Source organism: Pseudomonas sp. 3B-A001-10F, assembly GCF_056313565.1.
In genome coordinates this window covers 1-57671 of sequence record NZ_JBQYFW010000016.1, presented here as the reverse complement: position 1 = coordinate 57671, position 57671 = coordinate 1, and the positions used below count along the sequence as shown (strand labels likewise).

Below are 57671 nucleotides of genomic sequence, written 5' to 3'. Positions count from 1 at the left end.
GGCCCAGCGTACGCAGAAATCCACCGAAGAAATCGAAGGCCTGGTCGCCGGTCTGCAGAACGGCACCCAGCAAGTCTCGGCCGTGATGAGCAACAGCCGCGCCCTGACCGACAGCAGCGTAGCGCTGACGCGCAAGGCTGGCGCATCGCTGGAAAACATCACCCGCACGGTGTCGAACATCCAGTCGATGAACCAGCAGATCGCTGCTGCTGCCGAACAGCAGAGCGCCGTGGCTGAAGAGATCAGCCGCAGCATCATCAACGTGCGCGACGTGTCCGAACAGACCGCAGCGGCGAGTGATGAGACGGCGGCGTCGAGTGTTGAACTGGCGCGCCTGGGTGGTCAGTTGCAGCAGATGGTCAGCCACTTCCGCGTTTGATCTGGATTCCGCGCTGAAGCTACAACCGAATCGCGAGCAGGCTCACTCCTACAGGGGGATTGGCGTCGCCCACATAATCTGTGATCGACGCGTTACCCGTAGGAGTGAGCCTGCTCGCGATTGCGTCCGCCCCATCACCCCGATGTCCCGAAAAAAACTCCGCCTAATGTAGGAGCTGCCGTAGGCTGCGATCTTTTGATCTTCGCTTTTGAACAAATCAGAAGCCAGATCAAAAGATCGCAGCCTTCGGCAGCTCCTTGAAGGTATTCTTCAGCGCGTGCGCATTTCGAGCATCAGCAATCTGGAAAATCCATAACCCTGGCTTTTTCCTGCCGTGAAGGCAAAGCAAGGTCGATCCCTCCGACCGAGGAAAAGCGCTGGCGAATCCGGCTACCCAAGCCTCCAGCGCTATCCCTTCTAATCAATGCTCGCCCCAGAATCATGCGAGCTTCCTCCTCGATGGAATTTCCGTTCTGGGCCGCGTTAATCCGTAACTGATCCATGAGCGGACCATCAATATTTCGAATTGTGATGCTGGCCATGATGACTCCTGCTATCAACTAAAAATCATTGATCGAGACTAACATCCATCCGCCCAAGAACAGCCAGCGCAATCACTTACCGCGTGCCACGCTGCCGCAACGCCGACGGCATAAAATACGCATCCTCCGGCACCGGCTGCGCGAAATCCACCGTCTCCGCCTCTTCGTTATCAAGGTTCTGCACGTAGTAACGACGCGCCTGCAAATCGTGGAAAACATCCAGCGCACTCCACGTCGTCGGCAGGTCATAGAAGTTTTTCAGGTAGGCCATCGATACGCGCCACAACTCCCCTCGCCCATCGTACTGATCAACCAGCGCGGCGCCCCAGCTGTCTTCATCGAGAAACAGCACACGCTTGGAGTAGATGTGCCGCGAGCCCGGTTTCAGGTTGCCTTCCACCACCCACACGCGGTGCAGTTCGTAGCGGGTGTATTGCGGGTTGAGGTGGCCGGGGGTGAGCAGTTGCGCGTATTTCACCTCGGGGCTGGCGACTTTGTAGTTGTTGTAGGGGATGTAGATTTCCTGTTTGCCCTTGAGCTTCCAGTCGTAGCGATCCGGCGAGCCGTTGAACAGGTCGGTGTCGTCGGCAGTGCGCAGGCCATCGGAGGATGCGATCGGCGTGTCGTAGGCGAGGTTCGGTGCGCGGCGCACGCGGCGTTGGCCGGCGTCGTAGATCCAGGCTTGGCGTGCGTCTTTGAGTTGGTCGAGGGTTTCGTGCACGAGGGCGGCACCGCCGGCCAGCCGTGCCGGGCTTTTCACGAAGGCGAGGTAATAGAACAGGATGTTCTTCAGGTCGGCGAACTGGCCGTTCGGGCGGTAGTAGTTGAACAGCGCTTCCTGCTGCGAGGTCACCAGCGCGAAGCTGCCGTTGCGCTGCACCGGTGCTTCGGACGCGCGGCGCACGACGTAGATGCCGCGATAGCGGGTGATGTGGTTCCACAGCACTTCAACGCCATCCTTGGGCACCGGGAATGGCACGCCGCCGTAAGCATCGGAGAAACCGCTGCCGCCTTCGAGCAGCTTGGCCGAGGTGGCGTTTTTCAGGGTGTTGTCGTACAGCCATTGCGGCGCTGAACCGGAGCGGCGGGACGGGTAGATCGGCATCTGGAAGGTGTCGGGGTAGCTGTTGAACAGGGCGATCTGGCCGGGGCTGAGGTGGGCTTTGTATTGGTCGAGATTGGCTTTGGTGATGGTGAACAGCGGTTTGTCTGCCGCGTAGGGATCGGGGTGGTGCTGGCCGGGTTTGTAACCGGCCGGGGCTTGGGTGATGCCGCCGGTCCAGGCGGGAATGGTGCCGGCGGCGTTGCCGGCACGCTCGGCGCCCATGGGGGTCAGGGTGGTTTTCAGTTGTTCGGCTTGTTGTGGGGTGATGGCGGCTAGAGCGGTGCTGGCAGCCAGGCCCAACACAAACCCTAGCGAAGCTTTGGTCAATTTTGAATTATGAAACATGATCGATCTCCGAAACGGGAGTGAGGTCTGCAAATCACCGTAGATCCCCTGTAGGAGTGAGCCTGCTCGCGATAGCGGTGTGTCAGACAACACCTGCAGCGACTGAAAGTCCGCTATCGCGAGCAGGCTCACTCCTACAAGGGGGGCGCCTGTGGTCTGGGTATCAAAGGAAATACTTGAGGTTGAACCCGACGTTGTCGCGGTCGCGGATGCCGTTGTTCTGCCCGCCGCCGTAGAACTCGGTGTACTGCAACTCGGCTTCAAGCTTGTTCTGGTAATTGGCTTTTATCCCCAACGTGTAGGCCTTGCGACCTTCGATGGTGTTGCCGGCCTGATAGCTGTTGCCCTCGAAATCGTCCTTGTAGACGATGTACGGCGAGACGTTGACCCCGGCGTATACGTCGTTCCAGGTGCCGTTGAGCATCGCCGTGTAGCTGTAGGAATTGCGGTTGACCTGATCGTCGCGATCACCGCCCGACACATAGGAATAGTTGCCCGTGCCGGCGTAGTAACGACGACTGCCGTCGTAAGCGGTGTATTGCAGACTGCTGCCGCGCAGGTGCTCGGAGGCCAGTTCGAAGATGCCGAACAGCGAGTCGAACGAAGCCGTCGGGCCGAAGTTGTAAATGGTGCCGAGCGAGGTGTTAAACGCTTCGACACGTTCGGCGTTATTGATCTGGCTGTCGAGGGTGACCATCTGCCCGCCGACGTTGATCGACTTGCCCGTCACTGCAGCCGCCGCGCCGTTGGCCAGGTCGCCAATCAAATCGTTGGTCGCCGCAACGCCGATCGGCAGATTCGGCCGATAAGCAATCTCACCAAACACCGAAGCCTCGCCCAGTGTGGTGTTGAAGCTGAAGCCGTACATGCGGATGTCTTCGGCGTAGCGCCGATGCGCCTGGATATTGCCCATCACGTCGGCCGTCGCCAACCCATTGGCCAGCGCCCCGGCCTGACTGCCGGCGACACCGGACAACAGGTTGGTCAGCGCGTCCATGTCGATGCCTTTGTAGCCGCCCAGATCCGCCGCGATGGTCGGTTCCTTGGCGTGGTAATTGACCATGTACAACCCGAACTCGGTGCTGTTGAGCTGTTCGGCGATATAGCGAAAGGCAAAACCAAACTGGCCATCGTTGCGTGCGTTGTAGTCCTTGCCGACGCTCGCCACTTTCAGTGTGTTGCCGTAGGCCGGTGTCACGCCGTTGGCGTACAGGCCTGTGGTTTGCAGGGCGGAGTTGAGCAACGGGTTGTTGCCCAGCGCGCTGTACAAACCGATGACGTTGCCGAACCCCGGAACCGGCGTGTCGAGCGCCGTGCCGCTGAAGTTGTTGTAACCGGTGTTGCCACCGTCGGCGAACAAGTCGGTTTGCGAGTAGAAGGTGCCGACCGGATCGATGCGGGTTTCCTTCCAGTTGGTCTGGTAGAAACTCTCCATGGTCAGCGAATCGGTCAGGCCGATGTTGAAACTCAGTGCCTCGACCGGCACCAGCACTTCCTTGACTTCGGCGCCGGGCAAGCGGTACTTGGCGGCGTCCACCGGGTTGGTGGTGTTGATCCCGCCGCGATAGAAAATCCCCTCACCCCAGTTGAACACCTGCCGACCGACGCGCGCGGTTACCGGCATCTGCGCGACGTCCCAGCTGCCGTGCACATAGGCGTCGAGCATCTCGATGCGGCTGCCGGCGATGTCGCGGGTCTGGCTGGTGAAATGGTTGTCCTGCGGGTAGCTCTGGCTCGGTTGCGAGGGGCTGTTGTTGTCGTAGTAGTCGTTGCGCTTGTCCATCAGTTGCGTGTCGTAAAACGCGGTGCCGCGCACGAACACGCCGTAGTTCTGATAGTTGGCCTCAAGCTCGGAGGTGATCTTGTACACCTCGGAAACCAGCCCGGTGTCGAAGTTGCGATTGCCGTCGTTGGTGTTGACGTCATCGTTAGTCTTGTCGCGGCCCTGCACCCGCCACAAACGGCCGTAAGACAAGGTCGTGTCGAGGGAGCCAGTGACCTGTTTGTCCATGAAGCTGAACTCCACCGCGTGCGCCGCATCGACTGCGCACAACTGCAGCAGCCCTGCCAGGCCGACACCGGGGAGCGCGGCGCCCGTCAGGCGCAATCGAGTGTTGATCATCTGTTCCTCCTTCCCTGTTTTTTATTGTTGTGGTGTGCGTTGCGGCGCACTACGGCGCCAAACCCGTGCTGACGTAAATTCGGCTGTGAGCGCCGAAATGTCCCAGAAGTTTGAACAACTGCTGGTTGAGTGCCGGGTGGTCGAAGTCTTCGCGTTGCAGCTGATTGCCGCTGCTGAAATCACTGCTGACGGGCGCCGTTTCCAGCCACTGGCCGATGGCTTCGTCGAAGGCGGCGGAGTCGTTGACGGCTTCGGCGCTGACCACTTCGCGCAGGTAGTCGACCGAGTACGGCGGGTAGCTTTTGTCCTGAGCCACATCGGCGTAAGCCGCGAGCATCGGATGCGGCTGACCGGCACGCAACACGCGGCGAAGCCAGGTCGACTGATACTTCTCGACTTCCATGTGCCGTGTGGCGACGCGCTCGATGGAGGCTTGTTTGTCGGCGGCGAAACCGGCCAGCGCCTTGCCTTCCAGCAGCAGAAGACTGGCGAGGTCGACGCCCGGCAGCGGCTTGGCGTGATACGGCTGGGTCAGGTCCTGAATGTGGTGCAGGCCCCAGCCGAGAAAGCGATACCCCCAATACGGATGACCGCTGGCAAATGCCAGTCGCGCCAGGCCCATGTACTGATACGCGCGCCAGTCCGGCCAGCTGCGCTCGAGGAAACCGGCAGCCGCATACACCACCGCGCTTTCATGGAAGAAGCCCATGTGGAACGGCGCCTGTGAGCTGTACTGGAAACGCGCATCGCCGAACGGTTGCGGGCCGAAGCCGTACAGCGTGCCGACCTCGCCAGGGTTGTCGCTGAACAGATTGATGTCGTGGCCGTAATCCGGCTCGTCGGCGGCGCTGGCGAGCACGGCCAGGGCTGCGACTTTTTCATGATCGGTGACCACGATGAAACGCTGACGATTCCACGGTGACAGGGTTTGTTCGACCATGACCTGGTTAGCTTGCAGATGCTCGCGCTCGGGCAGGTCTTTGCCGGGTAATGGCTGGATGACCATTGCCAAGTGAATCTCGGGATTGATGCGCAGCGCAGTGAGAAAGTCGTGGCGTAAATTGTCACTCGGCACTGCGGGCAATTTCAGGTTGTCAGGTCGTGGCGGGTACTGAGTGAAGTGCGCGCGGGCGAAGCTTTCCTGTTGTTCCAACAATGCCAGCACGGCCGGATATTGCTCGGTGAGAAACTGCTCCAGTGGCTCGACTTCAACCGCTGGTGCATCGCGCAACGCCGGCAGATCCTGCAACGCCAGATAGCTGCCGACCGTATGGTTCGACCAGCCCCAGGCATTCGGGGCCGTTGCACAAAGCAGCAACAGGAGGGAAGTCAGTTTCATTGCTTCTGGTTCTTATTGGCGGTGCCGTGGGGGATGAGCCTAACAACCGACCCCGCCGCTGGCACTGTCCGATCTCACCAGAAAAAGTCTCCGATGGCGCCACATCGAATCGCAATACGGTCCCTGTAGGAGCTGCCGAAGGCTGCGATCTTTTGACGTTGATCTTAAAAAACAAGATCAAAAGATCGCAGCCTTCGGCAGCTCCTACAGGGGGATTTACAGTGTTCTTTCAGGCGGGGTAACCGGTGATTTTGCGGATGCTTTGATACAGCGGTTTAAGCTGGCGGTACATGCGCAGGTAGACCTCTTTGTACAGTTGCTCATAGATTTTCTGAGCCTCGGGCTGCGGGGTGAACACCGCGCCCACCCGAGTCATCGCCGCGATGGCCGTGGGGAAATCCGCGTGCAGTCCCAACCCCACCGCACAACAAATCGCCGCGCCCAGACCGGACGCCTCATACACATGCGGACGCTCCGCCGGCAGGCCGAAAATGTTCGCCGTCAGCTGCATCGCCGCATCACTCTGCGAGCCGCCACCGGCCACGCGCAACCGCTTGATCGAGACCTTCGAACGCCGCTCGATATTCTCCATGCCCTGACGCAACGCATACGCCAGCCCTTCCAGAATCGCCCGATAAATATGCGCACGGGTGTGCACATCGCCGAAGCCGATCATCGCGCCTTTCGCCTCGACACCCGGCTCACGAATCCCCGGCGACCAATACGGTTGCAGCATCAAGCCCATCGAACCCGGCGGCACCGCATCAACCAGTGCATCGAACAACTGCTCAGGCTCGATACCCTGCTCTTTCGCCTGCTGCATCTCGCGCAACCCGAACTCGTTCTTGAACCAACTGACCATCCAGTAACCGCGATAAATCATCACCTCGCAGTTGTACTGATCCGGCACCGCCGATGGATATGGTGGGATCAACGGGACGATTTCCAGATAGCGCGAGCGGGTGCTGGTGATCGTCGCCGTGGTGCCGTAAGACAGGCACACCGTACCCGCATCGACCACGCCGGCACCGACCACTTCACACGCCTTGTCAGCGCCCGCCGCAATCAGCGGCAAGCCTTCGGGAATGCCCGTGTGGCGAGCGGCTTCAGCGGTGATGTAGCCGAGGGTTTCACCGGGTTTGTGCAGGCTCGGCAATTGCTCGGGGTGCACCGCCAGCGCCTGCCATTTCCAGTCACTCGGCGCAGCCCATTTCAGGCGTTTGAAGTCGAACGGCAGGTAGCCGACGCAGCAACCCACAGAGTCGACAAAACGCCCGCACAGGCGATGGGTGAGAAACCCGGACAGCAGCAAAAACTTGTCTGTTGCCGCCCAGACTTCCGGCTGATGCTGAGCGATCCAGTTCGCCTCAGCCTGAGCACGAAAATAATCCACAGTCGCCTGGGCGCCGACCAGTTTGAACAGCCAGCCCCACGGCCCTTTGATGCCGCCCTCGACCTCGCTCTGACGTTGATCGAGCCACAGAATCGCCGGACGCAATGGCTTGCCCTCGGCATCGACGTTAATCACCGTGCCGCGCTGCGTGGTCAGGGAAACACCGGCAATCTGCGCGCGATCAATCCCCGTTTGCTGCCAGACCTGCTCACACGCCTCACCGAGTTTCGCCCAGTAATACTCCGGATCCTGCTCGGCCCAGCCCGGTTGCGTCGAGTAATACGCCTGCAACTCGACCTTGCCTTTGCCAAGCAGATTGCCCTGCAAATCGAAGAGCAGCGCGCGCACGCTCTGGGTGCCGTTGTCGATGGCCAGCAGGTAACGCTTGTTCGGGTGGTTATCCATGGAGCTCTCTTCTGGGGGCATCAAGGCGTGGCATCCGGCAAACCGTGATGGCGTTGCCACAACGCCCGATAACGCTGTTCTTCCTGCTGCCAGTGTTCGTCGCTCCAGCCCAGTCGTGGCTGGCAGAGTTGGCGGATGGCGGCGAAATACTCTTCGCCACCGCGCGGCAACAGCAGGCCCAGACGCGTGCGGCGCAGGAGCAGATCGTCGAGGTGCAAGACCATTTCCGCTTCGCTGGCGAAGGCCAGTTCTGCCCACAACGTGTCCGTAGCACCGACCGTTTCGTGGCTGACTTCTTTGATCAGTTGCGCCAGCCTCGGCAGGTCGCGGCCATGCCGTCCGGCCAGGCGTCGCCACTGATGGTTGCTCAATTCAGGGATCGCCAGCGCAGGCACAGCGGCAAACACTGGCGCGGCGTCGTCAACGAAAGGACGCTCGAGCATCGCCGCGCAGGCCTTAAGCACTTCGATGGCTTGCGGGCGAAACGTGGTCAGTTTGCCGCCAGCCAGGGTCACGCAACCGGGCTCCTGCCACAGCACATGCTCGCGGGTTTCGTTCGACGGTTTGTCTTGATGATTGCCCGCCGCACTGCCGACTACCGGACGTACGCCCGACCATGTCGACAGCACGTCCGAAGCGTTCACTTGCGCTCCGGGAAACTGTTGCGTGCAAGCCGCCAGCAGATAGTCGAGTTCTTCGCCGCTGATGCTCGCGCTCTGATCGAGATCCTCACGATGATCGAGGTCCGTGGTGCCGACCACCGTCGCGCCTTCCCACGGGAAAACGAACACCGGACGCCGGTCGCGCTCATGCATGAAAGTGAACGCCTGTGCGACCGGCAGACGCCAACCCGGCAACAATAAATGACTACCGCGTAACGGCCGCAATTGCCGGGGCGCCGCTGGCGGGCGCAAGCGTTCAGCCCAGGCGCCGGTGGCCACAGCGAGCACGTCGCAGCGCAATCGCAGTGACGAACCGGCCTCGCAATCCTCGACCTGAACGCCACACACTCGGCCGTTTTCACGTAGCAGTTGTTCGACGCGCACGCCATTGACCACGACAGCGCCATCGGCCCGCGCCTCGCTCAACACGCGCATCACCAGCCGTGCATCGTCGGTCAGCGCATCGACAAAACTGGTGCCGCCGAGCAGGTCATTCTCCCTCACGCCCGGCGCCAGATATCGAAGCTGTTGTGCATCATGAAAACGATGGCTGCGACGTCCGGCCAAAGCATCGTAAACACTCAACAAACCACCCAGCAGCCGAGGCCCGGGAAAGCCGCCGCGATAGTGCGGCATCATGAAACTCATCGGCTCGACCAGCCCCGGCGCTTCGTCGAGCAAGCGCTGACGTTCGCGCACCGAATCACGAGTCAGGCGCCACTGGCCCTTGGCGATGTAACGCAAACCGCCGTGAACCATTTTCGACGATCGACTGGAGGTGCCCCAGGCGAAATCGCGCTGTTCCAGCAGCAGACAGCGCCAGCCTCGACGCGCCGCTTCACGCAGGATGCCGGCGCCGCTGATACCGCCGCCGATGACGATCAGATCCCAGGTTTCCTCGGCCAGCGTCGGCAGAGTCTGCTGGCGCCACGCGGCGTTCCAGTCCTGACTCATGGCCGTCACTCCGGCAGCAGTGTGCCGGGGTTGAGGCGCCCGGCCGGATCGAAGTGTTTGCTCAGCGCCTGCAAGGTGTCCATCGCCAGTGCGCCCTTCTCGCGCAGCAGGTACGGCGCGTGATCCTTGCCGACACCGTGCTGGTGGCTGATGGTGCCGTGGTTGTCGACGATGGTCTGGCTCGCCGCGTGTTTCAGCGCTTTCCAGCGTGCCAGCGTCGCGGGGTAATCCGCTGCTGGGCGAAACACGTAAGTGGTGTAGATGCTCGAACCTTCGCCGTAGACGTGGGACAGGTGGGTGAACACGTGCACGCGCTCGCCTTCGGCGGCCAAGGCCTCGCGCAGGCTGCTTTCAACGAGGTTGAGCAGGTGGTCGACATTGCTCCAGTCGGTGGCGGTTTCGAGGGTGTCGACCACGTAACCGGCGTTCCACAGGTTCTCGCGCAGGTAGGGGAAACGGAAGCGATTCTGCGCCCACTTCTTGCCGAGCAAGGTGCCGGTGAACACGCCGCCGAAGGCCTTGAGGTGTTGTCGCGCCTGTTTCAGCGACAGCGCGTTTTGCCGACGATTGCCGGTCACGCCGAAGGTCAGCAAGCACTTGCCCGCACCGGCGCCGCGCAGTTTCAGATACTTTTCCAGCCAGGCGATTTGTTGCGGATGACCGGCCAGCGCCAGTTGCGTTTCGGTTTCCACGGCGTTGGACAGGCGCAGCATCGACAGCGGAACGCGCGCCTGAGCCAATTGGCGGATGGCTTGCAGTGCCTTGGTCCAAGAGGGCAGAAATACACCGTAGAAACGCTCATCGGCAGGCAGCGCACTGACCCGCACCTGGACCTCGGAAATGATCCCGAAACGGCCCTCGCAACCCAGCACCACTTCGCGCAGATCAGGCCCGGCGGCAGAGGCCGGGAAGGTTGGAATCTCCAGCGGCCCGGCGAAGGTTTCCAGGGTTCCGCCAGCGAATAACTGCTCGATCCGGCCATAGCGCAGCGACTGCTGACCGCTGGAACGGCTGGCGACCCAACCGCCCAGCGTCGACAGCTCCCAGGACTGCGGAAAATGCCCCAGCGTGTAGCCTTTCGCACGCAACTGACTTTCGACCTGCGGCCCACTCGCGCCGGGGCCGAACGTCGCCAGCAGGCTCTGTTCATCGAGGTCGATCAGGCGGTTCATCCGCGCCAGCGACACCGTCACCACCGGCCGCAACGACTCAGACGGATTGATGTGCCCGGCCACCGACGTGCCGCCGCCATACGGGATCAGGCACACGTCTTGTTCATGGGCGAGCGCCAGCAATTGGCGGATGTGCTCAGCGGTCTCGGGAAACGCCACCGCATCGGGATAATGGCCCAGCGCACCTTCGCGCAGCGCCAGCCAGTCCGGCAGGCTCTGGCCTCGGGCATGCAGCAAACGATCATGGGCATCGACGCTGTACAAAGTGTGCGCCTGCAACCGCGAATTCGGCACACGCGCCAGCGCCGCCTCTAGCGTTGCATCGGGCAGCGCGCGCCCCTCGCCCAGGCGCTCATGAAGAAACTCCGCGCCCTGGGCCGGCAGTTCGACCACCGTGCTTGCATCTCCCCAGCCGTTCCAGCGTCGCATGCGTGTGTCCTTCTTACCGTCAGATCAGTGATATTTCAGGCCTCCATACTAGCCAGCGGCCGCCAAGTGTCACGGTCGCATCCGGCCAGTTCGTGTAGCCAATTGAGTCAAACGTCGCGCAAGCGTCAGCCATTTACTTTAGTCGGGGTTTCAAATTACCTTTCAGGCTATTTCGTCCGCCTCCGCTGCCGTTGATCAAAGGAATGGGATCATGCAATCGCTCGGCTACACCTCGGTTCCGCCCCTGCTCAAATACCTGCGCCACGCCGAACAACTGGGCATGGCCATCGAGCCGGCGTTGGCGGCAGCAGGTTTGCAGGCGCAGCAGTTGAGCGACAACACCCTGCGTTTGCCCGGTGAAGCGCATGAACGCTTGCTGGATTATTTTTGCGAACACTCGGGCGATCCGCTGTTCGGGCTCAACGCGGCGAATTTCGTCCTGCCCAATTCGTGGAGCGTGCTCGGCTACATCACCATGAACTGCGCGACACTGGGCGATGCGATGAGCCGGATCATGCCGTTCGAGAAACTGGTCGGCGACATGGGCGTCAGCCGTGCCGAGGTGCAGGACGGCCATGTGCATCTGATCTGGACCTGCCGCTATCAGCGTCCACGGATTCGTCGGCATCTGGTGGAAAACGTGCTGGGGTCATGGCTGCACTATGCGCGCTGGATCGCCGACACGCAGATGTCGCCGGCCGGAGTTTGGCTCGAACATCCATGCCCGGCCGAGGCCACGCCAGCGCAGTACGAAGCGTTTTTCGATTGCCCGGTGTTGTTCGATCAGCCGTATTCGGCGCTGGTCGTGCCGCTGGCGTATTTGCAGCTGCCGTTGCGACAGGCCGATGCGCAGTTGCTGCGAACGCTGGAAGAACATGCGCTGGGCTTGATGGCGACGCTGGAGGATGCGTCGCTTGAGCAGCAGGTGAAGAACATTCTGCGGCAGTTGCTTAAGGAGGGGTTGCCGCGCAAGGAGCAGGTCGCCGAACAGCTCGCTGTTTCCGTGCGGACGTTGCAGCGGCAATTGCATCAGGCGGGGACGTCGTATCAGCAGATTCTTGATGATTTGCGTCAGGAGCTGGCTGAGCATTATTTGCTCAATAGCACCTTGCCGATTCAGGACATTGCGCAGTATCTGGGGTTTACCGAACCCCGCTCGTTTCACCGCACGTTCAAGAGTCGGCGCGGGATGCCGCCGGGGGAGTTTCGGCAGATGCATCGCGGGTGATTATTCTGGCCCCTTCGCGAGCAAGCTCGCTCCCACAGTAGATCTCGGCGGCTCACAAATTCGATGTTCACTGCAGATCCATTGTGGGAGCGGGCTTGCTCGCGAATGCGCCAACTGCAGCACCCAATTCCTACAGGTAAATCCTCGATACTTGAGCGCAATAAACATCCCGCATCACAGGTGTTTAAAGACACTCAGCGTTACGCGAAACAGCCCACAAATCCTTGCGCCGTAACCTACGCCTGCGCCAGAATCCGCCGGCTTGTGCGCCCGGAGCATGCTGCGTAACTTGATTGCGTCACTGATTCCCAGTGATCGAGCTTAGCGGCTCGGCTACATTCGCTCCCCGCTGCACGAGTATCATCCAGTCAGGTATTTGCCTGCGTTTGATGGTGGCTGTGCGCATGGCACCTTCGGGTGCGCCGGGGTGGGATGCGACCGGTCCGCTAACTTGCGCACAGCTGCCTCCCTTTTGCTTAGCGGCGAAATGGATGCGGCTTTAAAAGGTACGCTCCCATGTTCAAAGTAACGCCAAACCCGCCGGTCACCGACCCGGCCTCCCCCTACGAATCCGTCGATTCAAAGAAATTCCACGAAGCCGCCGAGCGCGCGCTCGACCACTACCTCGGTCCGACGAACGCCGACCTCATGGCCACGCCCTACTCCCCCAACACGCTGTACATGGCCAACCCCGAGGCAGGCACCGAATCCCTGCTGGCCGACGCCAGCGAAACTCTTGGTTCGGCGACCGTCATGCTCAACAACCATGCCGCGCAGGTTGAAGGCACACACCGCAAGACGCTGCAGGGTATTGCGCAAGTGGTGATGGTGGCGGAAATGGCCGTCAATCGCGTGTTGGACAGGTTAGTGCCGACCGAGTAACGAAAAAGCCCGCTGCCCCAACTGTGATGGTTAGGTGGCGGGCTTCTTTTTGCGGTGTGCCATTTTCCCCTCACCCCAGCCCTCTCCCATAGGGAGAGGGGGCCGACCGAGTTGTCTGGCGCTAGACATCGACCTGAATGTCCGAGTCGATTATGGATTCGACCGAACAGGTTCAGGTCGGTGCATCTCTCAAGCATCCCCGAATCGGTCCCCTCTCCCTCCGGGAGAGGGTTAGGGTGAGGGGCTTTTCAGCTCAGAGACAAATCGCGTTGGTAAACACCAACCGATTACCAAACGGATCAACGATCGTCATGTCCTGGCTCCCCCACGGCATCGCCTGAATACCCGGATGCGAAAACTTGTAATCCTTGGCCACCAACTGCTGCTGAAACGCCTCCAGCTCATCGGTTTCGATGCGTAGTGCCGAACCGGGGGTTGCATCGCCGTGATGCTCGGACAGGTGCAGCACACACTCGCCACGGGACACCTGCAGATACAACGGGAAGTTCGCCTCGAAACGGTGCTGCCAGTCGATCTTGAAGCCGAGGAAGTCGACGTAGAATTCTACGGCTTTGGCTTCATCGAAAATCCGCAGGATCGGGGTGGTTTTGCCGAAGCTCATGGGAGTGCTCTCGCCTATGGAAAAGGCCCGTCTGAACGGGCCAAATGGCCGGATCAACGCAGCGTCTTGAGTACCAGATCGCTGTAGAAAAAACGGTTCTTGTCGGTGCGTGCAAAGAAGAAGTAAGCATAATCCGACAAGTAGTAGTAGGTGTTGACCCGATTGTACTCATCGCCTTCTTTACTGCACCTCAACTCTTTGGCCGAGCCGCTCAAGGTTGAATTGAGTTGGCTCGCCGACAGTTCGCGAACAACGGTGCAGTTGTTGTTTTCCTGGCGCTCGTCGACTTTGCCGAGCACCGAGTTAGTGCGGCTGAACGTGGCTTTGTAGGCCAAGTGTCCGTTGACCGGCATATGCTGCCAGTCGCCGCTGAAGCTTAGGTTGATGACACTGGACGTGTCTTTCATCGAGGGCCCCTTCGAGACGCTGAAACGGCTCAATTTCGCTAGATCCAGCAGCCCGCGAAAGGTCACGGCATCGCTCTCATAATTGGCGCCCGACAAATGCAGACTCAGTTGCTGCGAGGCGCTATCGATTTCAAAGCGGCGCACTTCGCGCATATCTATAGTCTTGCCCTGGTAATTCGATTGGCCCGTGCTTTCCACATAGTTGAGCGGTTTAACGGCGTCCGGCATGTTCAGTTGTTTGATGGCTGATGTCACTGCCGGGGTAAGCGTTGGCAGAGTCACTGGAACGCTTTTCTTTGCGCGGGCAACGAACCTGGGCAGTTGCGCTGCCGATTCGGGTTTTTCACAGACCAGTTTGAACAGCAGCTCGTAGTCGTCGTTGCTGCCGCTGATTGCATTGGAGGTCAGTGCAATCGCGTCCTGTCCATCCGTGACAGTGTTGTCGGCATCCAGATCGTAGCCCGCCACCACACGGTAGGTCTGCTTGCCACAATCGACTGCGTAACGCTCGCGCTTCTGCGCATAGGGAGCGTCGTAGGGCGCATCGAATCCAATCAAGGGGTTATCGTAAGCCGCCCAGAATCTCAGTTCGGAACCGTCCTTCTTGAGACTGTTGCGATCAAACAATACCCATTGCTCCTCGCCGCTGCCTTTGACCACTCGCCAATCCGACGCCGGCGTGCTGGCACACGCCTTGATGAAGTCAGGGTTGTTTTTCAACATCCCGAGCACGTTGGCCGGCATTGCTCGACCGATCGAGTACTGGTGACCATTGAGCCCCGGATACATCCGAACGCCGCCGCCCAGATACAGCAAGTTGGCACGGTCGGCCGCGCAGGAGGCTTCCATCTGAAAAACCACGCCTGCCGCCGCTTGCGCGTTGCCGGACTGACTGATCTGGAACGTCAGGATATTGCCTTCGCGCATAACCGAATCACTGACCAATGGACGCGCGAGGATATCCTTGAACAATGTCTCGGCTTCCGCCGCCTGGCGTGCTTGTGGACTGACACAACCGGCCAGTAATGTGACGGCTACGAACAAACAAACGCGGTACATGAAACTCCCTGGGGCGACAGACGCCAAATCCACTGAATGTCAGCGATTCGGCTTGGTCGAGGGAATCTTTAATTTCAATGTGCCATCACTGCACAAAAATCCAGACCACGTCGCAAACCTGCAACTGCGCGGTTATACAAAACCTTTGCGCAGGTCATCTTCACGGGCGAGGAACCGTCCTGCATGGCGTCCTGAAGATTGCCCCTCCTGGTAACTCAACACGCCATTGATCCACACGCCATCAATCCCCTGCGCCGCTCGTTGCGGATCATTGAAATCCGCCACATCACGCACTGTTGCCGGATCGAACAGCACCAGATCCGCCCAATAGCCTTCACGAATCTCACCGCGTTCCTTCAAACCAAATCGCGCCGCCGACAATCCGGTCATCTTGTGCACGGCGGTGTGCAACGGGAAAAGCCCGACGTCACGACTGAAATGTCCGAGCACCCGTGGGAAAGCGCCCCACAGGCGCGGATGCGGGAAGGGATCTTCGGGCAGTCCGTCAGAACCCACCATCGATAACGGATGGGCGAGGATTCTTCGTACATCCGCCTCGTCCATGCCGTAGTACACCGCGCCGGCCGGTTGCAGGCGTTTGGCGGCGTCGAGCAGCGGCAGATTCCATTCGGCGGCGATGTCGATCAGGTCGCGGCCGCTGACCTCGGGGTGCGGCGTCGACCAGGTGATGGTGATGCGATGCGCGTCGGTGACTTGCTTCAAATCCAGTGTCGATGAACTCGCCGCATACGGGTAGCAATCGCAGCCGACCGGGTGAGTTTTGGCGGCCTCTTCCAACGACGCGAGCAGTTGCGGACTGCGCCCCCAGTTACCGACGCCGGCGCATTTGAGGTGGGAAATGATCACTGGCGATTTGGCGTGACGGCCAATCTGAAACGCCTCGTCCATCGCTTCCAAAACCGGGGCGAATTCGCTGCGCAGGTGCGTGGTGTACACCGCGCCGAATGCCGTCAGTTCTTCGGTCAGTTGCATCACTTCATCGGTGGAGGCGTTGTAGGCGCTGGCGTACGCCAGACCTGTGGATAAACCCAACGCACCGGCCTCAAGGCTTTCGCGTAACTGTTCGCGCATCGCCGCGATTTCTTCTGGCGTCGCGGTACGGAACAAATCATCCAGATGATTGCTACGCAGCGCCGTGTGGCCGATCAGTGCCGCCACGTTCAGCGTGGTATTGGCCGCTTCCACCGCCGCGCGGTAATCGCTGAAGCGTGGATAAACGAATGCCGCCGCTGTGCCGAGCAGGTTCATCGGATCCGGTGGATTGCCCTTCAATGTCACGGGCGAAGCGCTGATCCCGCAGTTGCCGACAATCACCGTGGTCACGCCTTGGCTGAGCTTGGGCAGCATCTCTGGCTGACGAATCACCACCGTGTCGTCGTGGGTGTGCACATCGATGAAACCCGGCGCCAGCACGCGGCCAGCGGCGTCGATTTCTTCGGTTGCCGTGACGTTGTGCAAGTCACCGATACGCTCGATGCGGCCCTCACGAATCGCCACGTCGGCGCGGTAACCGGGCATGTTGCTGCCATCGATGATCAGGGCGTTGCGAATCAGCGTGTCGTACAGCATGTCAGTCTCCCAGCGGCAGGTGATCGTCGCCGCCACGGTATTCGTCGAGGGCGAGTTTGATCCGCCGCAGACGTTCTTGATTGTCTTCAGGATTGGCCAGTGCCAGCTCGGTCGCCAGCACATCGATGGCGAGCAGCATGCCGTAGCGGGCCGCCGTCGGTTTGTAGATGAACGAGGTTTCTGCGCCTTGCAGCGGCAGGACGATATCGGCCAGTTCTGCCAGTGGCGAGTCGGCGCGGGTGATCGCCAGAATGCGCGCGCCGTAGTTGCGCGCCAGCTCGACAGTCTCGAGCAATTCCGGGGTGATGCCGGTCAGCGAGCAGACGATGAGCACTTGCTCGGCGTTCAGGCTGGCGGCGGTGACGCGCATCATCACCGCGTCATGGCACACGGCAATCGGGTAGCCGAGGCGCACCAGGCGTACCTGCAATTCGTCGCTGCACAGGGTCGAGCAACCGCCCATGCCGAAGGCGTGAATCATCCGCGCCTGACCGAGCATTTTCACCGCATCGGCAAAGCGCGATTCGTCGAATCCGGCCAGATGCTGGCGCAGCGTGGTTTCGATGTCGCCGACGATCTGCCCGTAAAACGCCGACTGCTCAGGCGTGCCCGCCGGGTCGAGAAAACGGCTGCCGACGCCGCTGGCCTGAGCCAGTTGCAGGCGCAGATCACGCAGGTCGCGGCAGCCCACGGTGCGGGCGAAGCGCGACAGCGTGGCGGTGCTGACTTCGGCGCGTTGCGCGAGGTCTTCGAGGCTGGCGCTGGCGGCAAAACCGACGTCGTCGAGCATCAGCCGGGCGATGCGACCTTCGCCGGCGCTGAAGGAATCCTGGCGGGCGCGGATCTGGTAGAGGATGTCCATGGGCGGCGGGCTCCGGTTACAGCAGGTAAGAAAGGCCGACGGTCAGGCCGAACGCGACCAGCGAGATCAGCGTCTCGAGCACGGTCCAGGTCTTGAACGTCTGCGCGACCGTCATGTTGAAGTATTCCTTGATCAACCAGAAGCCGCCGTCGTTGACGTGGGAAAAGATAACCGAGCCAGCGCCGGTCGCCAGCACCAACAGTTCAGGGTGTGGATAACCCAGACCAATGGCCACTGGTGCGACCACGCCGGATGCGGTGGTCATCGCCACCGTCGCGGAGCCTGTAGCGATGCGCATCAACGCCGCGAACAACCAGCCCATGATCAGCGGCGACAGGTGAAACTCATGAGCGAGGCCGACGATCTGATCGGTGACGCCCGCGTCGACCAGAATGCGGTTCAAGCCACCGCCAGCACCGACCAGCAAGGTGATACTGGCGGTAGGTGCCAGACATTCGTTGGTGAATTTCAGAATCGATTCGCGGTTGAAACCCTGGGCGATGCCGAGCGTCCAGAAACTCAACAAGGTCGCCAGCAGCAGCGCGATCACCGAGTTGCCGATGAACAACAGAAACTGATTGAAACCGCTGCCCGGGGTGGAAATCAGGTTGGCCCAGCCACCGATCAGCATCAGCACCACCGGCAATAGAATGGTCGCCATGGTGATGCCGAAACCCGGCAGTTTGTCGCGCGGTTCGCGGTCGAGAAATTGTTTTTCCAGCGGGTTATCTGCCGGCAGTTGAATGCGCGGCACGATGAATTTGGCGTACAGCGGACCGGCAATGATTGCGGTCGGAATGCCGATGGCAATCGCATACAGCAAGGTCTGCCCGACCGACGCCTGATAAGCCTGCACCGCGAGCATCGCCGCCGGGTGCGGCGGCACCAGCGCATGCACCACCGACAGGCCGGCGACCATCGGCAGGCCGACCATCAGAATCGACACGCCGACGCGCCGTGCCACGGTAAACGCAATCGGCACCAGCAACACAAAACCGACTTCGAAGAACAGCGGCAGCCCGACCAGAAAGGCGATGCAGACCATCGCCCAATGCGCGTTCTTCTCGCCAAACTTGTCGATCAGCGTACGCGCCATCTGCTCGGCGCCACCGGACTCGGCCATCATCTTGCCAAGCATCGTCCCCAGCGCGACCACCAGCGCAATATGCCCCAGCGTCTTGCCTACCCCGGCCTCATACGCCCCTACCACACCCGACGGCGGCATCCCCGCCACCAGTGCCAGGCCGATGGAAATCAGGGTGATGACAATGAACGGGTTGAGCCGGTAACGGGCAATCAACACGATCAGCGCAATGATGGCGACGGCGGCATAGACCAGCAGCCAATAGCCGAAGGAAGGCGTCATGCGGTACTCCTCGAAAGGGTCACGTTCGAATGGGTTGTGAAACTCATAAATCATTTCGAGATCGAGATTTCAAACCACATGAAAGTAATTTTCGTGGAGAGGCAAGGCGTGTCGCTGATGGATATGTCTTGTCGTGATTAATGAAAATAGCGGGGCGGGATTTACATACTTTTACAGCCAACACGGCCCCCTGTAGGAGTGAGCCTGCTCGCGATTGCGTCGTAACAGTCAATATCATCATTGGCTGAATGACCGCTATCGCGAGCAGGCTCACTCCTACAGTTTGATCGCATTCTTCCAGACAGAATGCGCAAAACCTGACGTAGCGTACGGATCACACCATTTCGTTACGAATCCATTCAACCACCGACGTGCGTTTCGGTGCCCAGCCATAGACATGTTTTTCAAATCCAGCCAAGCGCTATACTCGCCTGACAACCTCCGCGGAGTCCCTGCCATGAGCCCCACGCCTCGCACCAAAAAAAAACTGACAACCGAAACGTTGATTCGCGCAGTTGCCAGTTCGACAGCCATCGAGACGGGTCAAAGCGTGGAGACCATTGAGCGCAAACTCAAACTCAGGTCCAGCAAGTTCCTGCACTTGTCCCTGGCCAAGTAGCTCCGCCTCAAGTCCACAATGCCTGCCGGACCCAATACTCCATGGGTTCGTAGTTGCAGTTAAGCCCTTGGTTGATGGCTGCAAAATAAGCCTCTTTGTTTCGCTCCCAACTGCTGTAGTCCAGCGGCACGTAGCCCGCCTGAACGGCCATGACATCCGCCAGTAATCGCGACAAGCGTCCGTTACCTTCGCGAAAGGGATGAATAAGGATGAACTCGACGTGCGTTACAGCAATGGCGCGAATCAGGTTTTCGTCCAGATCGGACCGACATGGCGTGTATTTCGCCAGGCAGTCCCTTTCAAATCCATTGAGCAATCGAGGAATTTGCGGCGCAGCAGCAAAGAAAAATCCATCCTTGCCCAAATTTACCGCGCGCACATCACCCGCCCATGGATAGATGTTCCCGAGCCAGTGTCGATGCCAATCCTTCAAATCCTGAACAGTCAGTGACCGATCAGGCAAATGCTCGATAAGTACCGATTGGTAGAGCTTTTCCAACAGAACCAGCTCTGCATCATCCATGTCTTCGGGTTCGACAATTCCCAGTTTATTGCTCAGCACTTGCTCATTCGAGCCGGGCTGAAAGCTGCTTTGCGCCCCTTCTGCGTCATAACGGTTAATCATCCTTGTCCCTGCTGAACTGGCAATGTTCAGAGCACCATAGGTCTGGCGTGACACAAGCGCAAAGCCCGAAACGAAAACGGCTGCCCGATGGCAGCCGTTCTAAAGGGCGATAACAAAGCCCGGTGGGGCTTAAACACCCATCACACCATTTCGTTACGAATCCATTCAACCACCGACGTGCGTTTCGGTGCCCAGCCCAGCAGTTCGCGGGCGTGTTTGCCGCGTACGCGGCTGTTGGAGCCGAGGCCGTAGTTGGCCATTTCGTAGCCCCATTCGGCTTCGGCGTCTTGCAACGGCCAGTCTTGCGGTTGACCCAGGTTCAGGGCTTCGGCCATGGCGGTGGTCATGTCGATGAACGATGCTTCGCCGCTTTCGACGAAGTAGAAAGTACCCGGTACGTTCTTGGTCAGCGCCAGCAGGTACAGGGCGACGACGTCTTCGATGTGCACGTTGGACCAGATGTTCTGGCCGGTGCCGACGTGGCGCACCACGCCGCTTTTACGCGCCTGTTTGAGCAGACGCGGCAATTGCACGCTGTCGCGGATAACGCCCAGGCTGTGGCCGTAGATCAGCGTGTTGCAGATCACCGCCGAGTTCACGCCGTCGTTCGCCGCTGCGAGGATCAGGTTATCGATTGCCACGCGCGCAGCTTTGTCGACAGTCGGCTCTGGCAAGTTGTCTTCGTAGTAGATGACATCGCTGGACTTGCCGCCCGATGCATCGCCGACGATGCTCGAACCGCTGGTGTGCAGGAACACTTTGCTGGAACCGCGCAAAGCATCGAGCAATGCTTCGACGGCGCCGCGATGGTCGCTGCTGGCGGCGTTGATTACTGCGTCGGCAGCACGGGCCTGTTCGGCGAGCAATGCTTTGTCGTCGAGGGTGCCGATGACCGGGGTCATGCCCAGCGCCTTGAGCTCAGCCGCTTGTTCAGGGTTGCGCACCAGACCGGTGACTTGATGCCCCGCCTTGACCAGAGCGCTAGCGATGGAGCCGCCGATAAAACCGGCAGCGCCGGTGACGAATACGTTCATGGAGAAACTCCCTGCGTGAATAAGTGATGGGTCGAGTATCGGCCTGTGGGTCCGAGGGAAAAACCCGCCCTCGACCAATTCACTCTTGCGCAGAGGTCACGAATCAGCCCTTGAAATCGGCGCTGGCGTAAGCGGCGAGTTTGCTCTGGATAAAGTCGAGGAAACACTGAATGCGCAACGCCAGTTGCGAGTTCCGGTAGTACACGGCGTTGATCGGCTGGCGATAGCCGCTGTTGAATTCTCCGAGCAGGACTTTCAGGCGCCCGGCCCGAATGTCATCGATGGTCATGAAGTGCGACAGGCAGGCGATGCCCTGCCCTTCCAGCGCCAGATGGCGCACGGTCTCGCCGCTGGAGGCGCCGATCGCCGGGTTGATCGGCCAGCGGTCACCGTGCACGTAGCGCAGCGGCCATTGGTTGAGGCCTTCGTTCTGAGTGAAGCCGAGCAAGGTGTGTTCGCTCAAGTCCGCGACCTGCTGCGGCGCGCCATGTTTTTTCAGGTAGGCGGGGCTGGCGACGATCAGCAGCGGACTGCAACCGAGCGAGCGCGCATGCAGCGTCGAGTCAGCAAGGGTGCCGATACGGATGGCGATGTCGGTGCTTTGTTCCAGCAGGTCAATGATCAGGTCATTGCTGTTGAGTTCGAGCTGGATGTCCGGATAGAGACGGCGGAATTCGTCGATGTACGGGACCACTGCGTGGAGCATAAACGGTGACGCGGCGTTGATCCGCAGGCGCCCGGACGGCGTTTGCTGGCGCGAGGACAGGCGTTCTTCGAGTTGTTCCATCTGATCGAGAATCAGCTTGGCCTGCTCGAAGAAATACTTGCCCTCTTCGGTCAGATCCATGCGCCGCGTGGTGCGGTTGATCAGCGTGGTGTCGAGCTTGGCTTCCAGCTTCGACAATGTGCGACTGACCGCCGAAGGCGTTTGCCCGACCTGTTCGGCGGCGGCGGAAATCGAACCGCATTCGATCACGCAGACGAAAATCTGCAACTCATCGGATCTGGCTTTCACGGGTGTCCTCTTTGAAATCGCCAAGATCGCAGCCTTCGGCAGCTCCTACATGGAAATGGGTTCCTGTAGGAGCTGCCGCAGGCTGCGATCTTTCGCTGTTACCACCGATAGTAGCCCGAAACCATTCAGGCCTTCAGACCAAACACCTCGGTCAGATGCTGCTCGTAACGCGCCACATCAGCCTCGATGTTCGGCCGCTTCATCACATCCACACAAAGGAACGTCGGCAACCCGGTCATACCGAGAAACTCGTTGGCCTTGTGGAATGGGAAGTACACCGCGTCGACGCCTTTGGCCTCAAAGAAATCCGTCGGGTCATCGAAGGCCTGCTGCGGTGCATTCCAGGTCAGCGACAGCATGTATTGCTTGCCCTGAATCAGACCGCCGCTGCCGTACTTCTGCGACGCATCGGAACGGGTGCGGCCATCGCTGGCGTAGAGGCTGCCGTGGCCCTCGGTGAAGACTTCGTCGAGGTACTTTTTCACCGTCCATGGCGCGCCCATCCACCAGCCGGGCATCTGATAAATGATCACGTCGGCCCAGAGAAATTTCGCCACTTCTTCGGCAACGTCGTAGCCCTCGTCGATGAAGGTGGTTTTCACATCGAAGCCGCCACGATCCAGCACGCTCAACGCGGCTTCATGCAGGGTGGCGTTGTAGCGACCGTCAGAGTGGGCGAATTTTTTACCGCCATTGAGCAACAGCACTTTTTTCATGAGAAAGCCTCGGCGCAGCCATTGGGCTGGATGGAGAAGGAAAACTGGAATGGCGGCAGATTAACGATCCGCCTCGCGCGGAATAAGGCCTGATTGCGCAAAATACATTTGACCAAAAAGCACGAATCTATCGCCGATTGTTGCAATAACATCCGCGGCATTCTGAATGTGAGGAGTCGTTGTGATGAGTGAACGCTTGGGTTTTATCCTGCACGCCAAGACCCGCCCGGAACAATCCGAGGCTTTCGAAGCGCTGTTTCGCGCCTACGTCGAACCGAGCCGCGCCGAGCCAGGTTGCATCGAGTACCACATGCTGCGTGATAAGGAAGATCCGACGCTGTTTATCTTCTACGAGATCTGGGCCTCCCAGGCGCACCTGGACGTGCATTCGAATTTGCCGCACATGAAGGCTTTCTTTGAACAGCGCATGGACTATCTGGAGCGCGATTTCGATATCCGCCAGATCGAAATGCTCAGCGAAGCCTCGGCTAACCGCTGATCAACAAGTGCGCGCCGAGCGCGCCCATACCGACAAAGAACACCCGTTTGAACAACACGGCGCTGATCCGTTCGCGCAGCCATTGGCCCAGCAACATACCGAAAATGGCCGGGATCAGCGCCAGCAGCGAAGCACTCAGTTCGCCGCCACCGAGGGCGCCACGCCAGAGCAATCCTGCGGCCAATGCCAGCGTCGAAACGGTGAATGACAGGCCCAGTGCCTGCACCAGTTGATCGCGATTCAAGCCCAGCGCTTGCAGGTACGGCACCGCCGGAATCACGAAGACGCCGGTGGCCGAGGTGATTACACCGGTGATCAAACCGCACGCCGGACCCAGCCAGCCTTCATGGCGTGGTTTGACGCTCAGCGTTGGCAGAAACAAACCACTCAACGCATAGAGCAACAACGCCGCGCCCAACCCCCGCACCACCCAATGCCCGCCCGCCATGCCGATCGATAACGTGCCTATTCCGGTGCCGAGGAAAATCATCAGCAGCATCGGCCAGAGGCGTTTGCTCAGTCCTTTCAAGTGCCCGCCGAATGCCAGTTGCCAGACATTGGTCAGGGTTGCCGGGATGATCAGCAACGCGGCTGCCTGCGACGGCGCCATAGCCAGACCGAGCAAGCCCATGGCGACAGTGGGCAGGCCGAGGCCGATCACGCCTTTGATCAGGCCGGCGAGGATGAACGTCAGGATGACCAGTAAGGACAGGGCCAGACCGAGGTTTTGATAGAAGTCCGCGAGTGTGTTCATGGCGCTACTGTGCGCCAGTCAGGGTTGCCTGAAAATCTGCCATATACTGAGGGTGCCTCTCTTTTAGCAAGAGGCTGATTATTCCATTGAGGCTTCTGGCCCATTCGCGAGCAGGCTCGCTCCCACATTGGATGTGTGTCGTACGCAACTCCCTGTGGGAGCGAGCCTGCTCGCGAAGGGGCCAGCCCGAACACCCTAAAACCAGAGGCCACCCTCATGCACTTCGACCTCACCGACCTGCGCCTCTACCTGCACATCCTCGACACCGGCAACATCACCGCTGGCGCCGTCCGCAGCCATTTATCCCTGGCCGCCGCCAGCGCCAGAATCCGCGCAATGGAAGCCTCGCTCGGCATCGATTTCCTCGAACGCGGCCGTCGTGGCGTCACCCCGACGCCGGCCGGTAAAGCGTTGGCCCAACACGCACGCATCCTCCTGCAACAGGCCGAACGCCTGCAGCAGGATCTGGCCGACTATGCCCAAGGCGTCAAAGGTCAGGTGCGTTTGCTGTGTAACACCACGGCGATCACCGAATACCTGCCGGAAGTACTCGCGGACTTCCTGCGCGATCATCCCAATCTCGACATCGACTTGCAGGAGTTGCCCAGCGCGCGCATCACCCATGCCTTGCGCCAAGGCGCGGCGGACCTCGGGATCGTCTCCGATGCGGTCGACACCCACGGTCTGCAGACCCGGCCCTTTCGCGACGATCCATTGGTGCTGATCCTGCCCCCTGAGCATGTTTTGGCGAGTCAGGCGTCGCTGACGTTTGGTGAAACCCTGGCGCACGACTACGTAGCGCTTGGCAGCCACAGCGCGCTGGCGATTCACCTGGAGGAACAAGCGCTGCACATCGGCCAGCGCATGTCGATCCGGATCCGTGCCGATGGCTTCGAGGGCGTCATGCGCATGGTGGCGCGAGGTGCGGGGCTGGCTATCGTGCCCAAGGTGGCCATCGAACGCTGGGCGGCGGTGCACTCGGTAACGTGCCGGCCGCTGGACGAAGTCTGGGCGCATCGCACCTTGCAACTGTGTGCGCGGGACTTCGATCACCTGCCCGGTTACGCCCGGGCCTTGTTTGATGCGCTGGTGCCTTGACTCTACCGCTAGGGGCAGACTCTATCCTGTGAGCTTCATTTCAGGAGTACACACAATGAGCAAACGAATGCTCGTGATACTGGGTCACCCCTCCACCGACAGCTTTTGCGGGGCATTGAGTGAGACTTACGTTCAGGCCGCCAAGGACGCCGGGCATGAAGTGCGGCTGCTGCGTCTGGATGCGCTGGAGTTCGACCCGGTCCTGCACGAAGGCTACAACAAGGTGCAGCCACTGGAGCCTGACCTGCTGCAAGCCCAGGCCGATATCACCTGGGCTGAACACCTGACATTCGTCTATCCGATCTGGTGGGGCGGGATTCCGGCACTGTTGAAAGGCTTCGTCGACCGGATTTTCCTGCCGGGTTTCGCCTTCAAATACCGCGAAGGCAAAGCCTTCCCCGACAAGCTGCTCAAAGGCCGCACCGCGCATTTGCTGGTGACCATGGACACGCCGTACTGGTACTACAAATGGATCTACGGCATGCCGGGGCTGAATCAGATGCGCAAGACCACGCTGGAATTCTGCGGCATCAAGCCACTGAAGACGCTGACCTTCGGGCCGATCCTTGGCTCCAAGCCAAACCAGCGCGATGCCTGGCTGGAACAGGCGCGCGTGACCGCCGCCGTCTAAGGCTTTCCAGCCGCCTCAACTGACGGCGCACAAGCCGCCGTCAGTGCCTCTTCGGGCTTCCTCCACGAGCCCGTCCGTCGCCTGTGCACGTCATTTACGCGCAGTTGCCATTTTCAGATGATATTGGACATATAATCGCCGCCGATCCGGCATGACGCCCGATCGCGCTACGCTATGTTTGACCATCGAGACGGACCTTATGTATATCGGCAAAGCCGCCCAGCTGTCGGGCACCACAGTCAAAAGCATTCGCCATTACGAAGAAATCGGCCTGTTGCCCGAGCCCAAGCGTGAAGGCAAATACCGCATCTACAGCCAGCAAAGTGTCGAGGTGTTGACGTTCATCAAGTGCGCCCAGCAACTGGGCTTCAAGCTCAAAGAGCTGCAGGTGATCCTCAACAACTACCGCGGCGACGAATTCCCGTGGGACATGGCGCAACGAGCCATCGCCGAAAAAAAAGCCGAACTGGTGACCCAGATCGGCGATTTGCAGCAATTGCATGATGGCCTCGAGGCGTTTGAACACAACCTCAACGACGCCCGCCAGGAGTGTCAGTTCGAGCGCATCGCCCGCTATGGCGAAAAAAACCCGGTCAATACACTGAACTGAAAACCCTGCTGCGCCGCATGACCAGACTCGCCTGCCGTCTCAGGGCAGGCGCGCACGCACGTTGGCGAATCAGCCCGGCACCGGCTCCCCCTCTGTGCGCAGTGCTGGGGCCGGCGCAATCGCCGCAAAGAACCACGGCGATACCAGTGTCACCAGGACAATGGTCATGACCCCGCTGGAAAACAGCGCCATCGCCACCAGTGCGCCGAGATCGACAATCGGCTTGAAGTCGGAAAACAGCAGCGCCATGAAGCCTACGGAGAAGATCACCACGTTGATCACCGTCGAGCGGCCAACGCTGTGCATCGCCTGCAAAATAGCCGCGTCGATCTCAATGCCCTGCTCCACCAGCAACTTGATGCGCGACAGCAGGTGCACCGCGTAATCCACCACGCCGACCACCAGGAACGTCACCAGCGTCGTGCCGATGTTCAGCTCAATGCCGAACAGGAACATGAAGCCATAGACCGTCACCGACGTGGTCAGCAAGGTCAGCATGCCGAGCACACCGAGGCGCACCGACTTGAGCCAGTACATCATCATCAGCGTGACGACCAGCAAGGCCAGGGAAAAACTCAGCACCTGGCCTTGAGTGATTTCCTGCAACACCCCGGTCCAGATCAACGGCGTGCCCGCGTGGGTCACCTCCAGGTTGGCCGGTTTGTTCACCAGCAACCAGGCATCGAGGCGATCGAGCATGCCCTGATAGTCGCTGGCGACCGACGAGGTCATGGTGTACAGGGTCAAGGCCTTGGAAAAATCGGCGTTGAGCACGTTGTTCAGGTCCGAACCACCACCGTTCTCGAACAGCATCACGTGCTGCTCGATCAGCGAATTGCCCGGCACTTCAAACTGCTCGAGCTGCCCGTCGTCATTGACCGAGGAGACCTTCTCCACGGCATTCGGCACCCGCAGATACTCCGGGTTCATGTCGTTGAGCACCAGGTTCATGCGTTTGACGTACGTGGCCAGCGAGTAGCCGTAACTGACGTTCGGTTGCTGCTTGATGAAGTGGTCGAGCTTGTCGATGAACTGCACCACTTCGGTGGTCAGCACGCCGCGCGGCTCTTTGCTGTCGATCGCGATCCAGCCCGGCGCCGTGCCCGCTACTTTGGCGTGGTTGATGAACTGATCGGACACGCGAATGTGGCTTTCCGGCTTGAAGTAAGCGATGCCGGAGTCTTCGATATCGACGCGGAAGGTGAACACGGTGGCCAGCGCCAACAGCGGCAGCATGACCATCAGGATCGGTTTGCGAAAGCGGATCATCCAGGCACAGAACGCCACCAGATACCGCGAGATGATCGATTCCTTGTGTACCTCAGCCTTGGCCTGCTGCGGCTGATCCTTGCCCCAGATGGAAATCCACGCCGGAATCAGCAACAGCGAAATGATCAGCGCCGCGGTCAGACCGATCGACATGAACACGCCGAAATTGCGGATGCTGACAATGTTGTTGGTGGTGGAAATCATGAACGTGGCGATGGTCGTCACGGTCGTCAACACCACCGGCACCACCATCAAGCGCTGGGTTTCACGGTTGGCCTCACGATTGCTCTTGCCGGCGTTTTTCTGCTCGTAATATTCAGCCATCACGTGGATCGCATCGGAGCAGCAAATGGTGAAGAGGAATACCGGCAGCACGCTGGTCAACAGGTCGAACGGCACCCGCAACAGCGCCATCAGGCCCAAGGTCCAGATGGTGCAGAACAGAATGTTGAACAGCGGCAGCAGCACGCCCAGTGGTTTGCGGAAGAAGAAAATCAGCAGCAAGGTAATCAGCAAAAACACGATCGGAAACAGCACGGCCAGGTCATGATCGATGATCTCCTGCTGCGCGGCGATGAAGATAGGCATGCCGGCAATGAAGATTTCGTCCTTGTACTCGGGGTGCTCGGCCTGATATTGCGCGACGATGCCGCGCACGATCTGATAGGCGCGCAATTGCGCCTGAGCGTCGTCCTGCTTGGTGCCAAGTTCGGCCACCAGCATCGCGACTTTCTTGTCCTTGGACACCACCCCGTCGACCATCAATTCGTTGCCCATGATCTGCGACTCGACCAGCGCCGGGTCCATGTCATAGGCATTCAGGGTTTTGTGGATCAACAGCTCGCCGTCGTCGGTCAGGACGATGTTTTCCAGGTCGCCCATTGAGGCCATTTCGCGGATCGGGTTGATCCGCTCGGCGAGAAAGGTCAGGAACAGCTGATCATGGGAATCCCAGTTTTGACTCTGGGCATGATCACGCAAGGCCTTGGCGTTGGCGTAATCGTTCTGCGAAAAGCCACCCTCGAGAATGTCCCGGGTCAACAACTGCGCACGGCTGTCGTCTGCATGCCGGGCGACGATTTGCGCCAACTGCTCCTTGTCGGCATCGTTGGCCAGAATCATCTTGCGCACTGATTGCGACATCGAAAACAGTGCGTTGAGCGTCGATTTGTTGAACACCGTTTGCGGGTTGTTCAGCGCCACCATGACCGAGTCGAACGTGCCGGTGAATTCACCCTGCAAATCGATGATGGTCTTGCGCGCCGGGTGGCTTTCCTTGAGCAGATAAGGGTTGGTGTCGGACACCAGCGCGCCCAGCGTATAAGTGAAATACGCCGTAATCGCCACCAGCAGGAAAACAATCGCCCGCGCATAGCGCTCGACGAAATTCAGATATCTTTCCATGATCATGCGGTTCCAGGTCGTCGGGGTCGGCGCTTAGCGAGCAGACACGGCAAAGTCCGGCAGGTCACCGGTTTTCAGCCCGCGTTTGATGGCGGTCTGGGTGAAGAGGCGGTCTTCCAGAGAAACGTTGTACTGCAACTGGTTGAAGCGCATTTCCGAACGCGTACCGTCGATGAAGTGCTCGGTTTCACTGAGCACGATGCTGTCGATCGAGTCGATGGTCGCGACTTTCTGCGTGCGCATCTGCTTGATCAGCACGCCTTTGACGTCGAAGAAATCCTGACGCATGACCAGGAAGTTCTGCTTGTCGATCCACACCTTCAGCTTGTTGTAACCGGTCTTGGCCAGCACCTCTGGGGACGCCGGTTCGCGCTCGATCACATAGCAGTCGCGGCCCTTGATCTGTTCTTCGCCGACTAGTTTCTGCGAATAGTCTTTGACGCGGATCTTGTCCAGATCGGCGTACGAATACTCACTGCCCATGAACGAGCCGCGCTTGTCGGTGGTGGAGATGCGGCGGGTCTGGCGGCTGACTGGCAGGTACATCCACTGGCTGTCTTCCAGGCCGAGGGTTTCGTGGGGGTTTTCGATGTGGAAGGCCACGTCACGGACGTCAGTCGGCGCGGAAAAGTACATGCTGAACTTGTCGCTGTCCGGGTAATCCTTTTGCAGGTAGGTGAACTCGCGAACGCGAGTATTGCCTTTCTTGTCATGCAGGATCAGCGAAACCTGGGACATGAAGCTGTTCCCGTCATTGCGATCGCGTACCTGACGGATGATCTCATCAGCATTGCCAGCCTCGGCGGCACTGGCGCAGGCGCTACCGAGGATCAGTGCGGCGGTGGTCAGACTTTTCAAAAACGGCAACATAACAACTTCCTTTTCGTTGGATGAGTGCACCTGCGCGAGAGCGGCAGGCGTGATGGGTCAGAACAGATAACCGGCCGACAGCCGTACTTGATCGCGCTTGCTGTACTCGCCGAAAGTCTTCTCGGGCTTGCCGAAGAACACGTCCACCTCCAGCCCGAGCTTGATGTAGTCGACCGGCTTGTAGGTGAAGATGCCTTGCAACAAGGCGTCGTCCTGAAACGGCGGTGAGCCAGCGACCACCAGACGACTCTTGAGGCGGTCCTGCCAATGAGTGCCTTCGGCCGACAGGGTGAACAGCGGTTCGTGTTTGTCCTGCAACATGCCGTCCTGCCAGTCGAGCAACACCTGCTCCTGCCACTGCGCGGAAATCAGCCAGTCGCGCAACAGGTAGTCAACACCCAGCAGCGACTTGACCATCGGCGTGCTGTCCGCACCGTAGGCGCGGGTCGGATTGGTCACGCGCCAGTTGTCGAAATACGCCACCTCGCTGCGCACCACGATGCTGTGCCCGGCGTCGATCGCCAGCCCGGCACCGCCCATGGTGTAACGGGGAAACTGCCGTTCCAGCCGCGTGCGGCCGTCGTCGGCGAGGCCTTCGACCGCGTACACCGGGTCTTGCTGACGGGCGCTCAAGGCGACAAAACTGGTGTCCACCGCACCGATCCGGCCGTTGGCGCTCAGGCCATAGGAATAGCCTTTGTCGCCGTCATAGCCGGGCTTGGAATCGAGCAGGAAATACTGCGGGTCCGGCGTAGCAAACAGTGGCGCGGCAAATTCACTGCCTTCAACCGGCGCCTGGTTTTTCACGAAGTCGGTGATCCACAGCGCCTCCAGTTCCCACTCGCCCACCGGTTGCGCAAAACGCACCATCGGCACGGCGATGCGGCTGTCTTCGAGCAGCGGCGTCAGACCGTCGCGATAGTCCAGCGGGTTGATCTGATCGAGCACGCGCAATTCATCCGCGCGGCCCCAGACCACTTGCTGCCAGCCCACCGTCACTTCGCCGTCACCCAGCGAATGGCCGACGTAGAGGTGCCGCCAATCAGCGTCGAAACGGTACTTGTCGCGCGCCCGTTCGCTGTACGGATTGTTGCCGTCATAGCGCGCGTCGTAACGCACGCGGCCCTTGGCCTTGTAGTACCCACCCTCCCAGTTGTCTTCCAGGTTGGCTTTGAAATACACGGCTTTTTGCGTGACCTGATCGTCGCCGTGCAGACGCATGGCCGTGGCCACGCCGACTTCTCCGTCGGCGTAATCGGGCTTCAGATCAGCGACGGTAAATTCGGCCATCGCGGCGGGCGCAGTCATGCACGCCCACACCGCACCCACGATGTGACTGTTGTGAAATCGAGGCATCGCTACATTCCCAACCCGACACCGCCATCGATCACCAGACTCTGCGCGGTCACCCCGCCAGCCTCGGGGCTGGCCAGGTAACGCACCATCGCCGCCACTTCTTCGCTCTGGATGAAACGGCGCATCGGCAGTTTCTTCTTCGCGTTGCGCACGATCTGCTCCTGGGTCAAACCGGCAATCGCCGCTTGCGTCGCCAACTCACCCTGCAACATCGGCGTATCGATCCACGCCGGCAGAATCGCGTTGACGGTGATCTGCCGCGAAGCGAGATCCAGCGCCAGCGCCTTGGTCATGCCGACGATGCCGTGCTTGGAGGCGCAATACGCGGTGTTGCGCACCTTGCCGGCACGGCCGAGGATCGACGACATGTTGATGATTCGCCCACGGTCCGGCATCAGCGCCAGACACAGCGAGGTCACGTAGAACGTGCCGTTGAGGTTGACCGAAATCACCTTGTGCCAGTTGTGCAGGTCTTCCGGCTCGTTCTCGTTGCAGATGCCGGCGCTGTTGACCAGCACATCGACGTATTCGACTTGCGATCCGAGGGTTTTAAAGAACGCTTGCATGGCCGGCAGGTCGGCAATGTTCGCCGCATGGGTTTCGACCCGCGCCTTGATCTGCTCCTGTCGCTCGTCGACCCAGCGCTGCAGTTCGGCCAGATCGAGATCCAGCAGGATCAAGCGATTGTCGGCGTCGGCGGCAAAGTTCTCGGCAACCGCGCGGCCGATGCCTTTGGCCGCACCGGTGATCAGAATGGTCCGGCTCATGGCATTTTCAACCCGCCGTTGACCGACAGGACCTCCCCGGTCAGGTACAAACCGCGATCGGCGAGGTACAGCACCGCTTCGGCAATTTCCTCCGGTTCGGCGTAGCGTTTGATCAGCAGACGCGACTGGATTTCTTCCTCCTGACTGCCAATCAGCGCCGTACTCATCTCGGTTTTGACGATGCCCGGGGCGACCGCGTTGACGCGAATGTTGCGCGGCGCCAGCTCGACCGCCAAGGCCCGGGTCAAGGATTCGACCCCGCCCTTGGCGGCGGCATAGTTGCTTTGGCCTTTGCCGGGCTTCTGCGCCGCCACCGAACTGATGTTGACGATGCAACCGCTGCGCTGGCGCAACATGCCCGGCACCACCTGCTGACAGCACAGCATCGTGCCAATCAGGTTGGTCTGGATCACGTCGATCAGGTCACGCGACGACATCGTCGCCAGCAGACCGTCGCGGGTGATACCGGCGTTGTTGACCAACAGATCGATACGCTGAAAATGCTGATCGACCCGCTCGAAAAACGCCTTGATGCTGTCGCCGCTGCTGACATCGCACTGCAACGCCAGGCAATCGATGCCCGAGGCCTGGACCTCATCGCGCAAGACCATTGCCGCGACTTCATCGCGCACGTAACTGAACGCGATCTGATAACCCGCCCCGGCCAGAGTCTGGACAATCGCCCGGCCGATGCCGCGACTGCCACCGGTCACCACTGCTACTTTATTCGGCATGACCGTTCCTTAAAGCGAGTTGTCGGTTTTGAACTGCGCGAGGCTGAAGCCATGAGTCGCCGCCAGTGCACGAATCTGCTGCACTTGCTCGCGGCTGATGTCGCCGTAGGAGTAGTGCTGTTTCATACCGGACAGGCCCATCAGCACCGACTCGGCCATGCACGCGTACAACTGACCCTGTTTGAGATAGGCGCGAACGTTTTTCACCAGGCCATCGCCCAGCGGCGTCTGCACGATGCCGCCGTGCATGTAGAGCACGTCGGAGCGTTGGCTAGCGAGGTTCTGGTCAACGTTCAGCGGCACGGCGATGTCGCAGATCACGCTGCTTTCGGCGAAGTGTTCGGCAAAGAGAAACGGCTGCGGTGCGTTCGCCGCGCAGAGCACGATGCGTGCCTGTTTCAGCACTTCAAGATCGTTGCTGACGGTGATGAAGGCGTTCGCGCCCAGGCGTTCTTCGACCAGTTTCGCCACGCGTTGCCCCAGATCGGCACTGCTGCCGTGGGCCTGCAACAGCGCATCGATTCCATCAATTTGCTGCAGGCGACGGGCGAGGCGATCGTGTTCGGCGACACCCTTGAGGATCGCGCGGGCGGCTTCGGCGTAAATCTGTTGCGCGGTTTTTTCCAGACGCCGCAGGGAACCGTCGCGGCCGCTACCGATGAGGATCAGGTGCTCGACGCTGGTCGACAGCAGCGAGGCGTAGGTCGAGGCGATGTTGCCGGCGGCACCGACCACTGCAGCGGTCTGCTCGCCCAGCTCAAGGCCTTGCTGCTTGCAGCCCTGTTCGATAGCTTCCAGGCCCATGCCGATGGTCAGTGCATTGCCGGAAGTCAGCGCCATGTCGGGGATCTGCAGCGCCTGGCAGTTGTTGGTGACGATCGAGGTGTACATGCCCAGCCCGGCGACGCTGTAGCCATCGGCGCGGGCATCCTTGATGCGATTGCCAACTTCTTCGCGGATGGTTTGCAGATCGCCGCTGGCGATGTACGCCGCCATCGCATCGGAATCCATGCACAGCGGATACAGGGTGAATTCCACGGCGGTGCCGAGTTTCGAGCGAATCTGCACCGGTCCGATCGGCGCGGCACGGCGCTCGGGGGCCATGCGTTTGATGAACTCGCGTTTCTGTTCAGCGCTCAGGGTCGACAGTGAAGGATCGACGTCGCTGAGCATGTCCGAATCAATCAGATGGTTGATGAACGCCACGCGCGCCACCACGCGCACGTTCTCATCAGACTTTGGGAGGCTTTCATCCTCCTTGAAGCTGACCTCGCGGGCCGGCACTTGCGCGATGCTGTCGGCACACACACCAGCCGCCAGCGGGAAGGCATCGCGGCGGCGCAACATGTCGCAGACTTTCTGCAAAGAACCGATCAAGCCGTCGATTTCTTCGAAGGTGATGCACACCGGCGGCTCCAGTCGGATCACATTGGCGTTGCTGCCCGACGGCGCCACGCGCAGGGATTCGAATTGCAGCAGGTAGCCGGCGATGATGTAGCCCAGCGCATCGTTGTACTGCGCCGAGGCCTGAACCAGTGAACTGGTGCCGGTCAGGTCGTGCAGTTCGAAGCCCAGCAGCAAGCCGCGCCCACGCACGTCGGCGATGACGTCCGGGTAGGCTGCCTTGAGTTCCAGCAGCGAAGCCTTGAGGTACTCGCCCTTCTTGTTCACGTCCTTGAGCATCGCGCTGTCGTTCTCGAACAGACGGCGCAGGGCCGACAGGGCGATATGGCAAGAGGCGTCATCTTCGGCAAAGGTCGAACTGTGGATGTAGCTGAAATCGTTTTCGTAGTGGCTGGCGCGAATCACCGTCGCGGCGATTTTCATCAGGCCACCGCCCAGCGCTTTCGAAAGGCAGTAGTAATCACCCTGCAAGTTGAAATGGCTGGCGCCAAGCAAGGTGCCGGTGCGGCCGAAACCGGATTGCACTTCATCGATGATCAGCGGGCATTGCTGCTCGTTGCACAGGCGCCGCAGGCCCAGATAAAACTCATTGGCAAACTCGTTGATGCCGCCCTCGCCCTGAATCGGCTCAAGTAATACGGCGGTGATCGCACTGAACGCCTCACGGCGAACCTGCAGGGTTTCGCCGCTCCATTCCAGGCTCAGCCAGTGACGCACGTGGCGGGCCGGCAGCTCTTGCAATTGCTGGGGTTGCTGCGGGTCGATGAACTCGACGTTGAGGCCGAAACGGGCGAACGGCTTGCGGTACTGCTTGCCATAGGTCAGTTGAACGGTGTTCACCAGTTTGCCGTGGAAGCTGCCGCGCACAGCGAGGAACACCGGCTCGACATGCAGTTGCGCCAGGTTGTGCTGACGCACCGCTTCGGCCACTTGGCGCACGGTGACGCAGGACAGATTCTGCGGCAGCAGACCGGCGGGCAAATCGAGATCGTCGACGTCCAACTCGACGTAAGCCTTGTCGCTGGCAACCAGATTGGCGAGGGCGAAATCACGCTCGTCGAATTGCTTCTGCAGGTTTTTCTGACGACGGTATTCGGCGTGCTTGACGGCGATTTCCACCGACTCGGCGCCACTGTTGGAGAAGGTCGAAATGTAGCGTTCGCTGTTGTTCAGCTCACGGTTGAAGGCTTCACTGAGCTCACGCCCCAATTGACCGGCCGCACCGCGCACCGACATCTGCGCATTGAACGGCACATCGGCACGCAGCAGGTCGACGAGTTGATCGACAAATTGCGGATCGTTGTGGCCATACAGCGCGGCGCCGTAACCGCCGAGGAAGTCAGTAACCGTCACCTCTTCGCCCTGGCGGTCGCGGTAAAACAATTTACTGCCCAGCGCTCTGTGGAACTGGCATTCGAGGCCCAGAGCCTGCATCAATTCAACGAATTTCGGCCGTACGTAATCGCGGTAATCCATGACAGTTCTATCCCTTGAGTAAAAAATCAGCTGCGTTTCGTTGCGTGCCGACGGTCAGTCGGCCGCGTGAAATTCGAGTTGGTAACCGGCGCTAAAACCGTTGTCGTCGCGGTTGATGACCAGGCAATCGTGGAGCACGGCATCGCGCGGCCCACCGATCACAAACGGCAGATGCGCATCCAGCGGTTGCTCCAGGCCACTGACCGGCGGGATGCTCTGCGCCTGCAAAGCCTGCCGGGCAAAGATCAGATCAACCAGGCTCGGTGCACCACTGAGCATGCCGGTCAGCGGCGTGCTGCTGGTGATGTGCGCGGCGCCGGTTCGCGCCAGCGTGCGGGCCAGATCGGCATCCTTGTGCGGATCGCCAGTGGCGCTGCTGATCAGCAGATCCACCTGTTTGTCCGGCAGGTTCAGCGAATCCAGACGCGGGTGTGCGAACAGAGCGGTCAGACAGGTTTGCGGCCCGGCCGGCAGATCATCGGCGCGGCGCAACACCAGTGCCGCCGCACCTTCGCCGGCAATACCACCACTGCCCTGGCGATCGAAGGCTCGCAGGCTTGGCGAACCGTCGGTGCTGATTACGCCAGCCTCGGCCAGTGCGGCGAGGGCCAGCGGATCCAGTTCACTGCCCGCGCCCACCACAATGGCCGCATCGATCCGCCCGCTCTGCAACGCCGCGCAGGCTTCGCGCAGCGCCGCCAGATTGCCGGCCACGCCTTGCATGTAGGCGTTGCATTCGCACTCAAGCTTCAAGGCCAGACTGACGACGCCGAGCAAACCGTTGCTCAGGCTCTTGAGCACCAGGAACGGATCGAGTGCACGTTCCTGCAATACACGTTTGGCCAGACGCTGCATGTCGGCACCGCTCTCGGTCTGACATTCGTGCAGCAGTTCACCGTAAGACGCGAGCGACGGATGGGTGTAACCGCCCTGGCAGCAATAGAGACCAAAACGCACGTTGTCGCGGCCCGGTTCAAGCTCGGCCTCGGCCAACGCCTGGCGCACCGCACTGACGCCCCAGATCACCGCCGGCGGACAGTAACGCTGGAGGTTTTGCGCAACGTCCTGACGGCTACGTTGATGATCTCGATCAGCGATATGCCCGAACGCAGTCACCCGCTCGCTGTGGAACAGCGACGAGTTCAGGGGCGAGATTGCGCTGCGCCCTTCGCGGGCCGCCGACCAGAAACCCTCAACGCCCCAGCCGGTGGGCAATACACAACCGCTGCCGGCGATCGCGACACGTACAGTGGCGTCAGTCATTGTCCATGCTCCCGATATTTGCCAAGGGCCAGCGAAGTATTGAGGCCACCGAAACCGAAGGAATTGCTCAGCGCGTAATCCACTCGGCGGCTGACGGCTTGCCCGGCGCAGTAATCCAGATCGCACTGTTCGTCGGCGTCATGCAGGTTCACCGTTGGCGTGACCAGATCGTTGAGGCAGGCCAACGCGGTGACGATGCATTCCGGTGCGCCAGCGGCCGCGATCAGGTGACCGAACTGTGATTTGTTGGCGCTGATGGCCAAGGCTTGATAGTGCTTGTGTTCGGCGAACACGCTTTTAATCGCCAGGGTTTCGGCCACGTCGTTGAGCGGCGTAGAGGTGCCGTGGGCGTTGATCAGATCGATCTGCTGCGGCCGTAGCCCGGCGTCGTCGAGCGCGGCCTGCATCGCCAGTGCCGCACCGCGTCCTTGCGGTTGCGGTGCGGTGACTTTGTAGGCGTCCAGACTGCTGCCGAAACCCAACACCTCGGCATACGGCGTGGCGCCACGGGCCAAGGCATGTTCGAGGCTTTCCAGCACGACAAAACCACCGCCCTCGCCGGCAATCAGACCGCTGCGGTCACGATCGAACGGACGGCACAGATCCGCGCCCCAGCGCTGCTCGCCCGACGCGGCGCCGAGTAGATACAACGCGGCCATGGTGTCGAGGTTGAGCACCGAGTCGGCGCCACCCGCCAGCGCAACGCTGACTTCTCCGCGACGAATCATCTGGAAGGCATTGCCAATGGCTTGTGAAGCACCGGCACAGGCACTGCTGATATTGATCACCGGTCCTTCACAGCCCAGGTCGTCGGCGATTACCCGCGCCAGACGATCGTTGCTTTGGCGCAGCGAGCTATCGGCATTCACTTGCCCGGCCCGTGGCATCAGGTACGACCAGCTCGGGGTGCCACCATTCGGGGCTTCGGTCAGCAGCATGTCGGCGAGCATGTGCTGCGGTGCTCCCGAGGCACACAGCACCGCCGCGCCACGCAACTGTTCTGGCTGCAAGCCACTGTCACCGACTGCCTGCGTGGCAGCCACCCAACCAAACCGACTGCGCTTTTCCAGCGGCATCGTCCAGGCCGGATGGCTTTGCAGTTTTTCCGGCAACAGGCGCATGTCGACAGGCGCGGCATAACGCACCGCGAACGACGCCTCTTGCAAGTCGTCCGGCTGCCATGGCCGCACGCAATGTTCGGCGCCGAGCATTTTTTCCCAGAGGGTCTGCCATTCGAAACCGAAACCGGTGACGGCGCCCATGCCGGTGATCACAATCCGTGTCGCACTCATGCGTGCTTCTCCATGGTTTCACTGGCCAACAGCAATGCGCCCCAGTGACCGGCGCGAGTGTGGCTGACGAGCAGCGTGTAACCCGGTGTCGCCGCCGTATCACCGCTTAGATGCAAAGTCAGTGCGGCCTCTGTCAGCAAGCCGCTGGCGCCCAGTTCGCCGGTCATGGCGCGAGTGCTGCGAATCTCGCGCGGGAAAGCTTCGAGCAACTTCATCACTTGCCCGTCAGCGCAATTGCCGACGATATGCTCGACGTCGCCGACCCGCAGTTTTTCGACGCTCAGAACCTGATCGATGACGCGCCGACCCACCGCCACAGAGCGTTGCGGATCGTTGCTGTAACCGCGGGCAAATCCGGCAATGCGCACGGCGTGTGCCGCACCAGGCGGCGGTGTCGACGCCAGCAACAGCGCGGCGGCGCCCTCACCGAAAATCGCTTCGTTCGCCTGATCGGGCTCGCGCAGATACAGGGCCGGGGTCAGGTTCGGGCTGCTGCTGACCACCAACGCGGCGTCGGCATGTCGCTCGCCAATCTGCTGGCAAGCTTCGATCAGCGCATCCAGCCCGGCGTTGTCCTGAGAACAAAATCCACCCATTGGCCCATGGCAATTCAATGCTTCAGCCACATAGGCCATGACGCTGCTGTTGAGCAGGGTCAGCGCATGCAGGGGCGGTGTGTTGGCCAATAACTGCGCCAGTTGTTTTTGCGGCTGTTCGATGATCGCCTGCACCGCATCCCAGCAAGGACTCGGCGCGTCGACTTCAGGAATGGCCGCTGTCAGGGCAATGCGTGACGCGGGCAATTGCAGCGCCGCCAGTGCTGGCGCCAGCCGTGCAGCGCAATGCAACAGCCGTAAGCCCTGCGGTTCGACGCTGCGCTGGATCTTGCGATCAAACAGGTCACTGGCCAGTCGCGGTGTCGGCAAGGCAAACGCCTGACGCTGTGCGTCAAAGGCCAGCGGTTGCGCTGCGCAGGGTGTGCCGAGCAAGTCAGCGCATTCACTGCCCGCCACATTCAGCACCGCAGCGGCATTCAGGTAGATGGCTCGGTTCATGTCATGCCCTCCCCAGAACCAGCGAGCTGTTGATGCCGCCAAAGCCGAACGAGTTGGACATCACCACGCTGATCGGCTGTCGCACCGGCTCGCTCAAGAACTTCAGCGAAGGGTATTCGGCGCGCTCGGGGTCGTAATTCAGGGTGGGCAACAGCACACCGTCACGCAGGCTCATCAGCGACAGCACCGCTTCGATCGCGCCACTGCCTGCCAGGGAATGCCCGATGGCGGACTTGTTGGCGGTGAAGGTCATGAAGTCCTGGCACCCGCCGAACAGACGCTGCAACGCCAACGCTTCACAACTGTCATTGGCCTGCGTGGAGGTCCCGTGGGTGTTGACGTGTTGCACGGCGCTGCGCAGCAGCCCGGCGTCTTCGATTGCGGCTTCCATGCATTCCTCGTATTTACTGCCGTCGCGACTGCTGGAGGTCATTTTCTGCGCCTCGCAGACATTCGCGTAACCCAACACCCGGCCCAGTGGCGCAGCCTTGCGCCGTTGAGCGTGTTCAGCGGATTCGAGAATGACCATCGCCGAGCCTTCGCTGAGGACAAAACCGCTACGGTCAGGCATAAACGGGCGGCTTTGTTCGCTCGCCGGCAAGTCGGCCTGACAGAGCGCGCCGAGGCTGTTGAACATGTAATAAGGCAGTTCGTTGGCCATCAGTTCGACGGCGCCGCAGATAGCCAGATCGATCTCTCCGCGCTCGATCGCCCGGTAAGCACTGCCGATGGCCATAGTGCCGGCGGCACAGGCATCGGAATGGGTCGAGATGTGATCGCGGATGCCGAGCCGATCGGCCAGGTGCTGCGTCTGTTGATCGACCCGCCGAATGAAGGTCGCGCTGGACGGTGCCGGACTGTCCAGTAGACGGTCGAGGTCGACGCGCCCGGCCTGATCCATGCACCGGCTGAGCCGCTGCAGGTCGTGGCTGTCGGCACAGTACTTGTTGGCGCCCAGAAACAGACCGCTGCGACTGTGGGCAAAGTCTGCCGGTGTCAGACCGGCATGCTCCAGCGCCTGCCGGGCAACGTATTCGGCCAGCACACTTTGCCGTGGGTGCAGCGCCGCGTTGCCACCGAAACCGGCCCCGATCCGCTGCCACTGCGTATCGTCGATAAAACCGGCGGCGCTGTTGTTGAATCCCAGCGCCTTGAACCGAGGATGTTCGCGGACACAGGATTGCTTCCGGCAAATCCGCTCGAACAACGTGGCAGCGTCCAGCGCCATGGGCGCCACCAGACCGAACCCGCTCACATAGACTTCTCGTGCCCGCATGAGAACTCCTACACCGCTTCTTTGGTGTGAGTGGTGACAAACTGCTCAACCAATTGACGGGACACTTCATCGCCATCCGCCGGCACCAGACGTGCACTGCACGCGCCGCAGACCACTTGTTGGCGCTCGTTCAGAACCGCTTGGTGAGCGTTGCAATCCGGGCACGCTGCCGGCAGGTAGTTGAAGAGATTACGGCACTGGTTGGCCCAATTACGCACGGTGGTCGCGGCGAACACCTGAGCCGGTTGCATGCCCGCTTTCAGTTGATCCGGGGTGTAGGCGCTGAGGCTTTGCTCAAGCAGGTGCTTGCCACTTTCGGTAATGCGACCGTTGGCGAGAAACTCGCTGGCATCCCCGCAAACCGCCACCGCATGGTCAAGCACGCTGGTTTTCGGCAGTGTGCAGCCATATTGGCGGCCCAGCTGAAAGCTCAGGTCGACGATGTCCAGCGAGTCGGCACCGAGGTCTTCGACGATGCTGCTGTTTTCTTCGATGTCATTCGCATCCATCACCAACAGCTGTGCGAGGATTTCGCGAGTGCTGGCAACGACATGTTCCAAGTCCAATGGATTGTTCATTTCTATCTCCCTATATGTCGTGACTACTTCATGAATTCGACTTATGAAAAGTAACTTTTCCCACAGCAACTTCTCACGCGGCGGGAATCTAAACTCTGCCCTTAAGGGGAGAGTCAACGAACTATTCAAGGTTTTTTTACAACTCGAAAAAAGTCTGCAAAAGCCCACTGACACCGCACCTCCTTGGTGCGGTGAACGACTTATTTACTTAACAAAGACGGGGTATGGTGGGGCGCCCGCGGTATCAGGCAGGCTGACTATCGAAAGCAACTAAGGACGCAACGGAACAGACGTACTAAAAGTAAAAATCAGACAAGTAAAATAGTTATAACTTCATAGCCATTGTTTTAGATCAATACTGCCGTTAATTGATTTTGCTGGAAGGTTTACGTCTCCATCCGTAAAACCTGGCAGCGTTTCTGGATATCTGCATGTCGAGCACAGACATCTGGGCAGAAGCACGGCGCTATAGGGTGCAGCTTCCGTTTGATCGCCTTGTCTGGAGCCGACACATGACCGCCCCTATCACCGTTCTACGCGACACTCATCCGCTGCCGGTACTCGATGCCTGCAAATGGGAAAAACTCGAGGGCGACCCGCACACCGTTAACCTCAACGCCTACACCAGCGAAGACGGCAGCAAGATCATGGGCACATGGATCTGCACACCGGGCAAATGGCGCGTCGATTATGTGAAGTGGGAGTACTGCCATTTCCAGGAAGGCTACTGCGTGATTACTCCGGACGGCATGGCGCCGATTCATCTGCGTGCTGGCGATATTTTCGTGGTTGAGCCGGGGATGAAAGGCACGTGGGAAGTGGTCGAGACCGTGCGTAAATATTTCGTGTTCGCCTGATGCAAAAAAGCCGGGAGATCACCCGATGTGATTTCCCGGCAAACAATGTCTGATATACGCAAATCTCCTGCTCGCGAAAGCGGACCGTCAGTCACTTCCTTGTTGAAGCAACCGCCGTCATCGCGAGCAGGCTCGCTCCCACAGTTTGTTCAGCGCTGCCCTTCAATTGCAGGCTTGCGATAGCTGTTGATGATCGCCGAGAAGTCTTTCCCGCCGTCACCGCGCTGGCTCATCGCCTGATACAACTGCTGCGCCACCGCGCCGAGCACCACCGGTTGGTGCGCCTGACGCGCTGCTTCGGTCGCCAACCCCAGATCCTTGAGCATCAGTTCCGCACCGAACCCACCGGTATAACCACGCGAGGCCGGCGCCGTTTCGACGATGCCCGGCCACGGGTTGTACATCTCCGAACTCCAGCAACGCCCGGTCGAGCTGTTGATGATCCCGGCCAGCACCGAGGTGTCGATGCCCAACGCATCGCCCAGCGCCATCGCTTCGCTGACACCGACCATCGAGATCGCCAGTAGCAGGTTGTTGCAGATCTTGGCGATCTGCCCGGTGCCGACTTCGCCGCAATGCACAATGTTGCGGCCTATTTGCGCCAGCACCGGTTGCAGGGTGGCGAACAGTTGCGGGGTGGCGCCGACCATGAAGGTCAACGTGCCGGCAGTGGCACCGCCCGTGCCACCGGACACCGGCGCGTCGGCCATGGCCACGCCTTGTTTCGCCGCAGCGGCAGCCACATCGCGAGCGGTCTGCGGATCGATGGTGCTGCAATCCACCGCTGGCACACCTTGGCGAATGCCAGCCAGCACACCGTCCTCACCGAGCCAGACGCTGCGCACATGCACCGCCGCCGGCAGCATGGTGATCACCAGTTCGGCATCTTCAGCAGCTTCACGGGCCGAAGCACGAATGCTGCCGCCCAGTTGCTCCAGCTCCGCCAGCACGGTTTTGTTCAGGTCGACCAGACTCAGCGAGTGGCCGGCCTTGATCAGGTTGCGCGCCATTGGCGCGCCCATGTTGCCCAGACCGATAAATGCGATTTTCATGATCGATTCCTCAGCGCAGGTTGATGGTGGTATTCACGCCGTCGTTGACGCTGTCGTCATCGAACCAGCGCGCCGTGACTGTTTTGGTCTGCGTGTAAAACTGCACCACTTGCTTGCCGTACGGACCAAGGTCGCCGAGTTTCGAACCGCGCGAACCGGTAAAGCTGAAGAATGGCACCGGCACTGGAATCGGGATGTTGATGCCGACCTGGCCGACGTCGATTTCCGTCTGGAATTTACGCGCCGCCGCACCGCTCTGGGTGAACAGGCCAGTGCCATTGCCGAACGGGTTGGCGTTGACCAGCGCAATCGCCTGATCAAGGGTGTCGACTTCCAGCACCACCAGTACCGGGCCGAAGATTTCCTGGGTGTAGATCTGCATGTCGGTGGTCACGCCCGAGAACAGGGTCGGGCCGACAAAGTTGCCTTGCTCGTAGCCCGGCACCTTGATGTCGCGGCCGTCCAGTTCAAGCTTGGCGCCTTCCTTGATGCCGCTTTCGATCAGGTCGAGAATTCGCGCCTTGGCTTTCTTCGAGATCACCGGGCCGACATCGGTGCCCGGCTCATTACCGGCGTTGACGGTGAGTTTCTGCGCCAGCGCTTTCAGGTCCGGCAGCCATTGTTTCGCCGCACCGACCAGCACCACCACCGAGGTGGCCATGCAACGTTGCCCAGCGGCACCGAAACCGGCGCCGACCAGCGCATTCAGCGCTTGCTCGCGATTGGCATCGGCCAGCACCACGGCGTGGTTCTTCGCGCCCATCATCGATTGCACGCGTTTACCGTGCTTGCCGGCCAGGTCATAAACGTGAGTGCCGACAGCGGTCGAACCGACGAACGACACCGCTTTGATGTCCTTGTGCGTGCACAGGCCATCGACCACATCTTTACCGCCGTGAACCACGTTCAACACGCCCGCCGGTACACCGGCCTCGATTGCCAGCTCGACCAACAGCATGGTCGACAGCGGATCCTGTTCGGACGGCTTCAAGACGAAGGTGTTGCCGCAAGCGATGGCCATCGGGAACATCCACAGCGGAATCATCGCCGGGAAGTTGAACGGGGTGATGCCGGCGCATACACCGATCGGCTGACGCAGGGTGTAGGTATCGACGCCGCCGGCGACGTTTTCGGCGAACTCGCCCATTTGCAGCGTGCCGATAGAGCACGCGTGCTCGACCACTTCCAGGCCACGGAAAATATCGCCCTCGGCGTCGGCAATGGTTTTGCCCTGCTCGGCACTCAGGACGACGGCAATACGTTTGGAGTGCTCGCGGATCAGCGCTTGCAGCTTGAGCATGATGCGCATGCGCGCACCGATCGGAGTCAGTTTCCAAGTCTGGAAAGCGCGCTGGGCGGCGCTGACGGCGGCATCGACTTCAGCGGCGGTGGCAAACGGCACTTTGGCCAGCACCTGTTGGGTGGCCGGGTTGACGATGTCGTGCCATTCGGTGGTCTGCGACTCGACCCACTCGCCGTCGATCAGCAGTTTGACCTTCTGCAGCGTGGTGTCGTTGGGCGTAAGCGATGCGTTCATGCTGGTCTCCGAAACTTGTTTTTATCGTAGGAGCCAAGGCGAAGGGTTCGCCTTGAGATGAGGCGTGTGTCACGAATTGGTTGTCGGACTGTTTTTGGAGTATAGATGTGCAAACTTCTAATAAGAACGCACATATAAGCCCGTCCATCATGCAAAAAAACATCACCTCCCTCGGTTCGCTGAACTGGGACGACCTCAAGTTTTTCCTCGAAGTCGCCCGCACCCGCAAGGCCAGCACTGCTGCCAAACGGCTGGCTGTCGACTACACCACGGTGTCGCGGCGGATCAGTTCGCTGGAAGCGGCATTGGGCACTTTGCTGTTCGAGAAATCGCGGACCAGCGGCTTCGTCCTGACCAGCGAAGGCCAGCGCTTGCTCGGTTATGCCGAGTCGATTGAAAGCACATTGCACATGGCCTGCGAGCAGGTATCCGGCTCTGGCGTGGCACTCTCCGGGCACGTGCGCATGGGTTGCACCGAAGGCTTCGGCAGTTTTTTCATCACCCCGCAGCTGAGCCATTTCGTCGACGCCTACCCGGCGATCTCGGTGGACATCCTGCCGCTGCCGCACTTCATCAGCCTGTCCAAGCGCGAGGCCGATATCGTCATTGCTCTGGAACGCCCGGAGCATGGACCGTACGTCTGCTGCAAACTCTGCGACTACCGTTTGCAGCTCTACGCAACCCAGGACTATCTGGACCAACACCCACCAATCCGCCGCCCGGCCGATTTGAGCAAGCATCAATTCATCAGTTATGTGGATGACCTGGCGTTCAGCTCGGAGCTGCTGTACCTGGCGAACGTGTTGCCGGGCGCCAGCGCGCATTTGCGCAGCACCAGCGTGATCGCGCAGTTCGTCGCCGCACAGCAGGGGCGTTCTCTGGCGATTCTGCCGTGCTTCCTCGCCGCACAAGATCCGCGCCTGCTGCCGGTATTGCCGAAGGACATCGACATCACCCGGCAGTTCTGGATGTACTGCCGGGAGGATCTGCGCAAGTTGAAACGGATCACCCTGTTGTGGGATTACATCCGTGAGGTGACCGAGCGTAATCAGAGTCTGCTGATGGGGCAAACCCGCGACATGCAGTTCGCCGATTAGTCGGCGCTGACCACAATCGAGACCCGGCGGTTTTCCGTGCGACCGGCTGCCGTATCGTTGGATGCCACCGGCTCTTTGCTGCCCAGGCCCTGCAGCTGGATGTTCTCGTCCTTCATGCCGACTGTGCGCAGGACGTTGGCGACACTTTTCGCACGGCGCAGGGACAGTTGCTGGTTGTAGGTTTCCTTGCCCGATGCATCGGTGTGACCATCGACGCGCACGCGCTCGATGCCGACACCCAGCAGGGCCTTGCCAATGCGTTCGACGATCTCGGTGCTTTGCGTGTTCAGGCTTTCGACGTCGCTGCCAAACAGCACTTTGCCGGACAGGCCAAACTCCCAGCCCTCGTCAGTCAGTTCAAAGCCCTGTTGTTTGAGCACGGCGACTTGCGCCGGGGTCAGGCCTTTTTGCGGCGCGGTCTGGCAACCGGTCAGGGCCAGTACGGCGATCAACAGCACAGCGTAAAAAGATCGAATGGTCAGTGTGGACACGAGAGTCAGCTCCTGGTTTGCACGGAATCGACCGGGTGCTCCGCCCCGGCCGTGAATTGGGCGCCGCGCGACAGGCGCTTGGCTTGATACATCGCCGCATCGGCGGCATCGAGCAAGGCCCCCGGCGTGGCACCATGATCGGGAAAAACCGCAATGCCGATACTGAGCGAGGTCACCACACTGGTGTCGCCCGGCAACGCGATGGGCATGTCCATGCTGGCGAGGATCTTGTCGGCAATCCGCTCAGCATCTTCGACCTTGTGCAGCGGCGTGAGCAGAACCGCGAACTCGTCACCGCCCAGCCGCGCCACCAGATCCTCTTCGCGCAATTGCGCACGGACGCGGTTGGCCACGGCCACCAACACCGCATCACCGGCGGCGTGGCCGAAGTTGTCGTTGATGCCTTTGAAACGGTCACTGTCGAGAAACAACACGGCCACGCGCTCATCGTGTTTGCCGGCATTGCGCAACGCGCGGATCAACCGCCCTTCGAAAAAGGCGCGGTTTGGCAAACCGGTCAGGCTGTCGTGACTGGCTTGGTGAGCGAGGGTTTCATTTTCGTTTTGCAGATGGGTTTGCCACGACTCCAGTTCGTCGAGCAAGGCGTTGAAGTCATTGCCGAGGTTGTCGAGTTCGGCGATCTTCGCCGGCGGCACGCGGCGGTCCAGCGCGCGTTCACTGCGTGCGGCGTGGGCGACGGCGGCCAGGCTGCGCAGGGGGCCGGTGATGCCGCGTAACTGGCGCCGCGCCAGGTAGAGCGCGACCCAGGCGCTGATCGCGGTACAGAGGATGATCCCCGCCAGACCACTGAGCAGAAAGCGCATCAGGCTACCGCCATGACCCGTGAGCAATACGCGACCGATTTCACGGTCCTGATGCTCGATCGGCAGGCTGATGGGTTTTTCCAGGACGGCGCGGGTGATCTGCATTTCCAGCTCAGAGAACAAGCCGTTTTCCGGTCGCTGCCAATGCGCGAGCAGTTGTCCCTGGCTGTCCAGCACCTGGGCATCAGCGACCTCTTCGGCGGAAGCAATCAGCGCCAGCGATTCGTTGGCGGCCGTCTTGTCGTTGAACACCACCGCAGCTTCCACGGTGTAGCTGATCGAACGGGCGATCAAGTGCAGGTTATGGTCGGCGTAAACCCGTAACGCCAATACACCGAGCAATGTCAGCGAAACACTGGCCATCGCCACGCCCACCAGCGCAACAATCAAATGCCCTCGGCCGATGACCGACCCCAACGTCGGGCGTTTTTCCGCTCGGAACAGTTTCATGGTGCCGCCGGTTTGCGACGCGACAATTGCAGCACGCTTGGGTGAATACGCACGCCGCTGCGGGCAACGGAGTCGAGGTTGACCTCGAAAGACACCTGTTCATCGCCAATGCGTAGACAGAACAGACTGCCGACCGTGCATTGATCGCCGCCTTCGCTGATGCTCAGCACCGGATGACCGATCAGCGAAGCGAACAAGCGAGCGCGTTCATCCACCGTGAGTTTGCCGATGTACACCGCATCGCAGTCGCTGACGATGGCCGGGTTGTCGGCCAGCAGGCGACGTACGGTCACCGGCCGGCCGGTGGCTTGAGTGGTGCCTTTGACCAGATCATCGGTGTATTCGGTGGGGCCGACGATGCACAAGCGCAATTGCGCCGGTTCCACCGGCCAGCGCGCGTAGCTGAGAATGCCAAGAACAACCTGAGTGACAGATTTGGCCCGTTGTTCGGCCATGCCCGTCGGCGCTTGCGACTGTGCGACAGCCGCCCCCGTCAACAACCAGAGCAGACCGACAAGCAACGCGTGCTTGCAGACAACTACGCGCTCTGTCGCCCAGACAGACACCTTCATGCAGGGATTCTCTTGGATCGTAGCGAAATGATGCCGCAACGATAGCACAGCACTGGAACGCCAGCGAGACAGCGACCTCTGACCGGTCGGTCAGTAATCGCCGTCAATCGTCTGGATTTTCATCCCCGAGGCACGGCGCCCTCTTCCAGTTCCAGCATCAGCCCGCTCAGGCGTTTGACCTTGCGCTGCACTGCCTCCTCGAACACCCCCGGGCGGGATTCGATCAGGGTGAACCAGTGCTTGGCGCGGGTGATGCCGGTGTAGATCAATTCTTTGGTGAGCACCGGGTTCAAGGCATCCGGCAGGATCAGCGCCGTGTGGGCAAACTCCGAGCCCTGGGACTTGTGTACCGTCATGGCGTAGACGGTTTCAACGTCGTTCAGGCGGCTGGGCAGTACAAAGCGCACGCCGCCCTGGCCGTCGTTGCGCGGGAACGCCACGCGCAATACCGGTTTTCCCGCGTCCGGCCCTTCGCGCTCGGGCAGCTTGAGGGCGATCCCGATGTCGCCGTTCATCAAGCCCAGACCGTAATCGTTACGAGTCATCAGAACCGGACGGCCTTCGTACCATTGCTGATCGTTTTCAATCAGACGTGCTTTGAGCAATGCGGCGGTGATTCGTTGATTCAGACCTTCGACACCCCATGGCCCTTTGCGCACGGCGCACAGCAACTGGAAAGTGTCGAAAGCTTGCAAGACTTCGCGGGCCCAAACGACCCAGTCCGGATGTTCGAGGGGCCGAGCCGAGGGTGGGCGCTGGTCACGCAGCACACTCAGATAATGGCGGTAACCCTGCGGGCCGTCGCCGTGCCCTTCCAGCAGCAGGCGCTCCAGCTTGTGATCCTGTTCGCCCTTGAGCGGCAACGAATACACGTCGTCATAGTGTCCGGCGGTGAGCAACTGACGCGCTTCATCCGGCAACTGTTGATTGACCCGACGCGCGAGCTGACCGATCCCGCTGCCCTCGCCGAAGCGCCGGGAGTGGCGCAGCATGACCACCTGCTGGGCCAGCGGGTGAGCGCCTTCGACGTCTTCATGCAAGCCGCTGCCCTGCAACGACTCACCGCTGACCGACTCCAGCCACTGTCGGGTCTGCGGGCTGTACCAGCCACCCTCGGCGTCACGGCACAAATCCCCCAGCACAGCGCCGGCCTCCACAGAGGCCAGTTGGTCCTTGTCGCCCAACAGAACCAGGCGTGCATGGGGTGGCAAGGCATCGAGCAGATTGGCCATCATTTCCAGGTCGATCATCGAGGCTTCGTCGACCACCAGCACATCCAGTGGCAAGCGATTGCCGGCGTGGTGGCGGAAATGGCGGGTGCCGGGACGGCTGCCCAGCAAGCGATGCACGGTGGTGACGTCACAAGGAATCTTCGCCCGCACCTCTTCGGTAACTTTCAGCGACTGCACCTGCTGGCTGATGGACTCGGTCAACCGCGCCGCGGCCTTGCCTGTCGGTGCCGCCAGACGAATCCGCAGCGGATGACCGGTAGCGACTGCGGGCGCTTGAAGCAGGGCCAGCAAACGCACCACCGTGGTGGTTTTGCCGGTACCCGGACCGCCGGTGACGATGCTGAAGGCACCGCGAGTGGCAAGGGCGCAGGCGAGTTTCTGCCAGTCGATTACCTCGCCGGTTCTGGCTGATCCGAACAGTTCGTTCAAGCGCTGCGGCAGATCGTCCGGTGTTGGTTCGACTTGCTCCAGGCGCTGGCGCAACGCCGTATCGATGCGTCGCTCGTAAGCCCAATAGCGTCGCAAATACAGGCGTTTGCCCGACAACACCAGCGGACGTTGCTGTGCGCTATCGCTGGTATCCGCCGCCAGAGCGACCAAAGAGCTTTCGGCCAAAACCTTGCACCAGTGAGCACCGTCGAGCGCCTCAAGCAATTGCGACGGCAGCAACAGCACACCGCCTTGCACGTCGCCTTCGGGGGGCAGCGACAGCGCGAAGTCAGGAGCCTTCAGGGTTTCGTACAGATCAAGACAGACATGACCGTGGCCCAGTTGATGGCTGGTCAGGGCGGCAGCCAGCAGCACCAGCGGATCGGTGTCGCGCTCAAGTTCGTGCAGGAACGCGACGAACGCTTTGTCCAGCGCACGCAGCCAGCCACGCTCGACCCAACGAGTCAGCAATATCAACAGGTCATCGGCGCGAGTCAGCGGCGAAAGCCTCGACAGGCTGTCGGCTGCGAGCGGTATGGGTAGCAGATCGGCAAAGGTGCGGCTCATAGCAGGACTCCCTGTTCCCAGGCGGGTTCGGACTTGGGTTCAGGTTTTCCTTGAAACATACGGTCGAGACGCTCGATCAGTTCACGGGGTGGACGGGCGAAATACACACCACGACTGTCAGCACGCGTGCCACGCAGGAACAGATACAACGCGCCGCCGACATGTCGGTCGTAATCGTAATCAGGCAGCCGCGCCTTGAGCTGGCGATGCAACGCCAGCAGGTACAACACGTATTGCAGGTCATAGCGGTTGTCGAGGATCGACTGTTCCATGGCCTGCTCGGTGTAGGCCTGATCATCCACACCGAGCCAGTTGGATTTGTAGTCCGCCACGTAGTAACGGCCATCGTGTTCAAAGGTCAGGTCGATGAAGCCCTTGAACATGCCGTTGAGTTGCACCGGTTCGGCTGCCACGCGGGCCACGCCCCGATGCGTATGCTGACGCACCAGTTCGTCGAGTTTGAGTACATCGACTTTATGGCTGGCGAACCAGAATTCCATTTCGACCCGATATTGCTTCAGCTGTTCGAGTACAACCGGTGGCTGCCCGCCGGCAATCGGTAGTGGCGATTTGAGCAAATGCTGCAACCAGTCACTCAAGGTGGTGATCCAACCCTCCCAACCGCGAAGGTTGCAGCGTCGGGCAATCGCATCCTCCAGCGCCTCGCGGGAAACGGCAAAGCCGTCATCTCCGGCCCATTCCAGCAAACCGTGGAGAAATGTTCCCGGATTGGGACCGCGCGGAAAGCGGTGGATATCGGCGCCGCCGGCAATGATTTCCCGCGGCGCATCGGGGTCGAGGCGTTCGTCATCAAACAGCTTTTGCGCTTGCGGGCTGTCCGGTGCTTCATCGCTGCCGCCACTCAACACGTCGCTGATGCGCAGAGCGCTGTAGGAGGCGATCCACCAGTTTTCGCTGGCCTTGCGCTTGGGCAACAGTGTGGCACTCAGCACGGCGTCATTGCGTGGCGGCTGGTAATGCTCGTCAGTGGGTTGGGGCATTTCATCGATATGGATAGCCGGGCAATCCTGTTGCAGATCTTGCAGCCAGCGTTTCAGTTCGCTGGACTCGCCAAGCGATGCGCCACCACCAAGCAGATAACCCAGCGCCGAGAGGTGCAGCACCGAGCTGTTGTTATTGCCCCGCTTGAGATCCGTCACGCCCAACCAGCAGGCATGTTGTGCGCGAGTCAACGCAACGTAGAGCAAGCGCAAGTCTTCGGCCAACCGCTCATCGTCCGCTTGCGCTACCAACTCGGCAGTTGGTTTCAAACTCATCTGAGCCTTGCCCTCTGCATCGTGGTAATGCAGTGGCAGGCGACTGCCATCCACGGGTTTTGCCGAACAAATGAACGGCAAGAACACCAATGGATATTCCAGGCCTTTGGACTTGTGGATGGTCACGACCTTGACCAATTGCTCATCACTTTCCAGACGCAGAATCTGCTCTTCGCCGGCCTGGCCAGACACTGCCAGCAGTTCAGCCAGATGGCGAATCAGCGCTTGTTCACCGTCCAGCTCCGCTGCTGCTTGCTGCATCAATTCCGACAGGTGCAAAAGGTTGGTCAGGACACGCTCGCCATCGGTGCGCGTCATCAAGGTTTGCGGCAGATGGAAGTCGTGCAGCAGGCGGCGCAACATCGGCAGCACGCCTTGCTTGCGCCATAGCTCGCGATAGCCACGAAACTGCATGACCCGGGTTTCCCAGACCAGTTCGTCCTGGTTCAGACGTTCCAGTTCGGCCAATGGCAGGTTCAGGGTGATGCAAGCCAATGCCGCTTTCAGGGAGCGTTCGACATCCGGCTCGGCACAGGCCTTGAGCCAGGACAACAAATCGTGGGCTTCTTGTGCCGCGAATACCGAATCCTTGTCCGACAGATAAACGCTGCGCACGCCACGGGCGGCGAGTTCTCCACGTACGGCCTGGGCCTCTTTACCATCGCGCACGAGAATCGCGATGTCGGACGGCCTCAGGCCTCTGAAGTCTTTGCCGTCCTGAATAAACCCTGCGCTAGCGTTTTGCCCACCATTGAGCAGCGAGGTGATTTCGCTGGCGCACGCTGCCGCCAACTGCTGACGATAGACCGCACCTGACAGTGGCTGGTCGGTGGACAAGTGCCAGACATTCAACGCCGCGACAGCTTGCCCGGCAACTTGCAGCTGTTCCTTGCGACCTTGAGATTCGACGGGGAGGAACGGCACCGGGTTGTCGCCGTTTTTCTCGCGGAACAAAAACGCTCCGCGGCCCTGCTCTCGGGACTCGGCGCGTGCGAAAACATGATTGACCGCGTTGACCATGCCGTGGCTGGAACGGAAGTTGGTGCCCAGCGTATGCAGCCGGCCAGTGGTGGCCTGACGCGCGCGCAGGTAGGTATAGATGTCTGCACCACGGAAAGCGTAGATCGCCTGCTTCGGATCACCAATCAGGAACAGGCCGGTCTCAGGACTGTTGTCTTCGATGCGATAGATACTTTCGAAGATTCGGTACTGCACCGGGTCGGTGTCCTGAAACTCATCGATCAGCGCGACCGGGAACTGCTCGCGAATCAACGTCGCAAGACGTTCGCCTCCGTCGGATTGCAGAGCGGCATCCAGGCGCAACAACATGTCGTCGAAGCCCATCTCGGCGCGACGCCGCTTCTCTTCTTCAAAGCGCGCGCCTACCCATTTGGCGGCATGTTGCAGCACTGCGGCATCAGGGGTTGGCAATGCATCGAGACTCGACTTGAGCTTCGGCATCGCGTCCAGGCCGGGGTGACTGGGAGCATGGCCTTTCCACGCTTCGGCCATCCCGTCGGGAGTCAGTCGGGTGAAACCAGTGCCGATATCCAGTTGTTCCAGGGACTCATCTTCGGCCCATGCCTTGAGCTTTTCGAACCACGGTTCGAAGTAACGCGCCTGCATCTTGCGACCGTCGACAGTTTTGCTCGCAACACCTTGATGACAGATGGCGAGCAATTCGTCTGCCCACTGACGCCATGGCATTTTCAGCTCGATCAGCGCGGCACGGCGTTCTTGCAGACATTCATCGATCAGCTCCGCAGGCGCCTTGCCCTCGTCGCTGTCACGCTCGCTGGCGAACAGGCCGCGCACGCGAGGCAACAACGCCGCCGGCCCACCCCAATTGCTGCGAACCCAATTCAAGGCATCGCCCTGCATCGGGTAACAGAACAGCCGCCAGTAATCGCGCAGCACTTCGCCGAGCAACTCGCTGTGATCGGTTTCCAGGGATTGGGTGAACAAGCTGCCGCTGTCGAACGCATGCTCACGCAGCATGCGCTGACACCAACTGTGGATCGTCGAGACAGCTGCCTCGTCCATCCATTGCGCGGCGACATCGAGGCGGTTGGCGCAACCGGGCCATTGAGGGGAGTCGAATTGATCACGCAATTCGGCGATCAGCGCGTCGGGTGCAGGCGTTTCGTCACGAAAGAATCGAGCGGCCTCAGCCAGACGCGTGCGTATGCGCTCACGCAGTTCCTTGGTCGCGGCATCGGTGAAGGTCACCACGAGAATCTGTGGTGGCAACAGTTCTCGGCCGAATCCATTCGCCTCGTCACCATGCCCGAGGATAAGCCGCAGATACAAAGCCGAAATGGTAAAGGTTTTACCGGTACCGGCACTGGCTTCGATCAACTGGCTGCCCTGTAGCGGGAATGCCAGTGCGAGGGATGTCTTGGTACTCATGCGCGAGCCCCTTCGGTGGACAGCGAACGCCAGGGCGCTTCAAACAACGGGCGATACAAGGCGTCACACCAACCGGAGAACGTCTCTTCGGCAAGCAATGCGTCAAAATCGGCAAATTGCCGTGACAACGCCGGGCTCTCCCGGCGCTCGCCTTCGCTGGTCTGCCCGTCACCTTCATAGGCTTTACGCGCGGCCGCTTCGGCCTTCAGCGGGTCGCTCTGAGCGAGCCACGCGAAGGCAGTTTTTACCGCGATCGGCAGTGGCTGACGCATCCCGGCCTGCCAGGCGAGGAGCAAATCGCCGAGGAAACGTACCGCTCGATCCGGCTCCATCGGTTCAAGCAGCAGCGTGTCATCGTTGGCCACCAATGCGGTGCTCAGGGAAAGTCCGCTGGCGCAGGCCACCAGATGATTCACCCAGGGTTTGGTCAGGCGATGCCATTTTCGGCTTTTGATCGAGCCAATGCTGTTGGGAATGGTCGTGACCGACAACAGGCCACCGTCAGCACGCTGATGCAAACCGGCAAGCCAGCCTTCGAGTCGCAAGCCCTGCAATTCAAGGTTGACCGGCGTGGCACTGCTCAACGGGGTCGGCCACAGTGTCAGCAGTTGCTGATAACGCTGCAGTAGATCCGGCAGAGGTTCGATCAGCTCTCGCTGCAGGCACTCGCCAAACCCGGCCATTGGCAACAGACCGCTGTTTTGCAGACGTCGTGCCTGGGCAGTCAGCGCCTGTTCGACATTGTCCGGTTGCCTGAGAGCAGCTTCGAGCAGGCTGTCGCTGAGCGTGTAACGCTGCAATGCGTCCAGCACGAAGGGCTCTTCATCGGCCAGGGGGGCTTCGGCCGCTTCGAAATACACTTTGAGACGTTGGGTAAAAAAGTGCCGGACCGGGTTGCGCAAAAAGTCCTGCAACAACGCCAGGCTCAGGGGTTCATCTTGTACATAAGGCGTCAGCACCTGCGCTTCGTTTTGAGACTCATGCTGTTGATGCAGAACCTGCCATTCGCTGGCATAGCTGAAGAGTTGATCACCTTCATGAAAATAGCGCGCACTGAACGGTTGCAGCGGGTGCTCTTGGGTCATGGCACTCAACAGATCACGATTTTCGTCGGGCAATCGCCAACCGCTGGCGAGGTGATCGCGCAGTTGGCCAATCAACACGGAGGCAGGTCGCTCACTGTTGTCGCGGATGCTGCGTCCCACCCAGCTGATGTACAGCTGATTGCGCGCCGACAAAAGCGCCTCAAGCAAAAGATAACGGTCATCTTCACGTCGTGAGCGATCTCCCGGACGGTAGTCGCTGCCCATGAGGTCGAAGTCCAGCGGCGGCTGTGCGCGTGGATAGTCGCCGTCGTTCATTCCCAGCAGGCAGACCAGTTTGAACGGTATGGCACGCATGGGCATCAGCGTACAAAAATTCACGGCACCAGCCAGAAAGCGCTGAGACAAACGCCCCTGGTCCAGGCCGGCGAGCCAGGCTTCACGAACCACGGTCAGTGGTAGCTCATCCGCCAGACCTACGGCGTCACAGGTTTCCAGCCAGGTTTCGCGCAGCTCTTCGAGTTGGGTCAACAAGTAGTCGTCATGCTCGTTACTGGCCTTGAAGAACAGTTGCATCAGCGCCTGTAAACGGTATCCCCACTCCTTGGGTTGAGCGGGTTGGGTGAGCTGTTGGTGGGCCAGTTCCAGCGCATCGAGCAGAGCCACCAACGGCCCGATCAGTGCGGCGTCGAGTCCGCCGATCTCATCGTAGGGTTCAATCCCTTCGCATGCATTGGCACTGCCGACGGCGTAGCCCAGAAGCATGCGACGCAGGCCGAAATGCCAACTGTTTTGCTCAAGCTCGTCGGGTAAACCCAGACCCGCTCGCTGCTCGGCACTCATGCCCCAACGCACGCCCGCGCCTTCGATCCAGCGATGCAGTGTCGACAGGTCGCGCTCTTCTACACCAAAGCGAGCGCGGAGTGCAGGAACGTCGAGCAGGTCGAGAATTTCACTGACCGGGAAACGACTGTCGGGAAGCTTGAGCAGGTGTTCGACCGCGATCAGCAGTGGATCACGGCCACGTTGTCCCTGGTCCGCCAATGTGAAGGGGATAAACCGCGAATCATGCCGGTCAAGCTGACCAAAAACCGCGCGGATATGCGGGGCATAGCTATCGACGTCAGGCACCATGACGATCACATCGCGCGGACGCAGATCCGGGTTGGCACTGAAGCGTGCCAGGAGCTGGTCATGCAGTATTTCGACTTCACGTTGAGCGCTGTGGGCAATATGAAAGCGGATCGACTCGTCCTGTGCCAGATCGACAGCAGGCCAGTGCTCACGGGTTTCATTGAGTGGGCGCAACTCAAGGATATCGTCCTGTAGTTGATTGAGCAGATTGTGCGGCTGAGTTTCGCTGAACAGGTCTATGCGGCCGTCGCGAAAAGCCGCCCGATAGCTATTGGGATCGTCATAACTGTCGAGCAGGTTGATGTAGTCCCGACCCTGTTTGCCCCACGCAGCCAACAGTGGATGGGCGTGTTGATGCAGTGTTTCAGGATCCAGCACTGCTGGCATTCCGGTCTTGCGCGATTGCCGTTTGTATTGATGCCGCAGCAGATCCTTGTCGGCGACAATGTCGGCCCAATGGTGCCGGCACGGGTTGTGTACACACAGCAGAACCTGACTGAAACGCGCGAGCCCGGCCAGCGCTTCAAGTACTTGGGCTGGCAGCGAAGAAATCCCGAAAACGATCACTCGCGAAGGCAATCCCGCAGGTGCTTCGTTGAGGTTGTTGATGCGCTCAATAAACCGTTGATGAACGCCGGCACGACTCTGCGCCATACCTTGCTCACCCACGTCATCCAGCAGCGCACGCCACAGTTCTGCCTGCCAGCAACTGGTCGGGGGCAGTGGTTTTACTTCACCTCTGACAGTGCGCAATTGATGCCGGCCTTCGGCCCAGTCTTCCAGCCAGTCGGCCCGGTACACCTGATATTGGTCGAACAGATCCGCCAAGCGTTCGGACAATTGATAGCGCTTGCGCAGGTCGGTGTCATGGGTAAGGAAGCGTTGCAACGGCTCGAAATGCGGGCGATCAATGACCTGTGGCAGCAGACGCATAAGGCGCCAGGTCAGCGGGGCCTTATCGAGCAGGGATTTGGGAGGAATTTCATCTCGACCCAATACCATGCGGTAAAGCTGCCACATGAAACTGCCCGGCAGTTGCACATCTATCGCGGCAGCAATACCGCAACCTCCGAGGTCGTCGTCCTCTGGATCTTCAGCCAAGGCCAGTTTGAGCCACTGCGCAATACCGTTGCTCTGCACCAGAGCGATTTCGTTTTCCAGCGGGGCCAGTGGATAGCGCCGCATTATGCTGATCACAAGGCTGCGCAGTTCGTCCAGACTATTGCTCTGGACCACCATGAATGCAGCGTTGAGGGACTGGGCGTCCGGCATAAGGGTTTCCTTGGAGAAGTACAAAAGCCAGGGCAGAACCTTAGCATTGTCGACAGGGTATGACAGCCGGACGACATCCTTGGATGCTGTACGAACTTTCCTGCGGGCAAAACAAAACCCCAACTGCTTTCGCAATTGGGGTTTCGGAATTTAATCTTGACGATGACCTACTCTCACATGGGGAAACCCCACACTACCATCGGCGATGCATCGTTTCACT

The 57671-nt window shown here is 60.2% G+C and carries 45 protein-coding genes (1 of these 45 running past the window's edge); 9 read left to right on the top strand and 36 right to left on the bottom strand.

Annotated elements, in window-relative coordinates:
- Window positions 1-379 carry the end of a methyl-accepting chemotaxis protein gene (locus AC0ZWN_RS16295; RefSeq protein WP_371748303.1) on the top strand. Its footprint begins 485 nt before the window's first position, so 379 of the gene's 864 nt are visible here — the last part of the coding sequence; its start codon lies beyond the left edge, outside the window; it ends in the stop codon at window positions 377-379.
- 293 nt (window positions 380-672) lie between these two features.
- Here AC0ZWN_RS16295 and AC0ZWN_RS16290 read toward each other — a convergent pair whose 3' ends face one another.
- From AC0ZWN_RS16290 to AC0ZWN_RS16260, 7 genes are all read right to left on the bottom strand, one after another.
- Window positions 673-921, bottom strand: a complete 249-nt coding sequence (locus AC0ZWN_RS16290) for a FitA-like ribbon-helix-helix domain-containing protein (protein WP_093435583.1) — start codon at window positions 919-921, stop codon at window positions 673-675.
- Window positions 922-997: 76 nt separating this feature from the next.
- Window positions 998-2371 carry a DUF1329 domain-containing protein gene (locus tag AC0ZWN_RS16285; protein WP_476335748.1) on the bottom strand — a complete coding sequence of 458 codons (1374 nt, stop codon included), beginning with the start codon at window positions 2369-2371 and terminating at the stop codon, window positions 998-1000.
- Window positions 2372-2534: 163 nt separating this feature from the next.
- Window positions 2535-4493 carry a DUF1302 domain-containing protein gene (locus AC0ZWN_RS16280; protein WP_476335747.1) on the bottom strand — a complete coding sequence of 653 codons (1959 nt, stop codon included), beginning with the start codon at window positions 4491-4493 and terminating at the stop codon, window positions 2535-2537.
- Between the two features lie 49 nt (window positions 4494-4542).
- On the bottom strand, window positions 4543-5832 hold the full coding sequence (locus tag AC0ZWN_RS16275; protein ID WP_476335746.1) for a phospholipase: 1290 nt from the start codon (window positions 5830-5832) through the stop codon (window positions 4543-4545).
- Window positions 5833-6061: 229 nt separating this feature from the next.
- Window positions 6062-7630, bottom strand: coding sequence for an FGGY-family carbohydrate kinase (locus AC0ZWN_RS16270; protein WP_476335745.1), 1569 nt, complete (start codon window positions 7628-7630; stop codon window positions 6062-6064).
- Window positions 7631-7650: 20 nt separating this feature from the next.
- Window positions 7651-9246: a glycerol-3-phosphate dehydrogenase/oxidase gene (locus AC0ZWN_RS16265; protein ID WP_476335744.1), complete on the bottom strand. Its 1596-nt coding sequence runs from the start codon at window positions 9244-9246 to the stop codon at window positions 7651-7653.
- Between the two features lie 5 nt (window positions 9247-9251).
- On the bottom strand, window positions 9252-10847 hold the full coding sequence (locus tag AC0ZWN_RS16260; protein ID WP_476335743.1) for an FAD-binding oxidoreductase: 1596 nt from the start codon (window positions 10845-10847) through the stop codon (window positions 9252-9254).
- Between the two features lie 211 nt (window positions 10848-11058).
- Between AC0ZWN_RS16260 and gliR the strand changes: the two genes are divergently transcribed.
- Both gliR and AC0ZWN_RS16250 read left to right on the top strand, forming a co-directional pair.
- Entirely contained in the window at window positions 11059-12075 is a 1017-nt protein-coding gene (gene gliR / locus AC0ZWN_RS16255) for an AraC family transcriptional regulator GliR (protein WP_320335843.1), read from the top strand.
- A gap of 516 nt (window positions 12076-12591) precedes the next feature.
- Window positions 12592-12957: a DUF6124 family protein gene (locus AC0ZWN_RS16250; protein ID WP_476335740.1), complete on the top strand. Its 366-nt coding sequence runs from the start codon at window positions 12592-12594 to the stop codon at window positions 12955-12957.
- 253 nt (window positions 12958-13210) lie between these two features.
- On the opposite strand, the gene AC0ZWN_RS16245 is transcribed toward AC0ZWN_RS16250, so the two are convergent.
- From AC0ZWN_RS16245 to mdaB, 9 genes are all read right to left on the bottom strand, one after another.
- Window positions 13211-13579 (bottom strand): glyoxalase superfamily protein, encoded by a 369-nt coding sequence (locus AC0ZWN_RS16245; RefSeq protein WP_095051026.1) that lies wholly within the window; start codon window positions 13577-13579, stop codon window positions 13211-13213.
- 53 nt (window positions 13580-13632) lie between these two features.
- Window positions 13633-15045, bottom strand: a complete 1413-nt coding sequence (locus tag AC0ZWN_RS16240) for a hypothetical protein (RefSeq protein WP_476335739.1) — start codon at window positions 15043-15045, stop codon at window positions 13633-13635.
- A 132-nt stretch (window positions 15046-15177) separates the two neighbouring features.
- Complete coding sequence (locus tag AC0ZWN_RS16235) at window positions 15178-16635, bottom strand: N-acyl-D-amino-acid deacylase family protein (protein WP_476335738.1); 1458 nt, start codon at window positions 16633-16635, stop codon at window positions 15178-15180.
- Between the two features lies 1 nt (window position 16636).
- Window positions 16637-17497: a MurR/RpiR family transcriptional regulator gene (locus AC0ZWN_RS16230; RefSeq protein WP_093442302.1), complete on the bottom strand. Its 861-nt coding sequence runs from the start codon at window positions 17495-17497 to the stop codon at window positions 16637-16639.
- A 16-nt stretch (window positions 17498-17513) separates the two neighbouring features.
- Complete coding sequence (locus AC0ZWN_RS16225) at window positions 17514-18863, bottom strand: GntP family permease (protein ID WP_166220365.1); 1350 nt, start codon at window positions 18861-18863, stop codon at window positions 17514-17516.
- Between the two features lie 626 nt (window positions 18864-19489).
- Entirely contained in the window at window positions 19490-20107 is a 618-nt protein-coding gene (locus AC0ZWN_RS16220; protein WP_476335735.1) for a Fic/DOC family protein, read from the bottom strand.
- 140 nt (window positions 20108-20247) lie between these two features.
- Window positions 20248-21141: an NAD-dependent epimerase/dehydratase family protein gene (locus AC0ZWN_RS16215; protein WP_476335733.1), complete on the bottom strand. Its 894-nt coding sequence runs from the start codon at window positions 21139-21141 to the stop codon at window positions 20248-20250.
- A gap of 103 nt (window positions 21142-21244) precedes the next feature.
- The gene (locus tag AC0ZWN_RS16210) at window positions 21245-22156 is read right to left on the bottom strand and encodes a LysR substrate-binding domain-containing protein (RefSeq protein ID WP_476335732.1); all 912 of its coding nucleotides are present in this window, start codon (window positions 22154-22156) and stop codon (window positions 21245-21247) included.
- A gap of 125 nt (window positions 22157-22281) precedes the next feature.
- Window positions 22282-22872, bottom strand: a complete 591-nt coding sequence (mdaB, locus tag AC0ZWN_RS16205) for an NADPH:quinone oxidoreductase MdaB (RefSeq protein ID WP_095051031.1) — start codon at window positions 22870-22872, stop codon at window positions 22282-22284.
- A gap of 184 nt (window positions 22873-23056) precedes the next feature.
- Here mdaB and AC0ZWN_RS16200 point away from each other — a divergent pair, with 184 nt between their 5' ends.
- Window positions 23057-23371: a putative quinol monooxygenase gene (locus tag AC0ZWN_RS16200; RefSeq protein ID WP_093442320.1), complete on the top strand. Its 315-nt coding sequence runs from the start codon at window positions 23057-23059 to the stop codon at window positions 23369-23371.
- Here AC0ZWN_RS16200 and AC0ZWN_RS16195 read toward each other — a convergent pair.
- Window positions 23361-24125, bottom strand: coding sequence for a sulfite exporter TauE/SafE family protein (locus AC0ZWN_RS16195; protein ID WP_476335730.1), 765 nt, complete (start codon window positions 24123-24125; stop codon window positions 23361-23363). The genes AC0ZWN_RS16200 and AC0ZWN_RS16195 overlap by 11 nt on opposite strands.
- A 216-nt stretch (window positions 24126-24341) precedes the next feature.
- Here AC0ZWN_RS16195 and AC0ZWN_RS16190 point away from each other — a divergent pair, with 216 nt between their 5' ends.
- From AC0ZWN_RS16190 to AC0ZWN_RS16180, 3 genes are all read left to right on the top strand, one after another.
- A complete protein-coding gene (locus AC0ZWN_RS16190) occupies window positions 24342-25223 on the top strand; it encodes a LysR substrate-binding domain-containing protein (protein WP_093442329.1) in 882 nt (293 codons plus the stop codon).
- A gap of 55 nt (window positions 25224-25278) precedes the next feature.
- Window positions 25279-25854, top strand: coding sequence for an NAD(P)H-dependent oxidoreductase (locus AC0ZWN_RS16185; protein WP_137218889.1), 576 nt, complete (start codon window positions 25279-25281; stop codon window positions 25852-25854).
- Between the two features lie 199 nt (window positions 25855-26053).
- The gene (locus AC0ZWN_RS16180; protein WP_034154373.1) at window positions 26054-26464 is read left to right on the top strand and encodes a MerR family transcriptional regulator; all 411 of its coding nucleotides are present in this window, start codon (window positions 26054-26056) and stop codon (window positions 26462-26464) included.
- 69 nt (window positions 26465-26533) lie between these two features.
- On the opposite strand, the gene AC0ZWN_RS16175 is transcribed toward AC0ZWN_RS16180, so the two are convergent.
- Genes AC0ZWN_RS16175 through AC0ZWN_RS16125 form a run of 11 tightly spaced genes read right to left on the bottom strand, consistent with a single transcriptional unit; the run spans window position 26534 to window position 41208 of the window.
- Entirely contained in the window at window positions 26534-29137 is a 2604-nt protein-coding gene (locus AC0ZWN_RS16175; protein WP_476335727.1) for an efflux RND transporter permease subunit, read from the bottom strand.
- Between the two features lie 33 nt (window positions 29138-29170).
- Window positions 29171-30007 (bottom strand): outer membrane lipoprotein-sorting protein, encoded by an 837-nt coding sequence (locus AC0ZWN_RS16170; protein WP_093442334.1) that lies wholly within the window; start codon window positions 30005-30007, stop codon window positions 29171-29173.
- Window positions 30008-30064: 57 nt separating this feature from the next.
- Window positions 30065-31363 carry a DUF1302 family protein gene (locus AC0ZWN_RS16165; RefSeq protein WP_476335726.1) on the bottom strand — a complete coding sequence of 433 codons (1299 nt, stop codon included), beginning with the start codon at window positions 31361-31363 and terminating at the stop codon, window positions 30065-30067.
- A 2-nt stretch (window positions 31364-31365) separates the two neighbouring features.
- Window positions 31366-32130 carry an SDR family NAD(P)-dependent oxidoreductase gene (locus tag AC0ZWN_RS16160; RefSeq protein ID WP_077570926.1) on the bottom strand — a complete coding sequence of 255 codons (765 nt, stop codon included), beginning with the start codon at window positions 32128-32130 and terminating at the stop codon, window positions 31366-31368.
- Window positions 32127-32864, bottom strand: coding sequence for a 3-oxoacyl-ACP reductase family protein (locus tag AC0ZWN_RS16155; protein WP_476335724.1), 738 nt, complete (start codon window positions 32862-32864; stop codon window positions 32127-32129). The genes AC0ZWN_RS16160 and AC0ZWN_RS16155 overlap by 4 nt, the downstream gene beginning before the upstream one ends.
- A 9-nt stretch (window positions 32865-32873) precedes the next feature.
- Window positions 32874-35744, bottom strand: a complete 2871-nt coding sequence (locus AC0ZWN_RS16150; protein WP_476335722.1) for an aminotransferase class III-fold pyridoxal phosphate-dependent enzyme — start codon at window positions 35742-35744, stop codon at window positions 32874-32876.
- A gap of 54 nt (window positions 35745-35798) precedes the next feature.
- A complete protein-coding gene (locus AC0ZWN_RS16145) occupies window positions 35799-37007 on the bottom strand; it encodes a beta-ketoacyl synthase N-terminal-like domain-containing protein (RefSeq protein WP_476335721.1) in 1209 nt (402 codons plus the stop codon).
- Window positions 37004-38299, bottom strand: a complete 1296-nt coding sequence (locus AC0ZWN_RS16140) for a beta-ketoacyl-[acyl-carrier-protein] synthase family protein (protein ID WP_476335720.1) — start codon at window positions 38297-38299, stop codon at window positions 37004-37006. The genes AC0ZWN_RS16145 and AC0ZWN_RS16140 overlap by 4 nt, the downstream gene beginning before the upstream one ends.
- Window positions 38296-39354, bottom strand: a complete 1059-nt coding sequence (locus AC0ZWN_RS16135) for a beta-ketoacyl synthase (protein ID WP_476335719.1) — start codon at window positions 39352-39354, stop codon at window positions 38296-38298. The genes AC0ZWN_RS16140 and AC0ZWN_RS16135 overlap by 4 nt, the downstream gene beginning before the upstream one ends.
- Before the next feature lies 1 nt (window position 39355).
- A complete protein-coding gene (locus AC0ZWN_RS16130; protein WP_476335717.1) occupies window positions 39356-40630 on the bottom strand; it encodes a beta-ketoacyl-[acyl-carrier-protein] synthase family protein in 1275 nt (424 codons plus the stop codon).
- An 8-nt stretch (window positions 40631-40638) separates the two neighbouring features.
- On the bottom strand, window positions 40639-41208 hold the full coding sequence (locus tag AC0ZWN_RS16125; protein ID WP_099757928.1) for an acyl carrier protein: 570 nt from the start codon (window positions 41206-41208) through the stop codon (window positions 40639-40641).
- 512 nt (window positions 41209-41720) lie between these two features.
- On the opposite strand from AC0ZWN_RS16125, the gene AC0ZWN_RS16120 reads away from it, so the two are divergent.
- Window positions 41721-42065: a cupin domain-containing protein gene (locus AC0ZWN_RS16120; protein WP_003177747.1), complete on the top strand. Its 345-nt coding sequence runs from the start codon at window positions 41721-41723 to the stop codon at window positions 42063-42065.
- A gap of 149 nt (window positions 42066-42214) precedes the next feature.
- Here AC0ZWN_RS16120 and mmsB read toward each other — a convergent pair whose 3' ends face one another.
- Complete coding sequence (gene mmsB / locus AC0ZWN_RS16115) at window positions 42215-43117, bottom strand: 3-hydroxyisobutyrate dehydrogenase (RefSeq protein ID WP_476335715.1); 903 nt, start codon at window positions 43115-43117, stop codon at window positions 42215-42217.
- Window positions 43118-43127: 10 nt separating this feature from the next.
- The gene (locus tag AC0ZWN_RS16110) at window positions 43128-44654 is read right to left on the bottom strand and encodes a CoA-acylating methylmalonate-semialdehyde dehydrogenase (protein WP_095051045.1); all 1527 of its coding nucleotides are present in this window, start codon (window positions 44652-44654) and stop codon (window positions 43128-43130) included.
- Between the two features lie 149 nt (window positions 44655-44803).
- On the opposite strand from AC0ZWN_RS16110, the gene AC0ZWN_RS16105 reads away from it, so the two are divergent.
- On the top strand, window positions 44804-45751 hold the full coding sequence (locus AC0ZWN_RS16105; RefSeq protein ID WP_476335714.1) for a LysR family transcriptional regulator: 948 nt from the start codon (window positions 44804-44806) through the stop codon (window positions 45749-45751).
- Here the strand turns inward: AC0ZWN_RS16105 and yfiB are convergent.
- The 6 genes from yfiB to recC all read right to left on the bottom strand — a co-directional run bounded on the left by yfiB (window position 45748) and on the right by recC (window position 57451).
- The gene (gene yfiB / locus AC0ZWN_RS16100; protein WP_407047286.1) at window positions 45748-46233 is read right to left on the bottom strand and encodes an outer membrane lipoprotein YfiB; all 486 of its coding nucleotides are present in this window, start codon (window positions 46231-46233) and stop codon (window positions 45748-45750) included. The genes AC0ZWN_RS16105 and yfiB overlap by 4 nt on opposite strands.
- Window positions 46234-46247: 14 nt before the next feature.
- Window positions 46248-47516 (bottom strand): diguanylate cyclase DgcN/YfiN, encoded by a 1269-nt coding sequence (gene dgcN, locus AC0ZWN_RS16095; protein WP_095051047.1) that lies wholly within the window; start codon window positions 47514-47516, stop codon window positions 46248-46250.
- Window positions 47513-48088, bottom strand: coding sequence for a regulatory sequestration protein YfiR (gene yfiR, locus AC0ZWN_RS16090; protein WP_476335712.1), 576 nt, complete (start codon window positions 48086-48088; stop codon window positions 47513-47515). Before yfiR ends, dgcN begins: the two co-directional genes overlap by 4 nt.
- A 119-nt stretch (window positions 48089-48207) precedes the next feature.
- On the bottom strand, window positions 48208-50316 hold the full coding sequence (gene recD / locus AC0ZWN_RS16085; protein WP_476335710.1) for an exodeoxyribonuclease V subunit alpha: 2109 nt from the start codon (window positions 50314-50316) through the stop codon (window positions 48208-48210).
- Entirely contained in the window at window positions 50313-54002 is a 3690-nt protein-coding gene (gene recB, locus AC0ZWN_RS16080) for an exodeoxyribonuclease V subunit beta (protein ID WP_476335708.1), read from the bottom strand. The genes recD and recB overlap by 4 nt, the downstream gene beginning before the upstream one ends.
- Window positions 53999-57451, bottom strand: a complete 3453-nt coding sequence (recC, locus tag AC0ZWN_RS16075) for an exodeoxyribonuclease V subunit gamma (RefSeq protein WP_476335707.1) — start codon at window positions 57449-57451, stop codon at window positions 53999-54001. The genes recB and recC overlap by 4 nt, the downstream gene beginning before the upstream one ends.
- Between the last annotated feature and the right edge of the window lie 220 nt (window positions 57452-57671).

Excerpts from the sequence above, each read along its gene's own strand:
- AC0ZWN_RS16135 (WP_476335719.1), bottom strand. The coding sequence starts at position 39,354 with ATGAACCGAGCCATCTACCTGAATGCCGCTGCGGTGCTGAATGTGGCG.
- AC0ZWN_RS16265 (WP_476335744.1), bottom strand. The coding sequence starts at position 9,246 with ATGAGTCAGGACTGGAACGCCGCGTGGCGCCAGCAGACTCTGCCGACG.
- AC0ZWN_RS16170 (WP_093442334.1), bottom strand. The coding sequence starts at position 30,007 with ATGTTGCCGTTTTTGAAAAGTCTGACCACCGCCGCACTGATCCTCGGT.
- AC0ZWN_RS16140 (WP_476335720.1), bottom strand. The coding sequence starts at position 38,299 with ATGAGTGCGACACGGATTGTGATCACCGGCATGGGCGCCGTCACCGGT.
- AC0ZWN_RS16220 (WP_476335735.1), bottom strand. The coding sequence starts at position 20,107 with ATGATTAACCGTTATGACGCAGAAGGGGCGCAAAGCAGCTTTCAGCCC.
- AC0ZWN_RS16175 (WP_476335727.1), bottom strand. The coding sequence starts at position 29,137 with ATGGAAAGATATCTGAATTTCGTCGAGCGCTATGCGCGGGCGATTGTT.
- AC0ZWN_RS16270 (WP_476335745.1), bottom strand. The coding sequence starts at position 7,630 with ATGGATAACCACCCGAACAAGCGTTACCTGCTGGCCATCGACAACGGC.
- AC0ZWN_RS16200 (WP_093442320.1), top strand. The coding sequence starts at position 23,057 with ATGAGTGAACGCTTGGGTTTTATCCTGCACGCCAAGACCCGCCCGGAA.
- AC0ZWN_RS16235 (WP_476335738.1), bottom strand. The coding sequence starts at position 16,635 with ATGCTGTACGACACGCTGATTCGCAACGCCCTGATCATCGATGGCAGC.
- mmsB (WP_476335715.1), bottom strand. The coding sequence starts at position 43,117 with ATGAAAATCGCATTTATCGGTCTGGGCAACATGGGCGCGCCAATGGCG.
- AC0ZWN_RS16195 (WP_476335730.1), bottom strand. The coding sequence starts at position 24,125 with ATGAACACACTCGCGGACTTCTATCAAAACCTCGGTCTGGCCCTGTCC.
- AC0ZWN_RS16105 (WP_476335714.1), top strand. The coding sequence starts at position 44,804 with ATGCAAAAAAACATCACCTCCCTCGGTTCGCTGAACTGGGACGACCTC.
- mdaB (WP_095051031.1), bottom strand. The coding sequence starts at position 22,872 with ATGAAAAAAGTGCTGTTGCTCAATGGCGGTAAAAAATTCGCCCACTCT.
- AC0ZWN_RS16165 (WP_476335726.1), bottom strand. The coding sequence starts at position 31,363 with ATGCCTCGATTTCACAACAGTCACATCGTGGGTGCGGTGTGGGCGTGC.
- AC0ZWN_RS16215 (WP_476335733.1), bottom strand. The coding sequence starts at position 21,141 with ATGAACGTATTCGTCACCGGCGCTGCCGGTTTTATCGGCGGCTCCATC.
- AC0ZWN_RS16190 (WP_093442329.1), top strand. The coding sequence starts at position 24,342 with ATGCACTTCGACCTCACCGACCTGCGCCTCTACCTGCACATCCTCGAC.
- AC0ZWN_RS16180 (WP_034154373.1), top strand. The coding sequence starts at position 26,054 with ATGTATATCGGCAAAGCCGCCCAGCTGTCGGGCACCACAGTCAAAAGC.
- AC0ZWN_RS16225 (WP_166220365.1), bottom strand. The coding sequence starts at position 18,863 with ATGACGCCTTCCTTCGGCTATTGGCTGCTGGTCTATGCCGCCGTCGCC.
- AC0ZWN_RS16290 (WP_093435583.1), bottom strand. The coding sequence starts at position 921 with ATGGCCAGCATCACAATTCGAAATATTGATGGTCCGCTCATGGATCAG.
- AC0ZWN_RS16155 (WP_476335724.1), bottom strand. The coding sequence starts at position 32,864 with ATGCCGAATAAAGTAGCAGTGGTGACCGGTGGCAGTCGCGGCATCGGC.
- AC0ZWN_RS16130 (WP_476335717.1), bottom strand. The coding sequence starts at position 40,630 with ATGCGGGCACGAGAAGTCTATGTGAGCGGGTTCGGTCTGGTGGCGCCC.
- AC0ZWN_RS16145 (WP_476335721.1), bottom strand. The coding sequence starts at position 37,007 with ATGACTGACGCCACTGTACGTGTCGCGATCGCCGGCAGCGGTTGTGTA.
- recD (WP_476335710.1), bottom strand. The coding sequence starts at position 50,316 with ATGAGCCGCACCTTTGCCGATCTGCTACCCATACCGCTCGCAGCCGAC.
- AC0ZWN_RS16160 (WP_077570926.1), bottom strand. The coding sequence starts at position 32,130 with ATGAGCCGGACCATTCTGATCACCGGTGCGGCCAAAGGCATCGGCCGC.
- AC0ZWN_RS16150 (WP_476335722.1), bottom strand. The coding sequence starts at position 35,744 with ATGGATTACCGCGATTACGTACGGCCGAAATTCGTTGAATTGATGCAG.
- AC0ZWN_RS16185 (WP_137218889.1), top strand. The coding sequence starts at position 25,279 with ATGAGCAAACGAATGCTCGTGATACTGGGTCACCCCTCCACCGACAGC.
- AC0ZWN_RS16240 (WP_476335739.1), bottom strand. The coding sequence starts at position 15,045 with ATGTACCGCGTTTGTTTGTTCGTAGCCGTCACATTACTGGCCGGTTGT.
- recC (WP_476335707.1), bottom strand. The coding sequence starts at position 57,451 with ATGCCGGACGCCCAGTCCCTCAACGCTGCATTCATGGTGGTCCAGAGC.
- AC0ZWN_RS16125 (WP_099757928.1), bottom strand. The coding sequence starts at position 41,208 with ATGAACAATCCATTGGACTTGGAACATGTCGTTGCCAGCACTCGCGAA.
- gliR (WP_320335843.1), top strand. The coding sequence starts at position 11,059 with ATGCAATCGCTCGGCTACACCTCGGTTCCGCCCCTGCTCAAATACCTG.
- recB (WP_476335708.1), bottom strand. The coding sequence starts at position 54,002 with ATGAGTACCAAGACATCCCTCGCACTGGCATTCCCGCTACAGGGCAGC.
- dgcN (WP_095051047.1), bottom strand. The coding sequence starts at position 47,516 with ATGAAACTGTTCCGAGCGGAAAAACGCCCGACGTTGGGGTCGGTCATC.
- yfiR (WP_476335712.1), bottom strand. The coding sequence starts at position 48,088 with ATGAAGGTGTCTGTCTGGGCGACAGAGCGCGTAGTTGTCTGCAAGCAC.
- AC0ZWN_RS16120 (WP_003177747.1), top strand. The coding sequence starts at position 41,721 with ATGACCGCCCCTATCACCGTTCTACGCGACACTCATCCGCTGCCGGTA.
- AC0ZWN_RS16250 (WP_476335740.1), top strand. The coding sequence starts at position 12,592 with ATGTTCAAAGTAACGCCAAACCCGCCGGTCACCGACCCGGCCTCCCCC.
- AC0ZWN_RS16110 (WP_095051045.1), bottom strand. The coding sequence starts at position 44,654 with ATGAACGCATCGCTTACGCCCAACGACACCACGCTGCAGAAGGTCAAA.
- AC0ZWN_RS16230 (WP_093442302.1), bottom strand. The coding sequence starts at position 17,497 with ATGGACATCCTCTACCAGATCCGCGCCCGCCAGGATTCCTTCAGCGCC.
- AC0ZWN_RS16275 (WP_476335746.1), bottom strand. The coding sequence starts at position 5,832 with ATGAAACTGACTTCCCTCCTGTTGCTGCTTTGTGCAACGGCCCCGAAT.
- AC0ZWN_RS16285 (WP_476335748.1), bottom strand. The coding sequence starts at position 2,371 with ATGTTTCATAATTCAAAATTGACCAAAGCTTCGCTAGGGTTTGTGTTG.
- AC0ZWN_RS16245 (WP_095051026.1), bottom strand. The coding sequence starts at position 13,579 with ATGAGCTTCGGCAAAACCACCCCGATCCTGCGGATTTTCGATGAAGCC.
- AC0ZWN_RS16260 (WP_476335743.1), bottom strand. The coding sequence starts at position 10,847 with ATGCGACGCTGGAACGGCTGGGGAGATGCAAGCACGGTGGTCGAACTG.
- AC0ZWN_RS16280 (WP_476335747.1), bottom strand. The coding sequence starts at position 4,493 with ATGATCAACACTCGATTGCGCCTGACGGGCGCCGCGCTCCCCGGTGTC.